Genomic DNA, 54,245 nt, shown 5'->3' with positions numbered 1-54,245 from the left:
CGGCCGGTCAGCCTCTGCGGTGCCGCCGGGACCCCACGACGAGGACCCCGCCGCCGAGGACGAGCCCACCGGCGACGAGGCCGAGCCCGCGCAGCCGGTCGGCCTCCGCGCCCGTACGCGCACCCGTACTCGCGAGGCCGTCGGCCGGCGGGTCGGCGGGCTCGTCGTCGGCCGGGGCAATGGCGAAGCGGTAGTCGGCCGAGTCGCCCACCCAGTCGCCGTCGTCGCCCTTGCGCTGGACGACTGCCGCCTCGGCGACGACCTCGTTGGGCAGCGCGTCGGCGGTGAACGCGAGCCGGACGTCGACGGTGAGCGTCCCGCCGGGCTCGACGGTGAAGCCGGGAAAGGCGGTGCCGCCCTCGAAGACGCCGATGGCCTCGTCCTCGTCGGTCTGCTCCATGGTCGCGGGCCGCTGCCGGTCGGCGGCCTCGTCGAAGAACTCCATCCGGACCTGGGAGGCCCTCAGTACCCGGTCGCGGTCGGTGAGTACGACGACGGGGTGGATGCCGCGGCACACGTGACCGGTGGTGTTGGTCAGCTCCAGCTGCCAGGTCTGGAAGCCGCTGCCGGGCCAGTAGGTGGCGGGGCCGCCACGGATCACGGTACGGACGGGAAACTCGCGGCTCGCGGGGTCCCCGCAGGTGGGCGGCTGATTTGGACCGGCGACGGCTGCGGGGGCGGTGGCCGCGGCCGCGTGGCCGGCTGGGACGATCGCCGCTGTGGCGATCGTGCCTGTGGCAACTCCAAGGGCAAGGGCAGTGGGCAGTCGCATGAAGGGCCTTCGCTGCTCGCCGGACGCATATCGGATGCTTGTAGGACCAGATGACTAAATGACCTGGTCCGGCCCGAGACCCTGCCACGCGCACCTGTCCGCGCCGGGACGCCACGAGTCCGTACGTCCGAACCGTTCGCCGATTCCCCCCGAACGGTCCAGTTCCACCGGCGCCCGAGCCGGCCGCTGCCGGCCGCTGCCGGCTCCGCGGACTCAGCGGCGGGCCGGGAAGGCCACTTCCGCGGCCCGGCCGAACACCGAAGCGAGGACCAACTGCGCCGCGCCGTCCGCCACTCCGCGCGCGCCGCCCGGCGCCACGGCCACCGGCACCGGCACCGCGCCGGGCCCGCCCTCGCGCCGGGCGCGTTCGGCGAGTACGTCCGCCACTCCCCGTACGAAAGGCTCCGCGTCGGCGTCGACGGTCCGGCCGCCGAGCAGGACGCGGTCGATGTCCAGCAGGCCGACCAGGTTCGCCGCTCCGGCACCGAGGACGCGCGCGGCCTCGGCGATGTCGCCGCGACTGACCGCGTCGAGGCACAGCGCCTCGACACAGCCGCGGTTGCCGCAACCGCACAGCGGGCCGTCCAACTGGATCACCTGGTGCCCGAACTCGCCCGCGCCGGTGCGGGCCCCTCGGTAGAGCGCCCCACCGAGGACCAGGCCGGCACCGAGGCCCGTACCGAGATGGAGATACGCGAACGAGTCCCCGGCGGCGCCGCCGCTCACCCCGCGCAGTGCGAGGCCGAGAGCGGCGGCGTTGGTGTCCTTGTCCAGGACGACGGGCAGCCCGAGCCGGCGCGCGAGGGCATCGCGCAGCGGAAACCCGTCCCAGGCGGGAAAGCCGGTCACGCGATGCAGTACACCCCCGACATGATCAAGAGGCCCAGGCACCGCCACTCCGACCCCAAGCACCCCCCGAACACCGCCCGGGGCGGCTCCCGCGCGCTGGGCGGCTTGCCCAGCCTCGGCGGCCGACCCGCCCGGGGCGCCTTGCCCGCCCAACGGGCCCCACCCGCCCTGGGCAGCCGGTCCGCCCAGGCCGGCAAGCCCGCCCGACGGACCCCGCCCGGCATCGGCGGCCGACCCGGCCGGGGCGCCTTGCCCGCGCGAGGCGCCTTGCCCGCGCGGGGCGGCCTGGGCGCCCCACGGCGCCCGCCCGGCGTCGGCGGTCGGCCCGGACCCCTCCCCCGCCACCTGGGCAAGCAGCGCCTCGACCTCGCGCGCCGCCGCCTCGACCACCCGCTCCGCGCCCGCGCCGAAGGCCAGTGGGGCCGTGCGCGCAGCGACTGGGGTGCCCGAGAGATCAGCGAGGACCGCGGTCAGCTCGTCGCGGTCCAGGTGGAGGCCGACGGCGTGACCCGCCGTCGGGACCAGACGCAGGACCGTGCGCGGCTTCCCGCCGGTGGACGCGCGGCGGCCCGCCTCGGCCGCCAGCCCGTCCGCGCGCAGCCGCGCCGTGATCTTGCTGACCGCCTGCGGGGTGAGCCCGGTCCGCTCGGCGAGTTCGAGCCGGCTGATGCCGGCCGTACCCGCCGTACGCAGCAGGTCAAGCACCAGCGCGGCGTTATGGCTGCGCAGCAACGGCAGATTCGCCCCGGCAGTCCCGGCCGTCCCGGTCGTCCCGGCAGTCCCTGTCGTCCCTGTCGTCCCGGCCGCGCGGGCTGTGCCGGCCGTCCCGGCCCCTGAGCTTCCCCTGTTCACGTACGCCATTCTCCACTGCGCTTGCACTTTGGCAACAGCGTTGCTTAAGTGAGGCATGACTGCCACCGGTACCCCCCTGCGCGCAGGGCTCGTGGGCTACGGCCTGGCGGGCTCCGTCTTCCACGCCCCGCTGATCACCTCCACCGAGGGCCTCGTCCTCGACACGGTCGTCACCTCCAACCCGGAGCGGCAGGAACAGGCCCGCGCCGCGGTTCCCGGCGTCCGCCTCGCCCGGTCGCCGGACGAGCTGTGGGCACGCGCGGACGAGCTCGACCTGATCGTCATCGCGTCGCCCAACAAGACGCATGTCCCGATCGCCAGGGCCGCCCTGAGCGCCGGTCTGCCGGTCGTCGTGGACAAGCCGATCGCCGGCACCGCCGCCGAGGCGCGCGAGCTGGCCGCCCTGGCGGACGAGCGCGGGCTGCTGCTGTCCGTCTTCCAGAACCGCCGCTGGGACAACGACTTCCTCACTCTCCAGCAGCTGATCGCCGACGGCGAACTGGGCGACGTCCAGCGCTTCGAGTCCCGCTTCGAGCGCTGGCGGCCCGAGCCCAAGGGCGGCTGGCGCGAGTCGGGCGACCCGGCGGAGATCGGCGGCCTGCTGTACGACCTCGGCAGCCATGTCGTCGACCAGGCGCTGGTGCTCTTCGGGCCCGCCGTTCGCGTCTACGCCGAAGCCGACGTACGCCGCCCCGGCGCCGAGGCCGACGACGACACGTTCATCGCGCTGACCCACGCCGGCGGGGTCCGCTCCCACCTCTACGTCAGCGCCACCACCGCCCAGCTCGGCCCGCGCTTCCGGGTGCTGGGCTCGAAGGCGGGGTTTGTGAAGTACGGCCTCGACCCCCAGGAGGCGGCCCTGCGCGAGGGCAAGCGCCCGTCCGCCGACGGCGCGTGGGGCGAGGAGCCCGAGGCGGCGCGCGGACGCGTGGGTTCCGGCGAGTCTCCGCTGACCGGCGGCGGGCGGCCCGTACCGACGCTGCCGGGCGACTACCCGGCGTACTACGCGGCGGTCGCGGCGGCCGTACGCGACGGCGGAAAGCCTCCCGTCACCGCGCACGAGGCGGCGGCAGCGCTGGACGTACTGGAGGCCGCGTGGCGCTCGGCGCGCGAGGGCATCGCGGTCGAACTGGAGCAGGCCGAACGGGAGCCGAAGGCATGAGCGCCGGAACAAGCACGGGAGTGAGCGTGGAACTGACTGCGGAATCAAGCGAGCACGTCAAGACTCTGGAGGAGCAGGAACGCCTCCTGGTCCTGCCCCGGTTCACATACGAAGACGCCTGGCGTCTGGGCAGCCTGCTGGTCGAGCTGGCGCTCGACCGCTCGGCGCCGGTCGCGATCGACATCACGCGCGGACCCCAGCAGCTGTTCCATGCCGCCCTGCCTGGCAGCACCGCCGACAACGACGCCTGGATCGACCGCAAGCGCCGGGTCGTCGAGCGGTACGCCGAAAGCTCCTACCTCGTCGGTACGCGCTTCCGCGCCAAGGGCACCACGTTCGAGGACTCCTCGCGGCTCGACCCCGACCACTTCGCCGCGCACGGCGGCTCGTTCCCGATCGCGGTCGAGGGCGCGGGCGTCATCGGCACGGTCACGGTCTCCGGCCTCCCGCAGGCCGAGGACCACGCCATGGTCGTGGAGGCGCTGGAGCGCTTCGCGGCAGCCTGACGCCCCGGCGCGACCGGCCGACGGCACAGCACAGCCGACCGACCAGTCACAGGACCACGACGGACAAAGCAGGTAGAACTACGCGTCCTTCAGCTCCTGCCGCTGGCGGCCGAGTCCCTCGACCTCCAGCTCCACGACATCGCCCGAGCGCAGGTACGGCTTGGGTTCGGGCTGCCCCATCGCCACACCCGCCGGGGTGCCGGTGTTGATGATGTCGCCCGGGTAGAGCGTCATGAACTGGCTCACGTAACGGACCACTTCACCGACCGGGAAGATCTGGTCGGCGGTCGTGCCGCTCTGCTTCAGCTCGCCGTTGACCCAGAGCTTCAGGCCCAGGGCCTGCGGGTCCGGCACCTCGTCGGCGGTGACCAGCCACGGGCCGAGCGGGTTGAACGTCTCGCAGTTCTTGCCCTTGTCCCAGGTGCCGCCGCGCTCGATCTGGAACTCGCGCTCCGAGACGTCATGCGCGACTGCGTAGCCGCCGACGTGCGCGAGGCCGTCCTCGGCCGAGTCCAGGTAGCGGGCGGTACGGCCGATGACGACCGCGAGCTCCACCTCCCAGTCCGTCTTCACGCTGCCGCGCGGCACCAGCACGGTGTCGTCGGGGCCGACGACGGTGTCCGGCGCCTTGAAGAAGACGATGGGCTCGACGGGTATCTGTGCGCCCGTCTCCGCCGCATGGTCGTGGTAGTTCAGCCCGATGCACACGATCTTGCCGATCCGGCCCAGCGGGGCCCCGATCCGCGGGGCCTCGGCATCGAGCACCGGCAGCTCGCCGGACGCCGCCGCTTCCCGTATGCGGGCGAGCGCGGACCCGTCGGCGAGCAGTGCGCCGTCAATGTCCGAGACAAGTCCCGCCAGGTCGCGGAGGGTTCCGTCCTGGTCGAGCAGTGCGGGGCGCTCGGCCCCCACCGTGCCGACACGCAGCAGCTTCATGGGCATTCTCCCGTGGTCGAGGGTCGACCCGGGGGTGCCCCCGGGCCGGCCGATGGGTTGCGGCCATCGGAGGATTGGCTGATCCTCCAAGGAATCTGTCCACTCCGCAATACCCTGTTCACAGACTGGACCGTTACCCGGCGGTAGCGGCGACCGGAGCGGTGGTCCCGTCGCGGTACAGCCAGGCCCGCTCGGCCGCCGTCCAGGCCGTGGTCGTCAGCAGATAGAGGCCCGCTGCGAGCGGCACGACAGCCGCCGTGATCAGCGTCCCGAACGTGAGCAGCGGCAGGACGCGGGTCAGCCCCTGCATGCCGGGCGTTGCCGGTATCGCAGCGACGGAGTCGGCGCTGCGACGGCGGGCCCGCAGGAAGGTCCACGTCGCCACCGCCGCGATCGCCGCGAACAGCCCCAGGAACACCAGCCCCTGCGCCCCGAACACCCCACCCTCGCCGAGCGCATCGAACCAGCGGCCGCCGAGCGGCGCGGCGCCCAGCTTCTGCCCGAGCAGCTCGTTGACCTCGCCGCCTATCCGCGAGGACGAGAAGATCTGGTACATCACGAAGAACACGGGCAGCTGCACCAGCATCGGCAGGCAGCCGCCCAGCGGCGGAACCTTCGCCTCCGCGTGCAGTTCGAGCACGGCCTTTTGCAGCCGGTCGGCGTCCTTGGGCCGGCCGTACTTGCCCCGCAGCGCGGCCAGCTGCGGCGCGAGCGCCGCCCGCGCCTTCTCACCGCGGACGGCCGCTCGGGTGAGCGGGTGCATGGCGACCCGTACGAGCATCGTGAACAGCACGATCGCCGCGGCGGTGGCGGAAGCAGCGAAGACCGGGTCGAGCAGCCCGGCCAGCTGCGCGACAAGAATGGCGAAAACGGACATGGAAAACCCTCCGAGGGGTCTCGTCGAACCGAAATACCGAAAAGGTCAGATATCGGCGTGACAAGCCACAAAAGGGAGAAACCACGCGTCGTACGTGAAGTGCGCGCCCCTACGCGGCCGTCGGGACGAGACGGCCGGGCGCCCTGGGGCGCGGGCGCCCCGAAGCGTCGGGATCGCGCTGCGGCAGGAAGGCGGTGCGCCGCTCCCGGTCCCGTATCGCGGTCCGTATTCGCGTCGGCGGGACCGGCGCCGCACAGCGGGCGGCGATCACCGCGCAGGCGAGCAGCGCGGCTCCGGCAGCGGCGGTGGCGGCGAGCGCGACAGCACCGGCCAGACCGCTCTGGCTCACGAGCAGCTCAGCAACAACGAAGAGAAGCAGGCCGAGTTGCATACGCACCGCGCTCGCTCTGGTTCCCCGCATGCAGTCCCCCTCTCCCGTCCGCGCCCGCAAGCGCGAGCGATTTCGATACTAACTCCGCGCACTGACAACGGGGATCGGCCCACCGGCTACCGGCGCTCGACGGACTTGAGCTTCCCCCACACCACCAGTCGGTACTTCGAGGAGAACTCCGGCGTGCAGGTGGTCAGCGTGATGTAGTACCCGAGCTTCCGGTAGCCGTACGCCGGCTTCACCACACTCCGAGGAACCGGCGCGATCACGCCGCCGTCCCGCGCGGACGTCTGCTCCAGCGTCCGGTCGACGACATACGTGAACCGCCCTACCCGCGTCTCCACCCGCAGCTCATCACCCACCCGCAGCCGGTTGATGTACCGGAACGGCTCTCCATGTGTATTACGGTGCCCGGCCACCGCAAAGTTCCCGGCCTGCCCGGGCTGGGCGGTCCCCGGATAGTGCCCGACGTACCCCTTGTCGAGGACGCCCCGCTTCCCCACTCCCTGCGCGACGGGCGCGGCCACCCCGAGCCGCGGAATCCTGAGCACGGCGTACGCCTGGTCCCACCGCGGCGCCCGCGGCTTCGGCCGCGCGACGGCCCGTTCGCTCTCCTCGGCAACCGGCCCCTCGGGCACAGCCACCAGCTCCTCAGGCACCTCTCCCCGAGGCCCCTCCTCCGCAGGCCGGTCCTCAGGAGGCTGTTCCCACTCCCGCTCCAGCGCCTGAACCTGTCGCTCGGCCCCCTCCCGCGCCTCCCGGTTGGTCCACCACAGCTGGTGCACGACGAGAAGAAGCAGCACCACCCCGAGGGTCACCGCCACCTCGCCCCCGGCCCACAGCCCGCGCGCCAGGACCGCCCGCCTCCGCCCGGCCCCCTGCACCACCACCGCCATCGGCTCCCGCACGGTCCCCTCCGTCCGCCGGCCCGCACAATAAAGGGTCCCCGGACAACTCTCCAGGCCACCGACAACCCGCGCCGTCGAGGAACCAGTCCCCACACCCCCGTACAGCAGTACGGTGTGCATCATGCGCCCCGACACGCCTGCCGATCACATCGCCGAAGCCGAGCGCCTGCTGCGTACCGCCGAGCGGTATCCCGAGGACAACGAACAGCTGCTCCTCCAAGCCGCAGCCCACTTTGAGCTGGCGGACGAGCGCGCGCGGGCGACGACGATCTACGACCGTCTGCTCGCCGCCGGCCCGTCGAACCCGTACCGCGTCAAAGCACTCCAGGCCGCGAACCTCTGGGAGTACGGCCACGAGGCGGAGGCCCGCGCGCTGATCGACGGCATCCGCGCCGCGGCCCCGCGCGAGGCGGCGCCCTGGGAGATCATCGCGGAAACCCTCGAATGCCACGACGAGCTCCAGGCGGCCGACGAATGCTTCACCGAGGGCGCGCACCTGCTGATCCACGCCGACGAGCCGATCACGTACGCGGCCCACGCACTCCTCACCGGCCGCCACCGCGTCCGCCGCCTCGCCGGCACCCCGCACGACGAGTGGGACATGGTCGCCGACACCCACCACACGGGCCCGATCCCGCTGGACGAACTCCACGACCCCAAGCGCGTCTGGGCCCTGGGCTCGGACAACCCGGCCGAACTCCGCGCGGAAATCGCGCGCCTGCGAGCGGAGTTGGGCGAACGCCGAGCGGCCCTGTCCCGCCCGTTCCCGGTGGCGGTGCTGCACTGGCCGACCGAGGAACTCACCGAACTCGTCACGGCCTACCCGTCCCTGACCACGGAGTACCCCTCCCACGAGGCCCACCTGACCCAAATCGAGACCGCCCTACGCGAACTAGCGGCCTCGGGCACCCCGAACCTGGGCATCGTGACGGGGTCAGTCCCGTCGTACGAAGCCTTCGCAGCCTCGGAAAAGACCTCCCCGGAATCAACAACGCTACTGGCGGAATACGCCACAACCCTGGCAGCCCGAGGCAAGGCCACCCCGTGGCCCCCGGAACGAAGCGACGTGTGCTGGTGCGGATCGGGACGGATCTACAAGGACTGTCACGGGAGCCCGACGCACGCGTGAGGCCCTCTCGCAGCTAGCTCTATTCCCGGCCCCCCGTTCGAATCGATACCCTTCACGCTCATTCAACTGGAGCGATCTAGGGGTCATCTTGGACATAGTCATGGGGCAGGAACTGAACCGACAGGCGATGCACGCGCAATACGGCGGCAGACGCTACGGAGGGATCAGTCCGTCGCGTTCCTCCCCCATCGTGATGCTGTTCACAGACCATTCCAAAGGCCGGCAGCACGGCTACAGCGACGGCTGGGGAGCCGACGGGCTCTACCACTACACCGGCGAAGGGCAACAGGGCGATCAGGAGATGGTGCAGGGCAACAAGACCATCCTGAACCATGTCGCCGATGGCCGGGCGCTGCATCTGTTCGAGGGCATCAGGACTGGCGTGGTCGCGTACCGCGGGGAGTTCGAACTCGAGACAGAGGATCCCTGGTACCGAATCGAGGCTCGGGATACCCTCGGAGAGCCCCGAACCGTGATCATGTTTCGGCTGAGGCCTCTCCTCGTCTCGAGTTCGCGCCTGCCGAAGCTAGAGCACACGCCTATCGCCAAAACAGTGGTACGCGACGTTGATGTCGAACAACATCACACCGAGCGCAGTGAGGTCACAAGCCGCTCGAATCCGACCGTCGCAGAACGGCGCGAAGCTTTCCTTGTAGCGAACTACGAGGCTCATCTCCGCGCCCGCGGGCACGCCGTTATCCGCAAGGAGATAACCCCCGCCGGAGAACGGAACGCGCTCTACACCGACCTGTTCGATGCCACCGCCAATGTGTTGGTCGAGGCCAAGGCGAACGCCACTCGCGAGGCGATCCGCATGGCAATAGGGCAGCTCTTCGACTACCAGCGGTTCCTGAATCCCACCCCGTCGCTCGCCATACTCGTCCCGACACAGCCACGCAAGGATCTCCAGGATCTGTGCGCCGCGCTCGCCATACAGACCATCTGGCCCTCGAGCAGCGGCTATCAGGCAAGCGAGCCGCCGCGTGCGGCATGGGAGCATCGAGCGTGACGCACGTACGCCTCAACCCGCTTTGAGCTCTGCCTCGAAGCGCATCTGTGCCCGATCAAGCGACGTGTCGGGGTCACAGCCGCGAGCGCGCAGCCAGTGGAGAAGATCGGTAATCACCTCGATTGCCGCCTCTTCTGCGGTGGCCATGCTGAGCGGGGTGCGAGTGTTCACCCACGGAGGCTTCGCCGTGCCGTAGATCCCGAGCAGCGCCTCCGCTCGGCTGAAACGGACTGGTTCCGTTTCACCGTGCGGAGCGGTCACTTCCGCGTCGAGTTCACACCAGGTGACCTTTGAGTCTGCACGCAGCACGACTCCCCAGCGGTCCGCGACCGCGTCCACCAGAGTTATCCCTCGGCCGCACTCTGAGTCCTGTTCCACAGCGAGAAGCGTGGGCAGCTCACGCGTGCACGGGTCGTGGACCTCGATACGCAGGTGAGTCCCATTCATGGACACAGCCAGAGTGGTGGGGGTCCCGGCGCCCACATGCGTGATGGTGTTGGTCACCAGTTCGGTGACACAAAGCTGCGCCGCGTCGACAAGCGCCGATAGCCCCCACAGTTGGAGATGCATACGCATGATCCGACGGAGGCCGGCCACCTCTTCAGGTTGGGCCATGAAAGGGAGTTCCCACGGCTTCCGTGGCATGCAGTGGTCAAAGTCCATGCCTCGCCCTTCTAGTTAGCAGGCTACGTCACCAGTCACCACACGCTGGCCATCGGTGACTCACTGTCGCGGTAGACGCAATCATGACTGGCTCCCATCCCGTCATGCAATGTGCACGATGGGATTCGCTCCATCGAGTGATTGTCCAAGGAGCCTTCTTCCGGTCAGACTGAACACCCGCTACAGCAAAAGAGGTTGAGGTGGCAGGTTCACCTACCGCCCGTCGCCGGCGACTGGCGATCGAGCTCAAGAAGCTTCGCGAGGACCACAGGCTCACCTGCAACCAGGTGGGCGAGGCCCTGGACTGGAGCGGGTCCAAGGTCAATCGCCTAGAGACAGGGAGCGGACGCGTCCAACCGTCCGATGTCGACGCACTCTGCCGGTTCTACGCCACGGCCGACGAGTTGCGAGAGTTTCTCAAGAAGCTGGCCAAAGACTCAAAGGTCCGCGGTTGGTGGCATGCCCACGGGACAGGAGTACCTCCATGGTTCTCCGTCTACGTCGGCCTAGAACAGGACGCATCGAGCCTTCGCCAGTATCAGTGCGAGTTCGTTCCCGGTCTGATACAGACAGCCGAGTACGCCGCAGAGCTCCACCGGGCATCCAACCAACTGTCAGCCGCGGACCTCGAGCGAGCTGTGAACGTACGCATGGAGCGTCAGGCGCTGCTCACTGGTGAGGCACCGCCCGACCTCTGGGTCATCGTGCACGAAAGCGTCCTGCGGCACATCATCGGCGACTCGAAACTCATGCTTGCTCAACTCGAACATATGCTGGCCGTGGGCGGGTTGAAGAACGTGACGTTGCAGGTGCTGCCTTTCAACGCGGGCACGTATCCGGCGACTGGCGCCTTCACTCTCCTCAGCTTCCCCGAGCAAGAAGACCCCGATGTCGTCTACCGGGACGGGCTGACCGACGCCATGTACTTGGAGACACCGGACGACGTCGGCCAGTACACGAAGGCATTCGACAACCTTCGGGCCATCGCGTCGAGCCCGCCGCGATCGACCTTGTTGATCAAGCGTGTACTGGAGGAGTTCTCCCGATGAGCACGACACACCACCCCATACGACCCCACAGTGAGTGGCGAAAGAGCAGCTACAGCAACGGTTCGGGTGGCGAGTGCGTCGAGGCCGCCTTCCTGCCCGGCGTCACCGCCGTGCGTGACTCGAAGCGGCCGGGCGGGCCGCGGCTCAGCTTCGGTGGGGTTGCCTGGAGTGCCTTTGTCGGGGCGCTTCGAGACGACCAGTTGTAGCGGACGCCACGCCGGCCAGGAGACCGCCCTGGCGGGAAGTCGGGGCGGTATGCCGTGTCCGGTAGCAAGTCGCTCGGGTGGGGGCCGCCCGGGGCGGGGCCCCGGGATCGACCGGCTGCTGGCCCGGGTCCGTTGCCGGCCGCAGGCCGGTGGGCGGGGACAAGGCACGCCGCAGGTCGGGGATGGCCAGGGCACCGGCTCAGCGGCCGCTGGGTGGTGGGCTTTCAAGCGGCGCAGCCGCTTCAGGCGGCCGAGCTTGCTCAGCGGCCGCAGGCCGGAGCGTAATTGCGGGGCGCGGCCCGGCTCATGGGCCGTCAGGCCGGTGGGGCCGAGGTATGACGACATCAATCGGCATCAGGTGGCCTCAGGGGCCGCGATCGTGTCCGTTTTGCCGGAGTTTAGCGCCCTCCTGTGGACCCCCTCAGCCGCTTGGTGTCGTCTCACGTCGGGTTGGGCGTTGTGGTGGGACATCAGACGGCCGTCGGCCGCTGAGCCGGGGCCGGGGCCCCTCCCCGACCTGCCGCGCGTCTTGCCCACCCACCAGCCGGCGGCCACTGAACAAAGCCCGGCGCCCGAGCAGCTGATGTGCCTGGCCCCGCTCCCCGGGGCCGCCCGACACTCATCCGCAGTAGCGGGACACGGCACACTGTCAAGGGTGCAGCGAAGCGGAATCGCGCAGCGACGCGACCGCAGGGAGCGCCCTTTACAGTGAGCCGTGTCCCGCCAAACTCTCAAAGCGGGCGGCCACGGGTTACCCCGCACCCCTCGCCCCCGGCATCCGCACCCCCGCTACCACAACCGCCCCTGCGACTGGGCCCGGACCACCAGGCGTAGAGGCTCCCGGCGGGCTTGGCCCAGGTTCAGCATTGCTCTGATTGCCGCGATCACCTGCCCCGGCGTGTCCCGGACCATCGCTGGGGTTGCGCTCACCACCAGGAGGCCGTGGGACTCCAGGCGTAGGCGGCGGCGCAGGGTGGCCTGCCAGCCCTCGCGGCTGTAGTGGTACTCAGCCGAGTCGATCTCCAGTACGACCCCTGCCTCCGGCCAGTATCCGTCCGGTGTGGCCAGGAACTCCCCTTCCACCGTGAATAGTCGGGGGTTCCAGAGGGGGTCCGGGATGGCCGCCGAGCTGAGCGCGTCGCGCGCCTGGCCCTCCGCGATCGAGCGGACTCCTGCGAGGAGTTCCGACGCCGCGTCCCGTACCGCCGGGTTGGCAAGGGCCCGGGCCGACCGTAATTCCTGGTGCAGGTCCACGGGGTGGCACCAGCCCGACTGGACGACGCTCGCCAGTACCGAGCGGAGCGTGTCCGCGTCGTCGGTGCGGGCCGCGAAGTCGGCCGCGGCGCGGATCGGGCGGGTGCTCGGGATGCCCGAGACGGTGATGGTGGGTGGCCAGCGGCGGGTGCTGAGGGTGCGTACGTACCCCTTGTTCGTGACCGTACGCGGGGCGTTGACCAGGACGTCCACCGGCGTGGCCGACGCTCCCCGTACGCCGAGGAGCGTCAGGGCAGCGCCGCCGGTCAGTGCCGCCGTCGTGCCGGCGAGCGGGTCCGTGGACGGGGCGGCCGCGTAGAGGACTGCGGACAGGGCCCGTTGGTGGCGGGTCGGTGGGCCGGTTTGGAGTAAGTAGACGCGTGGCAGGAGGCGTTGCCATGGTCCGCCTGGCCGGGCGCGGCCCGTGATGGTGCCGGAGGGGATACCGGCGGTAGCCAGTTGGTGGTACGTCGCCAGGTTGAGCTGCCTGCGGGCGAGACGGTCGAGTCTGTCGATCATGTTCCGGTGATGCCCGCGGAGAGTTCGATCACCCTTGCACCGGCGGGTGGTTTGGTGTGAAGGAGACGATGACCTCGCGCTGCGCGCCGGGGAACGGTGCCACCGGCCGAGGCGGCGATACATACGTACAGTGCGGGCGGTGATGGGTCACACCTGCCGCCGCACCCGGTCCTTCCGCCGGCCGCGCCTCCTCCTGTACCAGGTGACGGCCCACAGCACCTGGATCCCGCCGAGCGCGGCGAGAACGGCAGCCGCTTCCAGTCGTTCCGTCCAGGAGTGCCCTGGCGCGAGTCGCCCGGCGGCACGGGCGAGCAGAGCGAGATCCGCCGGGAGTGTGACGACGGCGAGGACAGTCAGGCACAGCGCGGTGCCGACGACGAGAACAGCGCTGTAGAGACGGACGGCACGGCGCTCGGGCGCCGGCAGACGCAGGCTCGGATCGGCCGGTGCTGGTCTCCCGCGCAGGAATACGCAGCGCAGGCGTCGGGCCGTATAGCAGGCATACTCCGTGCCGTCCCCGTACAGATCGCGGCAGCCCGTCAGATCCTGAAGCACGAAGTACACATCGGTCCGCATGAACACCATGCACTGAAAGGGCAGCGGCAGCAGCGCCAGTAGGACGATCGCAGCCAGCATCCGGTGGGGCGTGCCGCCGGGCGGGGTGGCTGCCAGACCGAGCAGGGCACTCGACGCGACGCCCAGATTGACGGCGATCCCGGCCAGATAGGCGGTCAGCCTGTGGCGGCGAGGGGCGAGCTCGATGCCGCTCATGTCTGTCTGCGCGACCAGGAATTGCAGCCGCGTGCCGAGGCTGATGCCCGCCGGGACGCCGGCCGCCCGTGCAGTCACCAGATGCGCGGCCTCGTGAAGAAGGATGAGCGCCCAGCCGACGGCCGCGCCGAAGCCGATCACCAGGCTTCCGTGCGGGCTCCACAGCAGAGCTCGGTAACCGGGAAACAGGCCGGGGTCACGGACCAGAACACCCACCGCCGCGGCGACAAGTGCGAGAAGGGAGAGGGCTGTCAGCGGGCTCAGTACCCATCGGATGTGGTGCGGCCGCAGCCATGGCCAGGTGACTCGCCGCGGTTTCGGCGACGCCACCGGGCAGCCGTCGATCTCGGCCACGTATCCCAGTGCCGTCAGCTCCTCGACGAACTGGACGACATCGACGTCCTCTCCCGTCTCGGCGCGCAGTTGTCGGGCGACATCGTCCGGGCTCATTCTCTTATCCAGCAGTTCGACGGCTCTGGCGCCCGTCCACGGCAGGGCCACGAAATCGCCGGTGTCCACCCGCCCGACGATCCATTCGTCACCGTCCGGCCTACGGGCAAGCGGGTACAGGCGCACAGTCTTCACGCCGGCGGCGTCCCGCAGGCTGGACAGTTCGCGCGGCGGCCGTACCGTTCTTCCGCCGGTTCGGCGAACGCCATCAGGTTGAGACCGAAGCGGAATCCGGGCCGTATCTCCGGCACGCCCGTGAGCAGCGCGATCGCCGCGTGAACCAGCAAGGTGCCGGAGAGCCCCGCCGTCACCGCGTTGACCGGATTCCAGTCCATCCGGGGCGACGCGACTTCCGCGTCCTGACCGGGACCGAGGCGGAGATCGCGCCGGTCGGCGTCGTCGGCACGGTGGCACTCCCAGCACGCCCCGCTGCCGGGAACATGGACCCCGACCGTGACCAATGGGCCGCGGTAGCCGGCATCGAGCCAGGGAAGCCGCGCCGCGAGACAGGTGCGGTTCGCCCAGCGGCGGATTTCGGGCGGCCGGTCGGCGCAGAGCAACAGGAGGTCATAGCCGGGCACAAGAAGCGCGGCGAGGTCGTCGGGTCCGTGTACTTCGCGACGTTCGGCGGTTACCGTCACCTGCGAGTTGAGCGCCCGCAGGGCCGCTCGGGCGGCTTCCGCCTTGGGTCTGCCGATGTCGGTCTCGCGGTAGAGGGGCTGCCGGTTGAGATTGGACAGCTCCACGACATCGCCGTCCACACAGTGCATCAAGCCCACGCCCGACGCGACCAGCCCCTGAGCTGCGAAACCGCCGGTGCCACCGAGTCCGAGCAGCAGCACCCGGGCCGATCGCAGCCGTGCCTGCAGTTCCCAGCTCGTCGCGCGTGGTGATAAGTCCATCCAGCGCAGCAGGTCAGCCCCGCGACCGTAGCGTGTGCGGTCGTCCTCGGTGAGCCCGTCCGGCAGCGCCGCCCCGGCGTCGTCCAGAAATCCGGCCTCGTACAGATCGTCCATCGCCTCCAGCACAGACCGGTACCCGACGTCCGGATGACGGGCGAGCACGTTGTCGACCGTCCCGTCCGGGGTGCGGGTGCCGTCGAGTGCCTCGGTGAGTGTCCAGATCCAGCCGTCGGGGTCGGCGACCTCGGCCCCGATTCCGTAGACCACGCTCCCGATCCGGACGTTGCCGTCCACGGTCCGGTACGCCCGGTGTTCGGGCTTCACCCGTGGCCGCAGCAGCCCGGCTACAGAGACCTGGTCCCCGGCTCGCCTCACCCCCGCACCCTCCCCGGCTCCCTGAGCCGCCCGTCCAGTGCGGCGTCGCTTCCGGAATGCTGATCCGCCGACTGGGCGGCCAGCCGGAATGCGGCCAGTACGACCCTGAACTGGTGCTCCGCCTGGTCACTGACCGGGATCCAGCGGGCCCCGCAGTCGGCCTCGAACGCGTCGCACCGCTGGGTGAGGAACCTCTCCAGAGTGGCCCGGACCTCGTGGACGGGCTCACTCCCGGCGGCGACCAGCTGGTGCAGCAGCCCCGCCGTGCGCACGATCAGTCGGCGTGCGGCGATCCGGAGCGCCATGATCCGCGCCCGGTTCAGCGGCGGCAGGCCGCCGGTCTCGCCGAGAGCCGCCGCCGGAGCCCACTCGTCCGCGAGGCTGGGGCACACCGCGAGGTACTCGTCGATCGGCGCCAGCACCGGGCCGGCCGTGTCGGGGAGAACGGGGCGCACCCGCTCGAGCAGGCCGGCCAGCAGCTGTGCGTCCCGGCGGAGCGTATGGCTGATGGTCTCCAGGGCGCCGTGGACGTCGGGGTGCGCAGCGGTGATTGCCACCTCGTCGGCGCCCCACATCGGCGCTTCGATCACCGCGGTGACCGTGCCGTAGCGATCGGGATGGAACCAGGTGGAGGTGGCGGTCGCCGCGGGGAGTGAAGCGAACTGGTCGGTCTCCCGGGGCTGCGGCATCTGGTAGACCCCGGGCCCGGGGCTGGGCCAGAAGAAGGCGTCGTACGGTCCGAGCTCGAGCGGAATCCTGAGGTCCGCCGCGGACCGGGCGAGGTGGTCGGGGAGGCCCGGCAGGCTTCGGGTGGTCTGGACGAAGCTGCCGCCCACGTCCACGCCGTGCAGCGAGCACTGCAGCATGGGCCGCAGTTCGTCCTGCAGATCGAGCAGGGCGCGGGTCTCCGGGGACAGTTCCGCCCCGGGGTCCGCGGGCAGCCACTCGGGCTGTCCGGCGAAGCCGGGGCGGAAGAAGTGCCGGTAGTGGTGGGACAGGGTCATCGGGCCGCGGAGCCAGCGTTCGTTGCGGCGGGCGCCGTCGGGATCGAGGCAGAGCAGGAAGTGCCACGTCGTGTCGGTCGGGCCGGCCGCTCGGGCGGCCCGGGCGATGTGCTGTGCCAGCCGCAACGCGGTCGCGCCGCCGACCGGTTCATTGGCGTGCGGCCCGGCGACCACCAGAACATGCCTGCTCCCCCGCCCCATGGAGAGCAGCTGAATCGGCTCCCCCGCGCGGGAGGAGCCGATCCGGCGCAGGACCGTCCGGTCCGGGTGCGCCTGTGCCAGGGCCGCTGCACGGGCGGTCAGTTCATCGACAGTGGGGTAGCGACAGAACACTGTGGTCCGTTCTTCAGGAACCGGTTGAGTTGCTGTCGCCCGTGGTCTCTTTCCTGTCGAGGCGCCGGATCTTGATCGTTGTGGCGCTGCGCGGAGTCGTGCTGCCGGTCTTGGCCGTTCCACTCATAGAGCTCTCCTTTGACCTCATGGCGCTCAACTCTCCTTGACGTACCTCGCGTGATAATCAGTCACGGATTCGGATCGCGTCAACACCGCTTCGGACAAGCTGCGTTGACGCCGAGGAACAGCTACGCCGACGGGTGGTGCGGCGCGAGGAAGACGATGACCTCGTTCTCCGTGCCGGGGAGCGGGAGCACCTCGTGCCAGCCAAGGCGGCGGTAGGTCGCCACCGTCTTCCTCGCCTTGCGCGCCGTCAGCAGCCAGGCGCGGGCGTCGGGTGCGTCCGCCGTCAGTTCCGCGAGGAGGCCGCGGCCCGTGCCCTGGGCGCGGGCGTGCCGGCGGACGGCCAGTTCGTCGACCTCCAGGGCGCCGAGGAGGAGCTCCTTGGTGCGCTGCGGGCCGAGTTGGGCCGCGACCTTGTCGTACGCGCGATCGGCCGGGAAGGGGTCCTTGGTCAGCCAGGCCGTCGCGAATCCGTCGACGCCGGACGTGGACTGGGCGAGCGCGGTACGGAAGCCGGGGCGCCGGGCGTCCGTCTGGAGGCGGGCGGCGAAGTGGCGAATGGTTTCTTCGTTCTCGTTCCACGGGGGCGCGGAGAAGACTTCGGTGTACGCCTCGACCAGCTCGTCGGCCAGATCCAGGACGGTCGGTCCGTAGCAGATCACTTGGGTGGCTCCTCGGTTCCTGTCTCCTTCTGGCCCCGAATGTACGCGGAGTTGGCCTTCTGGGTGGTTGGTCTACCGATACGGAGGTTGTGAGGCAATTCCGACTTTCGTACGGCCCCGTCCGACCCGGACGGCCGCCCGCACGCGCGCAAGGCGCGTAACCTCCGTCACAATCAGGAGGTCGTCGACAAAGCGGACCGAGTAACCGAGTAGAGGAGCCCCTGATGGACCTGACCCTTGAGGTCGTGCCGGTCCCGGTCACGGACCTGGACCGTTCGAAGACCTTCTATGCCGATGCCTGCGGTTTCCAGGTCGACACCGACTCGGAAGTGGCGCCCGGCATGCGGATCATCCAGCTGACCCCGCCGGGTTCCCGCTGCTCGATCGCCCTGCTGAGCGGCATGCCGCCGCACCCGGACCAACCGGGCATGACGCCGGGCACGCTCCACGGCCTCCAGCTGTGCGTCACGGACATCGCCGCGGCTCACAAGGAACTGGCGGCCCGCTCGGTCCCGGTTTCGGCGGTCCAGCACGTCGGCGCGACCGGCTGGGAGGACGGCAAGGGCGAGGAGTGGAACTCCTTCATGTTCTTCAAGGACCCGGACGGCAACAGCTGGTGCGTCCAGGAGGCGCCGGCGCCACTGTCCGAGCGCTGAGCCGACTGCGGACGCCGATTACGGACGCCGATTACACACGCCGATTGCGGGCGGCGCCGGGGCGTGTACGGACTTCCGTACGCGCCCCCGGCGCCCCTACGCGCCCAGCGCCCGCGACACCGTATAGATCAGCAGTCCGACCAGCGCGCCCACCACCGTGCCGTTGATCCGGATGAACTGCAGGTCCCGCCCGATGTGCGCCTCGATCTTGCGCGAGGTGTGCTCCGCGTCCCAGCCCGCCACCGTGTCGGTGATCAGGGACGTGATCTCGTCGCGGTACGTCGTCACCACGTACACCGCGGCGCCCTCCAGCCACCCGTCCACCTTCGACTGGAGCCGGCCGTCCGTCGCCAGCCGGGTCCCCAGGGAGAGCAGGGACGCCCGCACCCGTAGCCGCAGCTCGCTCCGCTCGTCCTCCGCCGCCGAGATGATCATCGCTCGTACGGAGGCCCAGGCGGACGCGATCACGTCCTGCACCTCGCTGCGGCCAAGGATCTCGGACTTCAGTCGCTCCACCCGCACCCGGGTGTCCGTGTCCGACTGCAGATCGGCGGCGAAGTCGGCGAAGAAACGGTCGAGCGCCCCGCGCGCCGGATGCTCCGGCATGTCCCGCATCTCGGTGAGGAAGCGCAGCAGCTCCTTGTAGACGCGCTCGCCGACCTTCCTGTCGACGAAGCGCGGCGTCCAGCCCGGAGCCCCGCCCTGCACCGCGTCCATCACCGAATCGCCGTGCAGGACCAGCCAGTCGTTGGCCTTGACGCACACCAGGTCCACCATCTCGCGGTGACCGCCGTCCGCGACGATCCGCTCCAGGGCCTTTCCGAGGCCCGGGGCGATCTCGGCGGCGTCCGCCCGCCGGTTGATGGCCTCGCCGACCACCGCCTGCACGTCCGCGTCGCGCAGCACGGTCAGCGCGCCGCGCAGCGCCGTGGACAGCTCAGCCGTCACCCGGTCGGCGTGCGCCGGTTCCGCCAGCCAGGCGCCGAGCCGGGCTCCGATGCCGATGGCGTGCAGCCGGGCCCGTACGACGTCGGAGGAGAGGAAGTTCTCCCCGACGAAACCCCCCAGGGTGACGCCCAGCTGATCCTTCTTGGTCGGGATGATCGCGGTGTGCGGGATGGGTACGCCCAGCGGGTGCCGGAACAGCGCGGTGACCGCGAACCAGTCGGCCATCGCGCCGACCATGCCGGCTTCCGCGGCCGCGGCGACATAGCCCGTCCAGCCCCCTGCGCCCGCGTTCTGCGCCCACTTGGCCAGTACGTACACGAGCGCGACCAGGAGCAGGAGCCCGGTCGCCGTCGTCTTCATACGGCGGACGCCACGGAACTTCTCCTCGTCGGCGGGGCTGTATGAGAAAGCGCCGAGCGGGGCAGACTGCCTGATGTCTGCTTTTACCGCTTTTGTACGTTCCATCCACTCCACCCGTCCGACGGTCCTCGTACGCATTGTCCCTACCTGACCGACTCCTGGAACGCGCCACGAGTTCCCGGCGTCTTGCAGGACGAACTCGCGGGACGAACTCGCAGGACGAACCCCCGGCCGGCGGAGAGGTACCCCCCTCGGATGACCCAGCACCGCATGAGCACGCACTCGCGCTCGCGCCGAGGCAGTGTCGTGCTCGCCACGCTGCTGCTCGTGGCCGCTCTCGTCTCCGCCGGCGTGTTCATGGGCGTCTCCGGCGCCTCGGGCAGCCAGGACCGCCCCGCCGCCCACCCGCGCGCCCTCTGGGTCGGCACCTGGTCCGCGTCCCCCGCCGCCGCGGAGTCGGGGACGCACGGCACGGGAACGCACGGCACGGGAACGCACGGCACGGGAACGCACGGCACGGGAACGAACGGCGCGGGAACGAACGGCGCGGGCCACGCCGGGCGTACGTTCCGCAACGTCATCCACACCAGCATCGGCGGCAGCCGCGTCCGGGTCACCCTCTCGAACCTCTTCGGCGTACGCCCGCTGCGTATCGGCCACGCCTCGATCGCCCTGGCCGCCGCCCCCGACCCCCGCAAAAGACCCGCCGCCGCGCCCGGCACCCTGCACCCGCTCACCTTCGGCGGCTCCCCCGGTGTCACCATCCCGGCGGGTGGCGAGATCACCAGCGACGCCGCCCGCCTGCCCGTACCGGCCGACGCCGATGTACTGGTCAGCACCTACGCGCCGCGGTCGGCGGCCCCGGCCGGCCCCGTCACGTACCACCCGCGGGCCCGCCAGACCTCGTACGCGGCAGCCGGCGACCATACGCAGGTCACCGGCGCGGACGCGTACACCTGAGGGTTCCCCCAGCGTGCGGTCGAGGACGAGGCCGGTCAGCACGCGCGCAACCGTGCGGGCTACGCGCCCGACCGCTCCGCGTACATCTTCGCGATGGGAGGCGGTCAGCCACCCTGCACCACCACCTTCCGGGTCGCCACGGCCTGCAGCAGCCGGCCCACGCCCAGCAGCGCAACCCCCCACGCCGGTTGGAAGCCCAGCGCCCCCGCCACCGCCCAGCCGGTGTGCCGGCCCAGCAGCACGTCCATCGGCACCTGGAGCATCGCCGCCCACGGCAGCGCCCGGGCCAGCTCGCCGAACGCGCCCGGGAAGACGGTGAGCGGCAGAAGCATGCCGGAGAAGAAGATGGACAGAAGGAGGGCGATCATGTTCACGCCGGCCCCGTCCAGCAGCCAGAACGCGCACAGCCCGACCAGGAAGCGGACCGCGAAGCTGACCACGATCCCCAGCCACACGGAGACCAGGAACAGCAGCCACACCACCGGGTCGGAAGGGAGCGCGAGCCGGAAGCAGACCGCGCCCGCCGCAAGCGGCACGACACCCCGGCCCAGCAGCTGGAACGCCGCCCGCCCCAGATCGCTCGCCATCCACCACAACTGAAGGTCCGCCGGCCGGTACAGATCCACCGCGATGTCACCGGTACGGATCCGCTCCTGCAACTCCTCGTGGAAACCGCCGCCGATCAGCGCCGCCGCGGACAGCAGCCCCTGGCTCACCCAGACGAACGTCAGCGCCTGCGCCTGGTCGTAGCCGCCCAGCCCAGGACGCTCCTGCCACAGCGCGATGAACGTGTACGCGAGGATGAAGCCGAACACGGTGTTGGTGAACACCCCGGCCGCCGTCGCCGTCCCGTACGTCGCATACCGTCGGAAACCGCCCGCCGCGACGACCGCGTACACCCGCACGCCAGACCACTCCTCCGCCGCCGAGCACCAAAGCGCACGACCCTGGCCCGGCGGGCCGGGACGCCGCGACCGAATAACCGGCAACCAGCAACCGGCATGCGAGGATGTTTCATCGGTTAAACGGGCGTACTGCGCCAATCGCCCGTTACGACACCGTTGCGTCCGGAGAGTGAACCACCGGACGCGACCGAGGAGTCACTACAGACATGAGCGACGAGCAACACAAGCAGGGCTGGACCCCCCGGGACCCCGCGGCCCCCGCCGCCCCCGCCGCCCCCGCGACGGCACACGGTCCCGCGCAGCCCGGAAAGGCCGGAAAGAAGCCCCGCCCCCAGCGCACCGGCCTCCGCCGCCTCCTCCCCACCTGGCGGATGGTCCTCAGCACCTTCCTGCTGCTCGCTCTCCTCATCGTCGGCGGCCTCGTCATCGGCTACCTCCTGGTTCCCATCCCACCCGCCAACGCCGCCGCCACCGCCCAGAACAACGTCTACCTCTACGCCGACGGCTCCCCACTCGCCCGCGACGGCGAGGTCAACCGGCAGAACATCAAACTCGCCGAGGTGCCCAGAACCGTCCAGCAGGCCGTGCTCTCCGCCGAGGACCGCGACTTCTACTCCGAACGGGCCGTCGACCCCCAGGCCATGGTCCGCGCCGCCTGGAACACCGTCACCGGCAAGGGCAAGCAGTCCGGCTCCACCATCACCCAGCAGTACGTGAAGAACTACTACCTCGGCCAGGAACAGACCGTCACCCGCAAGGCCAAGGAGTTCTTCATCGCGGTCAAACTCGGCCGCGAGGAGAGCAAGGACTCCATCCTCGAGGGCTACCTGAACACCAGTTACTTCGGCCGCAACGCCTACGGCATCCAGGCCGCCTCCCAGGCGTACTACGCCAAGGACGCCCGCACCCTCACCACCGCCGAAGGCGCGTACCTCGCCGCGCTCCTCAACGCCCCCAGCGCGTACGACGTCGTCGCCCACCCCCAGAACAAGGCCAAGGCCGTCAACCGCTGGAACTACGTCCTCAACGGCATGGTCAAGGAGAAGTGGCTCACCCCCGCCGACCGCGCCACCATGAAGTTCCCCGTCCCCGGCACGGCCAAGGCACCCTCCGGCATGTCCGGACAGCGCGGCTACCTCGTCGAAGCCGTCAGGGACTACCTCACCACCCACGGCATCATCGACGAGAAGACACTCGCCTCCGGCGGCTACCGCATCACCACCACCATCGACAAGACACGGCAGAACGACTTCGTCGAGGCGGTCGACGAGGAACTCGTCAGCGCAATCGACAAGGACCGCAAGAAGGACCGCATCGTCCGGGCCGGCGGCGCCTCCATCGACCCCGAGACCGGCAAGGTCGTCGCCATGTACGGCGGCTTCGACTACACCCGGCAGTACGTCAACAACGCCACCCGCCGCGACTACCAGGTCGGCTCCACGTTCAAGCCGTTCGTCCTCACCTCGGCCGTCGAGAACCGCTCCTCGACCCAGGACGGCCGGCGGATCACCCCCAACACCGTCTACGACGGCACCAACAAGCGCCCCGTCCAAGGCCTGGACGGCCGCGCCGGCTACGCCCCGGCGAACGAGGACGACGTCTCGTACGGGCCGATCACCGTCCGCACCGCCACCGACAAGTCCGTCAACTCCGTCTACGCACAGATGGCGGCCGACGTCGGCCCCGACAGGGTCGAACAGACCGCCGTCGACCTCGGCATCCCCGAGGACACCCCGGCCATGGACGCCGTCCCCTCCATCGCGCTCGGCACCGCGCAGGCAAGCGTCCTCGACATGACCCAGGCGTACGCCACCCTCGCCAACCACGGCGAACGCGTCACGTACTCCATGGTCGAGAAGATCACCAAGGACGGCACCGCCCTCGAACTCCCCCCGCAGGACAGCGTGCGCATGGTGACGCGCGAGGCCGCCGACACCACCACCTCCGTCCTGCGGACCGTCGTCCAGAACGGCACCGGCACCGCCGCCCTCGCCGCCGGCCGCCCCGCCGCCGGCAAGACCGGCACCGCCGAGGAGGACCGCGCCGCCTGGTTCGCCGGCTACACCCCCGACCTCGCCACCGTCGTCGCGGTGATGGGCCAGGACCCCGACACCGGCAAACTCCTGCCGCTGTACGGGACGCTCGGCGAAGCCCGCATCAACGGCGGCGGCTTCCCGGCCCGGATCTGGGCCGAGTACACGAAGAACGCGCTGGAGGGCAGCGACCGCGTCGACTTCGACCTGGACGTCCAGGCAGGCGCGGACGAGATCCGCAGCCCGGAGGACCAGGACGAGGACCCGGACACGTGGGAGCCCCGCGACCGCGAAACCCAGGGCCAGGACCAGGGCGGCCGGACCCAGGGCGGACCCACGCAGGGCGGCCAGTCTCAGGGTGGCCAGACGCAAGGGGGTCCCACGCAGGGCGGCCAGACTCAGGGCGGCACCACCGGTGGCGGCACGACCGACACCGGGGGCGCCACCGGAGGAACGACCAACGGAGGCACCACGGACGGGGGCGGTACGACCAACGGGGGCGGCACCACGGACGGGGGTGCGACGGACGGCGGCGGCGCGACCGACGGCGGCGCCGCTGACACCGGAGGCGCCACCGAGGGGGGCGCAACGGACGGGGGCGGGGCCACGGACACCACCGGCGCCCAGGGCACCCGCCCCCGAAACCGTTGAACCCCTGGATGAATGAGTCCAAGGGCTGGTTGCGGACGAGGACTTCCGCCAGCACTGCTGGGCTCGCTGCGGTGCACCACGGGTGGCCGGGTGCAGGCCGAGCGGTGCCTCGCGTGTCAGGTCTGCGTCGCGGGTGTGGTGGTCCGCGGGGTGCCGGGGGCGGGGCGGCCGATGCCCAGGCGTCGGCCGATCCTGCTCATCGCCTGTGACATGCGGGACGGGAAGGCGCCGGGGTCGGGGATGGTCACCGGCCGGACGCGACCGTTGTGGATGGCGGAGATCCGCCAGCCCTGCTCGGTGCGGACGACCACGAGAGTCTGCCGGGAGAGGCGCCGTTTGGGCAGCTTGGACCGCCAGGGCATCAGCACCGATGCCGTGCCGTGAACGACGGCGACATCAGGGGTGATGTGGCGGATCGCCTCCGGTTCGCCGACGAGTGCCGAGCCGGCCAGCACCCCGCGGAAGAGCCGGTCGTGGTTGTCCTGGAGGGCCGGGCGGCCGGTCGCGTGGGTGCCGTCGTAGGAGACGTAGTCGGCGTCGGCGGTGAAGCAGGCACCGAAGGCGGCGGCGTCATTGTCGGTCCACGCGTGCATGAACTGTTCGAACAACTCCGTGATCTGCTCGTCACTGGTGGGCATGGCGTCCTCCTGAGCTATCATTTCGACTGTCGAATCTTACGCTAACAGAAAGCTTCGAATGTCGAAAGATAGGGCCATGGGCGAGGTCGCCCTGCAGATGAGGATGCTCCAGCAGAGCTTCGACGCCTTCGACGAGGCGGCCGCGGCCATGCTGGGACTGAACCGCACCGACCTGCGCTGCCTGGATCTGGTCCTGGCCAAAGAGCCGATGTCGGCCGGAGAGCTCACCACTGCTGCCAAGCTCAGCCCGGCGGCGACGACAACCGCCATCGACCGCCTCGAACGAGCGGGCTTCGTCACCCGCAGCCGGGACGCCGCCAACCGGCGGCGGGTTCTGGTCGCCGCCACCGAGGCTGCCCGCGCCGCTGAGCGCGAGGTGTACGGGCCCATCGGTGAGGCGGGGATGTTGGCGCTCCGGCGCTATGGCGAGGAGCAGGTCGCCGTGATCATCGACTTCCTGGAGACGGCCCGCCGGGTCCAAGAAGAGCAGACGACGCGCCTGAGGGGGTTGCCCGTCCGTGGACGAACGCGGGACCGGTGACCTCGTCTACTGCCAATTTGTGACGACCGAACCGGACACCCTCGCCAGGGCACTGTGCATGAAGACTGACGACCTGTTGAACGCTTTGCCGCAGCTCGCACCCTGGCGGCCGAAGGTCGGGATCTCCCCGCGACTGAGCTGACAAAAAGGCTGCAACAAGCGCCTGCGGCACGCCGCCGACCTTGTCCGGCACGTACATCGGGGAGCCGGCCGCGGACACCACGCTGTGGAGCGACGACGTCTGGGTGGTCGACTCCACCGCCGTGGAGTGCGGCCGCTCCCGGGAGACCGCCAAGCGCTCCGACCGGCCGGATGGGCCCAATGCGGCTACTGCGCCAGCCACTCGCGCTACTTCTGGGGCCTCCGCCTGCACTTGGTCTGCACTCTCGGCGGCCTGCCGATCGCCTTCCGGCACAACGAAAAGACCGGCGCACCGATCCACCGCTCCTCACCGCCTACGACTACTCAACCTTGAACTCATCGTCTAGTGGCCGGAGGTCGCCTTCAGACCCACCACGGCGACCAGCAGCAGACAGACGAAGAAGATCCGCGCGGCGGTGGCCGGCTCACCGAGCACCACCATGCCGAGCACCGCCGCACCGGCCGCACCGATACCCACCCAGACGCCATAGGCCGTACCGATCGGCAGCGTCTTCGCGGCGTGCGACAGCAGCAACATGCTCGCGACAATGCCGAGGCCGGTGAACACACTCGGCCAGAGACGGGTGAACCCGTCGGTGTACTTCATACCGATCGACCAGCCGACCTCGAGCAGACCGGCGACAAGAAGAACAACCCAGGCCATGACGGCACCTCCGAGACGTGGAAACACGGGGTGCGTCGTCTTTGCGAAGCCCGGTACGGCGCGTCTCGTCGGGTTCCCCCAACCGTAGCAAACGGGCAGCAAGAGGGCCGGTGACGCCAGTCACCAGCCCATCTACTACAGGTACAACCCGGTCGAGTCCTCCGACCCCTCCAGCCGCTCCGCCGCCACCGCGTGCAGATCGCGCTCCCGCATCAGTACGTACGCCACGCCCCGCACCTCGACCTCGGCCCGGTCCTCCGGGTCGTACAGCACCCGGTCCCCCGGCTCCACGGTCCGTACGTTCTGCCCGACCGCGACCACCGCGGCCCAGGCCAGCCGCCGGCCCACCGCCGCGGTCGCAGGGATCAGAATCCCGCCGCCCGACCGCCGCTCGCCCTCGGGGATGTCGGACCGGACCAGCACACGGTCGTGCAGCATCCGGATGGGCAGCTTGTCGTGGGTGGTGTTCTCGCTCACCCCACCGAACCTACCTTCCCGGACGCCCGGCGCACCCCTGAGGGTCACCGGAGCGTCATCCCCGCCTGCGCCGCGCCGAGAAGGCCAGCAGCCCCACGACACCCACGACCACCAGCGCCACCGGCACGATCCGCTCCAGCCGCGGCGCGCCGTTGTCCGACACGAGCTTGCCGCGCACGTCGGTGACGGTCCGGTTCACGGCGACGAAAGCCCGCCCGGCGGTCTGGTCCACTGTCGAAGCGACCCTCGCCTTGGCGTCCCCGATGATCGTCCTGGGGTGCATACGCATCCCGATCTCGTCGAGCGTCCCGGCAAGCTGGTCGCGCCTGCGGATGATGTCCGCCTCGATCTGCGCAGGGGTCCTGGCATCCGACACCGCGCTGCCTCCGTCGTCGTATGTTTCGTAAGTCCTTGCTCGACAGTCTGTCAGCTTCGGACGCATCGCACCCCACGGCACCCCTATTACGCTCGATGCCGTACGCCCGTCCCCCCTACCGACCTACCGAGGAGACCTTGATGAGCGAGCGACTCCAGCCCGGCGACACCGCCCCCGCCTTCACCCTGCCCGACGCCGACGGCAACGACGTCTCGCTCGCGGACCACAAGGGCCGCAAGGTCATCGTCTACTTCTACCCGGCCGCCCTGACCCCCGGCTGCACCAAGCAGGCGTGCGACTTCACGGACAACCTGGAGGTGCTGGCGGGCGCGGGCTACGACGTGATCGGCGTGTCCCCGGACAAGCCGGAGAAGCTCGCGAAGTTCCGCGAGAAGGAGGACCTGAAGGTCACGCTGCTGGGCGACCCCGCCAAGGGGGTACTCACGGCGTACGGAGCCTTCGGCGAGAAGAAGCTGTACGGCAAGACGGTGACGGGCGTGATCCGCTCGACAGTGATCGTGGACGAGGAGGGCAAGGTGGAGCGGGCGCTGTACAACGTGAAGGCGACGGGCCACGTAGCCAAGATCATCAAGGACCTGGCCATCTGAGATATATCCGGGCAGGAATGATAGGTGCAGCTATGATAGCCACACCTATCATTCCTTCGGAGGGTGCGCATGAGCGCAAAACCGCAGCGGCTCTTCGCCCGGGATACCGAATGGGGCGCTCTCAGCGAGTTCACAGGTTCCGCCCAGCCCGGGGCCACGCTGGGGCTGGTCTACGGGCGGCGACGGCAAGGCAAGACTCTGATGCTCGAGCTGCTCGCACGGGAGACCGGTGGTTTCCTGTTCGCTGCGACACAGCAGAGCGAGGCGCAGAATCTCGCTGACCTGGGACGCGCCTACGCGGAGTACCGCGGCATACGGCGGCCTGTGCTGTTTGCGGACTGGCGCGAAGCGCTTGACGAGATCCTCCGCATCGGAGAAGAGAGCGAACTCCCAGTCGTCATTGACGAGTTCCCTTACCTCGTCGCCGCGACCCCAGCGCTACCGTCTTACCTGCAACAAGCCTTGAGCCCGCTCAGCCACGCCAAGGAACACACCCGCACCCGGCTCATCCTGTGCGGCAGCGCCCTCACCACGATGGCCCAGCTCCTCAGCGGCGGCGCACCTTTGCGAGGTCGGGCCAGCCTTGAGCTGGTCGTACGTCCGTTCCGCTACCGGGAAGCCGCCGCCTTCTGGGGTGTGGCAACGGAACCCGAACTCGCGTTCAGGCTCAACGCCCTGGTCGGCGGCACTCCCGCGTACAAGGAGATGTGCGGAGGGGCGGGCCCTGTTTCCGTCGATGACTTCGACGGCTGGGTACAACGCCGACTACTCAACCCGGCCTCCGCCATGTTCCGCGAAGGAAGCCTGCTGCTACGCGAAGAGCCCTCCATCGCCGATCCCACGTCATACGCCTCTGTGCTCACAGCCGTGAGCAGTGGCCAGCACAGGCGGTCCGAAATCGCCGCCACTCTCGGGCGCCCCAGCAGCGCGCTGGCCCATCTGCTCGCGGGGCTCCAGGACATCGGACTGCTTGAGCAGACGGACGACGCACTTCGCGAGAGACGCAGTGTCTTCAGGGTCGCTGAACCCGTGGTCCGCCTGCACCAGCTCCTCATCCAGCGGCACGAACCCGAACTCGTGATCGGCCGGGCCGACCAGGTGTGGGCCGACAACGCCGACACGATCGCCGCAAGGATCTACGGTCCTCACTTCGAGGACCTCGCCCGCCAGTGGTGCGCCGAGCACGCAGCGGAAGCCACCTTGGGTGGTAAGGCCACCGTGGTGCGACCCACGGAGATGCCCTGCCGCGAGCACAAACGCGGCCACGAGATCGACGTGGTGGTCACCGAATCCCTGCCATTCAACGCCGACCGCGTCACGGCCATCGGCGAAGCCAAGGGCACCGCCACACCCATGGATCTGCCGCACTTGCAGCGCTTGGAACACCTCCGGGGACTCCTGCCGAGCACCAAAGTCGGCACGCTGCCCAAGCTTCTGCTCTTTGCCCGCTCTGGTTTCAGCGACGCGCTCAGGCAGACCGCGGATGATCGCTCGGACGTCGAACTGGTCGACCTGAACAGGTTGTACGCGGGAGACTGACCCACAATTGCGAGCTCCGCCGACTGTCGGACGGGTACCATGGTTGGCGGCTTGCGGCCGTGTCGTAACCAGGCAGCCGAGCGGCGCTTAGAACGCCGTGGGAGAAATCCCGTGTGGGTTCGAATCCCACCGGCCGCACATAGAAGAAGGGCCGCCCCGGTGGGGCGGCCCTTCGGCGTACGTCAGCCCAGCAGCTCCCGTACCACCGGGACCAGCGCCCGGAACGCCTTGCCCCTGTGGCTGATCGCGTTCTTCTCGTCCGGGGTCAGCTCCGCGCAGGTGCGCGTTTCGCCGTCCGGTTGCAGGATCGGGTCGTAGCCGAAGCCTCCCGTTCCTGATGGGGTGTGGCGGAGGGTGCCCGCGAGGTGGCCTTCGACCACCCTTTCCGTGCCGTCCGGGAGGGCCAGCGCCGCCGCGCAGGCGAAGTGGGCGCCCCGGTGGGCGTCGTCGATGTCCGAGAGCTGGGCCAGGAGCAGGTTGAGGTTGGCGCGGTCGTCGCCGTGCTGCCCGGCCCAGCGGGCGGAGAAGATGCCGGGGGCGCCGTTCAGTACGTCGACGCAGAGGCCCGAGTCGTCCGCGATGGCGGGGAGGCCGGTGGCGCGGGCGAGGGTGTGGGCCTTGAGGAGGGCGTTCTCGGCGAAGGTGACGCCGGTTTCCTTGACGTCCGGGATGTGGGGGTAGGCGTCCGCGCCGACCAGCTCGTGGGGCAGGCCGGCGGCGGACAGGATGGCGTGGAGTTCGGTGATTTTGCCCGCGTTGCGGGTGGCGAGGATCAGGCGGGTCATGCCACCGATTATCGGGGGTGGGTCAGGGCGAGCAGACGTTGGTCAGTTCGGAGGCGGCGTCGGTGACCGGGGTGATGTCCGGGGTGGCGTCGCCGGTCTCGATGGCGTCGCGGACGTTCTTCACGCCGGTGGTGAGGTCGTCGACGGCCTTGCCGACGTCGGCGTTGTCGGTCTTGTCGCCGAGGTCGCCCAGGTTCTTCTCGATCTGGTCGAGGGCCTCCTTGGCCTCCTGCGGGCTGTTGCCCGCGTTGGAGACGGCCTGCTGGAGGTCGTTGACGCTGTCGGTGATGGCGACGGCGGTCTGGGCGCAGTCGAATGCCTTGTCGATGGCACTGCAGCCGATGGCGGTGGGAATGGCGATGAGTGCGGCGGCTGCTGCGAGTGCGGCGTTACGTCGGCGGCGCGAGGCCATGGAACGGTCCCTCCCCAGGGTGCGGGCTGTGCGGACGGGCGCACGGTTTGGCCCGTACGCCCGTGTGTGTGATGACGCCGGCGATGGCGTATCCGGTTGCTTGGTTACGTGTCGAGTGCGGTGGCCTGCAGTGCCTGGAGGTCGGCGCAGCCGCCGGCGGCGAGGTCGAGGAGCGCGTTGAGCTCCTTGCGGTCGAAGGGTTCGGCCTCTGCCGTGCCCTGGACTTCGACGAAGCGGCCGTCGCCGGTGCAGACGACGTTCATGTCGGTTTCGGCGCGGACGTCTTCCTCGTAGCAGAGGTCGAGGAGGGGGACGCCGTCGACGATGCCGACGCTGACGGCGGCGACGGTTCCGGTGAGGGGCTTGCGGCCGGCTTTGATGATTTTCTTGCTCTGGCCCCAGGTGATGGCGTCGGCGAGTGCGACGTAGGCGCCGGTGATGGCGGCGGTGCGGGTGCCGCCGTCGGCCTGGAGGACGTCGCAGTCGAGGACGATGGTGTTCTCGCCGAGGGCCTTGTAGTCGATGACTGCGCGGAGCGAGCGGCCGATGAGGCGGGAGATCTCGTGGGTGCGGCCGCCGATCCTGCCGCGTACGGATTCGCGGTCGCCGCGGGTGTTGGTGGAGCGGGGCAGCATCGAGTACTCGGAGGTGACCCAGCCTTCGCCGCTGCCCTTGCGCCAGCGGGGGACGCCTTCGGTGAAGGAGGCGGTGCAGAAGACTTTGGTGTCGCCGAAGGAGATGAGGACGGAGCCCTCGGCGTGCTTGCTCCATCCGCGTTCGATGGTGACGGGACGGAGCTGGTCGGGGGTGCGGCCGTCGATGCGAGACATGGGGCCGAGCCTAGCGGCTGGTGCGCGCAGGCCCCGTGCCGGTGCCGGGGGGGCGGGCCGGTACGGGGCCTTCGGGGGTGCGGGGTGCGGGATGCGGGGTGCCGGATGCCGGATGCCTGGGGCCGGATGCCGGCGTTGTGCGGGTGGTGGCGGGGCCGGCGGGTGTGAGCGGGTGTCAGCTCACATCATGTCTTCGATGTCGGCGGCGATGGGGTCGGCGTCGGTGCCGATGACGACCTGGATCGCGGTGCCCATCTTGACGACGCCGTGGGCGCCGGCGGCCTTGAGCGCTGCTTCGTCGACGAGGGAGGGGTCGACGACTTCGGTGCGGAGGCGGGTGATGCAGCCCTCGATCTCTTCGATGTTGTCGAGCCCGCCGAGCCCGGCGACGATCTTCTCAGCCTTGGTGGCCATGTATTTCTCCCTGCTTGCTTTTCAAAGAGCGCTGCCAAAGAGCGCTGTCTCGGCCCAGCGTTGGTCCGCTTTGTCACGGTAACGCACGGTTGGCCCATCTTCACGGGCGGGCGTCGGGCTTGTGTCGAATGATGACGATCACCGGTTGCCTGCCCTCCGGCCGCCCTCCGGGACCGTACCGCAACTGGTCTACACCAGTGTGCGCCAACCGCCAAACCGCCTGTTCGGGAGGACGCCGATGAGCGCGAGCAGCACTGCGGCAGCGCCGCAGCGGAGGTGGTGGGGCGGCCTGTTCCAGGGGCTCCAGAAGGTCGGACGAAGCCTCCAGCTCCCGGTGGCGGTGCTGCCGGCCGCGGGCCTGCTCGTGAGTCTGGGCAACCTGTTCGACGCCTATCTGCACGGCGCGTTCTGGGACAAGACGACCAAGGTCCTCCTGGCGGGCGGGACCGCGATCCTGGACGGGAGGTTCGGACTGCCGCTGCTGTTCTGCATCGGCGTCGCGATCGGCTTCGCGAAGAAGGCGGACGGTTCGACCGCCCTGGCGGCCGTCGTCGGCTTCCTTGTCTACAGCAGCGTTCTGGAGGCGTTTCCCGTCGAGGGCTCGGTCACCGAGGTGCTCCCGGAGGGGGAGCCACAGAATCCCGGGGTTCTCGGCGGCATCCTGATCGGTCTGCTGACTGCCACGATCTGGCAGCGCTACCACCGCACCAAGCTGGTCGACTGGCTCGGGTTCTTCAACGGCCGCCGGCTGGTGCCGATCATCATGGCGTTCGTCTGCGTCATCCTCGGCGTGCTGTTCGGACTGCTGTGGGAGCCGGTGGGCGATGCGCTGAACTGGTTCTCCAAGCACCTGATCGATCTGGGAGCCTGGGGCGCGGGCATCTTCGGTGTGGCCAACCGGCTGCTCATCCCGATCGGCATGCACCAGTTCCTGAACACCTTCTTCTGGTTCCAGGCGGGTGAGTTCAGGGGCGAGGACGGCAAGGTCGTGCAGGGAGATCTGACGCGGTTCTTCGCCGAGGACCCCACGGCGGGTCAGTTCATGTCGGGGTTCTTCCCGATCATGATGTTCGGGCTTCCGGCGGCCGCACTTGCCATCGCGCACTGCGCCCGTCCCGAGCGCCGCAAGGAGGTGGCGGGACTGATGTTCTCGGTCGGTCTCACCTCGTTCGTCACGGGCGTGACCGAGCCGATCGAGTTCTCCTTCATGTTCGCGGCGCCGCTGCTGTACGGCATCCACGCGCTGCTGACGGGCGCGTCGATGGCGATCACTTGGGCGCTCGGGGTGCATGCGGGCTTCAGCTTCTCGGCCGGTCTCATCGACTACGTCGTCAACTGGCATCTCGACACGAAACCGTGGCTGATCATCCCGATCGGTCTGGGATTCGCCGTCGTGTACTACGCGGTCTTCCGCTTTGTGATCACCAGGTTCGACATCCCCACGCCCGGCCGCGAGCCCAAGGAGGTGGAGGGGGAGGTCGCGCAGGACGTCACCAGGCCGTAGCGTTCGCGCACCCAGTCACCCAGGCCCTCGGACCCCTCCCGGTCCGGGGGCTTTGCCGTGCGTGTCCCGTGTGTTCCGAACCACGGAATCGAGGGTTCCTTATCCCTCCTTCACATGCTAGAACTGGTCTACACCACCGAGTGGTGTAGACCACTGATGCTGCCCCCTCCCTCATGTCCCCTGGCAGCACCGGAGCCCATGGAGGAAGACATGAGTACGGCCACCACCACGGCGGCACCCGCGAAGAAGCGGGGTTCCGGGCTGTTCCAGAATCTGCAGAAGATCGGCCGTAGCCTGCAGCTGCCCATCGCAGTCCTGCCGGCCGCGGGCATTCTGCTCCGCCTCGGTCAGGACGATGTCTTCGGCAAGAACGGCCTCGGCTGGAACAAGGTCGCCGCGGTGTTCGCCACGGCGGGTGACGCCGTGTTCGCGAACCTGCCGCTCCTGTTCTGCATAGGCATCGCCATCGGCTTCGCCAAGAAGGCGGACGGCTCCACCGCGCTCGCCGCGCTCGTCGGCTTCCTGGTCTACAAGAACGTGCTGACCGCGTTCCCCGTCAGTGAGGCCAAGGTCCAGGCGGGCGCGGACGTCGCGGCGACCTACAACGACCCCAAGGTGTTCGGCGGCATCGTCATGGGTCTGCTGGCCGCCGTGATCTGGCAGCGCTACCACCGCACCAAGCTGGTCGACTGGCTCGGCTTCTTCAACGGCCGCCGCCTCGTCCCGATCCTCATGGCCTTCGTCGGCACCGCGATGGGTGTTCTCTTCGGCCTGGTCTGGGAGCCCATCGGCGCCGTCATCACCAGCTTCGGCGAGTGGATGACCGGCCTGGGCGCCGTCGGTGCCGGCATCTTCGGTGTGATCAACCGTGCGCTACTGCCCATCGGTATGCACCAGTTCGTCAACACCGTCGCCTGGCAGGAGATCGGCTCCTTCAAGGACTCCGCCGGCACGATGTGGCACGGCGACCTGCCGCGCTTCTTCCACGGTGACCCCACCGCCGGCCAGTTCATGTCCGGCTTCTTCCCGATCATGATGTTCGCGCTGCCGGCCGCCGCCCTGGCGATCGCCCACTGCGCCCGCCCCGAGCGCCGCAAGGCCGTCCTCGGCATGATGATGTCGCTCGCGCTGACGTCCTTCGTCACCGGCATCACCGAGCCGATCGAGTTCGCGTTCATGTTCATCGCGCCGGTCCTGTACGCGATCCACGCGGTGCTGACCGCCATCTCGATGGCGGTGACCTGGGCGTTGGGGGTGCACCACGGCTTCAGCTTCTCGGCCGGTGCGATCGACTACGTACTGAACTGGGGCCTGGCGACCAAGCCCTGGATGATCATCCCGATCGGTCTCGCGTTCGCGGCGATCTACTACATCGTCTTCCGCTTCGCGATCGTCAAGTTCAACCTCCCCACCCCGGGCCGCGAGCCGGAGGAGGAGATCGAGGACCTCACCAAGGCCTGATCGTCCTTCCCGGCTGATCCCGGAACACTGAAGCCTCCACCTGTCGGTACGAGAGGTGGAGGCTTCGGCGTACGGGCTGACCCCAGGGTCAGATCTGGTACGTCGCCCCGGCGCGGGCCAGCTCGGACGGCCCGTCGTACATCGCCTGCGCGTCTTCGAGGTTCCGGCTGCCGTCCGTCCATGGCGGGATGTGCGTCAGTACGAGTCGGCCGACGTTCGCGCGCTGCGCCTGCTCGCCCGCCTCGCGGCCGTTGAGGTGCAGGTCGGGGATGTCTTCCTTGCCGTGCGTGAAGGACGCCTCGCACAGGAACAGGTCCGCCTCGGCGGCCAGTTCGTTCAGGGAGTCGCTGACTCCGGTGTCGCCGGAGTACGTGAGGGACTTGCCGTCGTGCTCGATCCGGATGCCGAATGCCTCGACCGGGTGGCGGACCCTCTCCGTACGGACCTGGAAGGGGCCCAGCGCGAAGGAGCCGGGCTTGAGGGTGCGGAAGTCGAAGACCTCGCTCATCGACTTCTCGTCGGGCACGTCCTCGTACGCGGTGGTGAGGCGCTGCTCGGTGCCTTCCGGGCCGTAGACGGGGAGGGCGTCGCAGCGCCCGCCGTCGTGGCGGTAGTAGCGGGCCACGAAGTACGCGCACATGTCGATGCAGTGGTCCGCGTGCAGATGGCTGAGGAAGACGGCGTCGAGGTCGTAGAGACCGATGTGGCGCTGCAGCTCGCCGAGGGCGCCGTTGCCCATGTCGAGGAGCAGCCGGAAGCCGTCGGCCTCGACGAGGTAGCTCGAGCAGGCCGAATCCGCAGACGGGAACGAACCCGAGCAACCGACGACGGTGAGCTTCATGGAGCAGGAACCTCCGTGGACGAGGCGCGCGGCAGGGGTCGTGCGGTGCGTCGAGCGTAAGGCGCGAAAGGTCTGGTCGCTCCTCCACGGCGGACCGTTGTGGGGGAACTCACCTGCTCTGTCACCGGTTCGGGCGGCCGTCGCGCCGTACGGCGCGGGCGCCGGTACCTTCGGGGCATGGATACGTCCTGGTGGCCCGCGCTGGCCGCGGCGGTGGCCGTGGCGCTGGTCGCCGTGGTCGCGGGCCTGCGCCGGCCCGGTGGCCGGGCCCGGCCGCCCGGGCGGCCGGGTCGTCCCCGCGGTCCCGGCGGTCCGGTACGGGCGCCTCAGCGCAAGCCGCTGCGCATGCCGCAGCGCACGCCGCAGCCGGGCGAGATCTGGTGGGCGGCCGTGCCGTACGAGGACGGGCCGGGGGCGAAGGACCGGCCGTGCCTGGTGCTGTCGGTGCGCGGTGGGTCCAGCCGCGTCGCGAAGATCACCAGCAGGTACCACGACGAGCGGCCGGGCGTGATCGCGTTGCCGCCGGGGGTGGTGGGCGACCCGCAGGGGCGCCCGAGCTTCCTGGAGACGGGTGAGCTGCGGGATGTTCCGCTGTGGGAGTTCAGGCGCCGGGTCGGCCCGGTGGACCCCACCCTGTGGGACCAGGTCCGTCACCTGGCGGGATGAACGGGACGAGCGGGGCGGGGTGAGCGGGACGGGGTGAGCGGGACGGGGTGAGCGGGGTGAGGGGCTGTGCCGCCCCACCACCCCACGCCGCCGGTAGCAGGACGTGTGACGCGTTACGCCCAGAGCTGGCCCTGGAGCGTTTCGATGGCCTCTTCCGTCGTCGCCGCCGTGTAGACGCCCGTCGAGAGGTACTTCCAGCCGCCGTCGGCCACCACGAACACGATGTCCGCGGACTCGCCGGCCTTCACGGCCTTCCTGCCGACGCCGATCGCCGCGTGCAGGGCGGCGCCGGTGGAGACGCCCGCGAAGATGCCCTCCTGCTGGAGGAGTTCCCGGGTGCGGGTGACCGCGTCCGCCGAGCCGACCGAGAAGCGCGTGGTGAGCACTGACGCGTCGTACAGCTCGGGGACGAAGCCCTCGTCCAGGTTGCGCAGGCCGTAGACCAGGTCGTCGTACCGCGGCTCGGCGGCGACGATCTTAATGTCGGGCTTGTGCTCGCGCAGGAAGCGGCCGACGCCCATGAGGGTGCCGGTGGTGCCCAGGCCCGCCACGAAGTGGGTGACGGACGGCAGGTCGGCGAGGATCTCCGGGCCGGTGGTCGCGTAGTGCGCGCCGGCGTTGTCCGGGTTTCCGTACTGGTAGAGCATCACCCAGCTGGGGTTTTCCGCGGCCAGTTCCTTGGCCACCCGGACCGCGGTGTTGGAGCCGCCCGCGGCCGGGGAGGAGATGATCTCCGCGCCCCACATGGCGAGCAGGTCCCGGCGCTCCTGGGAGGTGTTCTCCGGCATCACGCACACGATGCGGTAGCCCTTGAGCTTGGCCGCCATGGCGAGCGAGATGCCGGTGTTGCCGGAGGTCGGCTCCAGGATGGTGCAGCCCGGGGTCAGCCGGCCGTCCTTCTCCGCCTGCTCGACCATGTGGAGTGCGGGGCGGTCCTTGATCGAGCCGGTGGGGTTGCGGTCCTCCAGCTTGGCCCAGATACGGACGTCGCCCGACGGGGACAGGCGGGGCAGGCGCACCAGCGGCGTGTTGCCGACCGCCGCCAGCGGGGAGTCGTAGCGCATCGGACTCAGACCATGCCGCCGGCCACGGCCGGGAGGATCGTGACGTTGTCGCCGTCGGCGAGCTTGGTGGAGATGCCGTCGAGGAAGCGGACGTCCTCGTCGTTGAGGTAGACGTTCACGAAGCGGCGCAGCTGGTCGCCGTCGACGATGCGCTCCCTGATGCCGGTGTGGCGCGTCTCCAGGTCCGCGAGGAGGTCGGCGAGGGTGTCGCCGTTGCCCTCGACGGCCTTGGCGCCGTCGGTGTAGGTGCGGAGGATGGTCGGGATGCGGACCTCGATGGCCATGGCGTGGGCTCCTGTCGGAAGCGTCGGAAGCGGAGGGTGGCGTGCGGGCGCGCGGCGCTCCGCGCGGGGTGGTGCTGGTGCTGGTGCTGGGTTCTGGATGCGCGGGGGCCGCGGCTCAGGCCGTACGCGGACAGATGGCGCTGGCCAGTCGGCACAGGTCGACGTGCAGGCGCGCTACGAGCAGCGGGGTGCTCGGCGTCTTGTCGCTCACGTCGTGGGAAACCATGCGGTCATCGTATCGATTCCCTGTCCGGGGCCCGGAATGTGATCTCGCATGGTGGACCGAAGCTGTTCGTCAGGCGGACGGCGGGAGGTGGACGACGGTCGGAGCGCCGGTGACGGGATGGGTGCTGGCCTCGGCTGTTACGCCGTGGACGGCGGGGAGCAGGTCCTCGGCGAGGACCTGCTTCGGGGCGCCAGAGGCCACGATGCGGCCGCCGTCGAGGACGTACAGCCGGTGGCGGTAGTACGCGGCCAGGTTCAGATCGTGCAGGGCGAGCAGGTTGGTGGTGCCCCAAGTCCCTTACCAGGGAGAGGGGTTTCGAGCTGGTAGAGGATGTCGAGGTGGTTGGTCGGTTCGTCGAGGACGGCGAGGGCGGGCTGCTGTACGAGGGCGCGGGCGACCAGGGCGCGCCGGCGTTCGCCGCCGGAGAGGGCGGCGAGGGCGCGGTCGGCGAGGGCGCTGATGCCGATGCGGGCCAGGGCGTACCACAGCGTGGTCGTCGGCCGTGTCCGGCGCCCAGAAATTCTTGTGCGGGGAACGGCCCATCGCGACGATGTCGCGCACGGTCAGCTCGAAGCCCGCGCGCCCGTCCTGCGGGACGCACCCGATCTTGCGTGCCCTGGACTTGGGGGAAAGGGTGCTCAGGTCGTCCAGGTCCAGGAGGACCCGGCCGCCGGTGGGGCGCAGCGTGCCGTACACGCAGCGCAGCAGGGTGGTCTTGCCGCTGCCGTTGGAGCCGACGATGCCGACGGTCTCGCCGGGGGCGGCGGTCAGGTCGACGGAGTCGACGAGGAAGGACGGCCCGCCGGTGAGTGCGGTCAGTACGCCGACCGGGATGTCCTGCGGGGCGGCGACCGTACGGACGGCGACCCGGCCATGACCGGGCGCCCGGTGGTCATCGTGCCTCCGCCTCGGGCGAGGGCTACGGCGAAGGCGGCGGCGGGGATCGCCACGGTGGTGGCGATCCCGGCGCCGATGCCGAGGACGATGACGGCGACCGCGCCGGCGGAGGCGCCGGGCGGGACCGTGCCGGATTCGCACGGCTTCCTGGGTCCTGCCGCCTTGTTGTCGGCGCTGAGTGTGGCAGACGGGCCGTCAGTACGTCTCGACGACCTTGACGTCTTCCTCTGTGATGACGCCGTCCACGATGCGGAACGAGCGGAACTGGAAGGGCCCGGCCTCGTCCGTGTCGGCGGTGGATACCAGCACATAGTGCGCGCCCGGCTCGTTGGCGTACGAGATGTCCGTGCGGGACGGGTAAGCCTCGGTCGCGGTGTGCGAGTGGTAGATGACCACGGGCTCTTCGTCCCGGTCGTCCATCTCGCGGTAGAGCTTGAGGAGGTCGGCCGAGTCGAACTCGTAGAACGTGGGCGAGCGGGCGGCGTTCAGCATCGGGATGAACCGCTCGGGGCGCCCGGTGCCCGCCGGGCCGGCGACCACGCCGCACGCCTCGTCGGGGTGGTCCTCACGGGCGTGGGCGACGATGGCGTCGTGCAGGGCCTGGGTGATGGTGAGCATGGGCACGAGGATAAGCAGATGGCCCCCGGGTCTGAGATCCGGAGGCCATCTGGTGAGACGCGTTACCTCGAGGCGTTACTTCGAGACGCTCTCGTACTGCGGCGTACGGTCCGCGATCTGCGGGTTGCGGCTCTTCAGGATCGCCCAGCCGATGGCCAGGCCGACGGCCCAGACGGCAGCCACGATCAGGGAGACGCGCGCGTCCTTGTCGTACGCGATCATGCCGGTCACGAAGACCAGGAAGATCAGCGCGACCCAGCTGAACTTCGCACCGCCCGGCGCCGGGAAGGACGAGGCGGGCAGCCGGCCCGCGTCGACCGCGCGGCGGTAGCGGATGTGGCTGACCAGGATCATCATCCAGGTCCAGATGCCGGCCGCGGTGGCCACCGAGACGACGTACCCGAAGGCCTTCTCGGGGACGACGTAGTTGAGGATCACGCCGATGCCCATGAGGGCGACGGAGACGGCGATGCCGATGGCGGGGGTGCGGCGCGCGTTGAGCTTGCCGAAGGCCTTGGGGGCCTCGCTGTTGGCGGCGAGGTCGCGCAGCATGCGGCCGGTGGAGTACATGCCGGAGTTGCAGGACGACAGCGCCGCGGTGAGGACGACGAAGTTGACGATGCCGGCGGCGAGCGGGATGCCGATCTTCTCGAAGGCGTGGACGAAGGGGCTCTGGCCCGCCGAGAACTCGGTCCACTTGACCACGGAGAGGATGACGAGGAGCGCGCCGACGTAGAAGACGATGATGCGCCAGGGCAGCGTGTTGATGGCCTTGGGGAGCGTCTTCTCCGGGTTCTCGGACTCGCCCGCGGTGACGCCGACGAGCTCGACGGCGAGGTAGGCGAACATGACGCCCTGCAGGGTCATCAGGCTGGAGCCGATGCCGTTCGGGAAGATGCCGTCGTGCGCCCAGAGGTTGGAGGCGGCGGCGGTGTCACCGGCGTCGGAGAAGCCGAGCGTGAGGACGCCGAGACCGATCACGATCATGCCGATGATCGCGGTGACCTTGACCATCGAGAACCAGAACTCGACCTCGCCGAAGATCTTGACCGAGATCAGGTTGACGCCGAAGAGCACCACCAGGAAGACCAGGGCGCTGACCCATTGCGGGATTTCGGGGAACCAGAAGTGCACATAGATGGCCGCGGCGGTCAGCTCGGCCATACCGGTGACGACCCACATGAGCCAGTACGTCCAGCCGGTGACGAAGCCGAAGAACGGGCCGAGGAACTCTCGGGCGTACTCCGCGAAGGAGCCCGAGACCGGCCGGTAGAGGAGCAGCTCGCCGAGCGCCCGCATGATGAAGAAGATCACGACGCCCGCGAGGGCGTACATGAGGATGATGCTGGGGCCGGCCTTGGCGATGTTGGCCCCGGCGCCCATGAAGAGACCGACGCCGATGGCGCCGCCGATCGCGATCATCTGGACCTGGCGGCTGCCGAGTCCGCGTTCGTATCCCTCTTCGGGAGTGCCGCCTGCGGCCTCATTGCCGTCGTGATGCTTGTCGACCTGCACTGAGGTCATGGTGGTGCGCCCTTTCTCCATGCCGGTCCGTGCCCTTGTGGCGACGGATCGGGTCCTCGATCCCCCCGGATGTGGATGGAGTTGCACGCCGGCGGTCTGCCGGCCCAAGCGCCCCTGCGGGACATGGGTGGCGTCCCGTCAGCGGTCGTGAAGATTTATCACGCTCGCAACAGTGATCCACGGGGACCGATGTGGTGCACACCACAGGAAGAAGCGGACAAAAGTCCCTAGGCGCAGCAAAAGAAGTGATCACAGTGACATGATCGTTATCCGGATTTGAGCGTCCGTTGAGCGAACACGTTGATCGATATATCCCGACAAGTCAGGCCATAAGGGATTCAGGGGAGCAGGGTGTCGACCAGGGTTTCCTGGAGCCCGCCGAGCCAGAGGTACGCCATCACCATCGGCTTGCGCGGATCGTCGTCCGGCAGCCGGTACAGCTCGTCGTTCTCGTCCTCGTCGGTGACCTCCAGCCGGGCGCCGATCGCCAGCCGCAGATCGTTCAGGGCGCCGAGCCACCGCCGCGAGTCGTCCTCGGTCAGCTCCAGTACGGCCCCGCCGTCGCCGCCCGCGGTGAGCGCGTCCAGCGTGCGGACCATCGCGAGGGCGTCCTCGCGCTTGCGGGCGCGCAGGTCGTTCTCCGTGAAGCGGCGGAACTCGGCGGAGCGGGCGCGCAGCTCCTCGTCCGCCTCTTCATGGGCGGCGTCGGGACCGCCGTACGCGTCGGGGAAGAGGCGGGCCAGCGCCGGGTCGGACGGCGGCTCGCTCGGGCCCTCGGCGAAGAGCGCGGCCAGCGGGTCCTCGCCGTCCGCGGGCGCGTCGCCGGGTCCGATGAGTTCGAGGAGCTGTACGGCGAGGGAGCGCAGGATCGAGATCTCGACCTCGTCCAGGGCCACGGCGGCGCCGCCGCCCTTCAGCGGCACGAAGGTGCCGGGGTGTGCCGCCATCAGCCGCGGTCCTGCGAGAGGGTCGCCCAGAGGCCGTACCCGTGCATTGCCTGCACGTCGCGCTCCATCTCCTCGCGGGAGCCGCTGGAGACGACCGCCCGGCCCTTGTGGTGGACGTCCAGCATGAGCTTGTGCGCCTTGTCCTTGGAGTAGCCGAAGTAGGCCTGGAAGACGTACGTCACATAGCTCATGAGGTTGACCGGGTCGTTGTGGACGAGTGTGACCCACGGGACGTCCGGCTCGGGTACCGCAAAGGTCTCTTCGGCCGACTCGGTGCGTTCGATCTCTACGGGAGCAACACTCACTTGTCCCATGCTGCCACTGGGAGGGGCCCATCGCACAAACGGCTCGCACATCTCGTCAGTTTGACGAGATGTGCGGTAGCATCCTTGCCATGAACACTGCGGACCTGGGCCTGCCGGTGGATGTTCCCTCGACAGCGCTCTTCACGGACCAGTACGAGCTCACGATGCTGCGGGCAGCCCTGAAGTCGGGCACCGCGGACCGCCGGTCCGTCTTCGAGGTCTTCACCCGCAGACTGCCCGACGGCCGCCGCTACGGGGTCGTCGCGGGCATAGGCCGGGTGCTGGACGCCGTGGAGAACTTCCGCTTCGACGGCGGGGTCCTGGAGTTCCTGCGGGAGCAGGCGATCGTGGACGCGCCCACGCTGGACTGGCTGGCCGGCTACCGGTTCAGCGGGGACATCTGGGGCTACCCGGAGGGGGAGGTGTACTTCCCCGGCTCGCCGATCCTGCGGGTCGAAGGCAGCTTCGGCGAGTGCGTGCTGCTGGAGACCGTGATCCTGTCCATCCTCAACCACGACTCGGCCATCGCGGCGGCGGCCTCCCGGATGTCCGCAGCCGCGGGCGGCCGGCCGCTCATCGAGATGGGCGCCAGGCGCACGCACGAGCTGGCGGCCGTCGCCGCCGCGCGTGCCGCGTACGTAGGCGGCTTCGCCTCCACCTCGGACCTGGCGGCGGGCTTCCGGTACGGGATTCCGACCGTCGGCACCAGCGCGCACGCTTTCACCCTGCTGCACGACACCGAGCGGGACGCGTTCACCGCACAGGTCGCCTCGCTGGGCAGCGGCACGACGCTGCTGGTGGACACGTACGACGTGGCCGAGGCGGTCCGTACGGCGGTGGAGATCGCCGGGACCGGCCTCGGTGCGGTACGCATCGACTCGGGGGACCTGCTGCTCGTCGCGCACCGGGTGCGGCAGCAGCTCGACGAGCTGGGCGCGACCGGGACGAGGATCGTGGTGACCTCGGACCTCGACGAGTACGCGATCGCCTCACTGGCGGCGGCGCCGGTGGACGCGTACGGCGTGGGAACGCAGCTGGTCACCGGCAGCGGTCACCCCACCTGCTCGATGGTCTACAAGCTGGTTGCCCGCGCGGAGTCGGCCGAGCCGAAGGCCCCGCTGGTGCCGGTGGCGAAGAAGTCGCTGGGCGGGAAGACCTCGGTCGGCGGCCGGAAGTGGGCCGCCCGGCGGACGGACGCGGACGGGGTCGCCGAGGCGGAGGTCGTCGGCACCGGCCCGGTACCGGCCGAGCTGGCCGGCCGCCAGCTGCTGGTGGAGTTGCTCAAAGGCGGCGAGGTGGTTGCCCGGGAGCCACTGGAGGCGGCCCGCGACCGGCACGAGGCGGCCCGCGCGGGCCTGCCGATGTCGGCGATGCAGCTGTCCCGGGGGGAGGCGGTCATCCCTACGGAGTACGCGTGAATGAGCGAGGCGGCGCGGAGCGGCCGGCTCCGCCAGGCCGGATCCCGGAGCACCTGCCTGCCCATGGGGCCCCGCATTGCGGCGCGGAAAGGCCGCGGCCGCCATGGGGTGACGCGGCCACCGCGCCGGCCCAGAACGGCCGGACCCCCGCACAAGTGGGCGCCCCGCCGCCCAGAGGCGGCGCGGGAAGACCTCGCAGTGCCTGCAGGCCGCACCCGGCGGACGGACGCCCTGCGGCCGCGGGCCCCATGGCGCTGGCCGGCTCCGCCACCACCGCGCCCCCGAACGGCCAGACCCCCGCACAAGTGGGCGCCCCGCCGCCCAGAGGCGGCGCGGGAAGACCTCGCCGTGCCTGCAGGCCGCACCCGGTGGACGGACGCCCTGCGCCGCGGGCCCCATGGCGCTGGCCGGCTCCGCCGCCACCGCGCCCCCGAACGGCCGGACCCCCGCACAAGTGGGCGCCCGCCGCCCAGAGGCGGCGCCCTCTCCCCTGTGTCTTCCGGAGGCTCTACGCTCGGGGGACCGGCTCCCCCGTGCGCCCCCGCCCCTTCGCCGCACCGCATCCCGCACTCGCATCCGCATCCGCCGCATTCTCCAGTCGAAGGAAGCCCGCCATGCACCGCGCCTTGATCGTCGTCGACGTTCAGAACGACTTCTGCGAGGGCGGCAGCCTCGCGGTCACGGGGGGTGCAGATGTCGCCGCGGCCATCACCGACCTGATCGGGCAGGCTCCCGCCTGCTACCGCCATGTCGTCGCGACCCGCGACCACCACATCGATCCGGGCGACCACTTCGCCCTCCCCCCGGCGATCCCGGACTTCGAGCGCTCCTGGCCGGTGCACTGCGTGGCCGGCACGGAAGGGGTCGGATTCCACCCGAACTTCGCCCCGGCCGTCGCCTCCGGCGCGATCGCCGCGGTCTTCGACAAGGGCGCGTACGCGGCGGCGTACAGCGGCTTCGAGGGCCTCGACGAGAACGGCACCACCCTGGCCGACTGGCTGCGCGCCCGCGAGGTCACCGAGGTGGACGTGGTCGGCATCGCCACCGACCACTGCGTCCGCGCCACGGCCCTGGACGCGGTGCGCGAGGGCTTCGCCACGCACGTACTGCTCGACCTCACCGCGGGCGTCGCGGAACACACGACGGGGCGGGCACTGGAGGAGCTGCGCGAGGCGGGCGTGGAGCTCTCCGGCAAGCCGGTGGTCTGACAGGCTGACTTCCGCGGGTCGGCGGCACCTCAGGGGCGGAGGCCGTCGCAGGTGATGTTCAGGTGGCGGGGGCCGCGCAGGACCGCGTTCTGCCGGTAGGGGGGCGGGTCTTCGACCAGACGGGGGTTGTCGAGCCTGCGCGCCAGTTCGGTCAGTGCGAGCTGCGCCTCCAGCCGGGCGAGCGGCGCGCCGAAGCAACTGTGGATGCCGCTGCCGAAGCCGAGGTGCTGGATGTCCTTGCGGTCCGGGTCGAACCGGTCGGGGTCGGTGAAACGCTTCGGGTCCCGGTTGCCTGAGGCCAGGACGAGCCAGAGCGATGCCCCCTTGGGGATGGTGACACCGCCGACCTCGATGTCCGCGAGAGTGGTGCGCTGCGGCACCAGCTGCACCGGAGGCTCGTAGCGCAGCAGCTCCTCCACGATCGGGACGGACAGGCGCGGTTCGTTTCGCAGCCGCTGGAGAGCGTCCGGGTGGCGCAGCAGGGTGAGCATGCCGTTGGTGATGAGATTGACGGTCGTCTCGTGGCCGGCGATCAGCAGGAGGGCCGCGGTGCTGAGCAACTCCATGGTGGTCATCGCCCCGTCCGGTCCCTGGGCGGTCGCCAGCTCGGAGAGCATGTCGTCGCCGGGTGCCTTGCGGCGTTCCTCGATCAGTCCGGCCAGGTACATGCCGAGCTCGGTCCGGGCCTGAGTCGCGATGCGGTTGCGCTCGGTGGGGTCCTCGTCCGGGGACGGGTCCAGGCTGGCGGCGAGGGTGTCCGCCCAGGTGTGGAACCGCGCCTCGTCCTCGCGCGGCACCCCGAGCAGTCGGCAGATCACGGTCACCGGAAAGGGGTAGGAGAACTGGTCGACGAGATCGATCCGGCCCCCGTCGCTGCCCCCGTCCACGAGACCGTCGATGAGGCCGGACACGATCGCGGCGAGTTCACCGCGCATGGCGTCGACCCGGCGGGGGCTGTGGGGTGGGCCGAAGGGACGGTTCGTCATACGGCGCAGCCGGTCGTGCTCCGGCGGATCGAGCTTCAGGAAACTGGGCGGCAGCGTCGTCCCCTCCTCCCCCTGGGACAGCTCGTCGCCGACCTGCGCCGTGAGATTGCGGGCGTCGGAGCTGATCCGCGGGTCGTGCAGGAGGTTCTGGATCTCGAAGTAGGTGCTGACGACGTACGGGCCGTCTCCCTCATGGACCACCGGCGTCTTGCGGAGCTCGGCGTAGAGGGGATACGGGTCCGCGCGGTTGGCGTAGTCCAAGATCTGCCGCAGGAGCATGGCTTGCGTCATGAGGGATCCTCGTGTGCGTGGGAGGTCATGACCGGGCGGGGGTGAAGGTGATCCGCCGGTCGGCCGGCGAATAGCCGCTGAGGGTGATGGTCGGACCGTGGGTGGGGACCGAGGGGTCCGGGAAGCCTGCCGGGACCGGGCGCCGGCCCTCGGGGCGGCGGTCCACGGTGAGGAACGGCGGCGGGAACGGCGCCGTCGTCTCGATGAGCTGCTGGTAGAACTGCAGCCACCGCGTCTGGTCGAAGGTGACGGCCGCGATGACGCGCCCCTGGTATCCGTACACACCGGTGAACCGGCGCTCGGCGAGCGAGCCCTGTGCGACGAGGATCTCCTCGCCCATGGACGGGACGCCCACGGACTTGATGTTCACCCCGAACTGTGAGGACCAGAAGGCCGGCACCCACAGGTGCGGGCGGCGGTCCACGCTCTCGCTCAGCATGTTGTGCGCGGCGGTCTCGGCCTGTGCGACGGCGTTGCCCCAGTGTTCGAGGGACAGGAACTGATAGCCGAACAGCGCGTGCGGGGAGCGTGCCACATCGCCGGCCACGAAGATGTCGTCGGTGACGATGCCCCTGATGTCGAAGGCCCGGCAGCCGGCGTCGCAGGCGATGCCGCGGGGGCCGGCGCCGAGGCCGGATCCCGCGAGCCATTCGGTGTTGCGGGTGGCGCCGAGCGAGACGACGACCACGTCCGTCTCGATGGTGGCGCCGTCGGACAGATGGGCGGCGCGGACCCGTCGCGCCGAGTCGCCCTCCAGCCCGGTGACCATGATGCCGCAGCGCAGGTCCACTCCGTTTTCGCGCTGCAAATCGGCGGCCACCTCGCCTACGACGCCACCGAGCGCGCCGACCAGGGGCGCAGCCGCCCGTTCCGCGACGGTGACCGGAAGCTCGCGCTCCCGGCAGGCGGAGGCGATCTCAGAGCCGGTGAAACCGGCGCCGATCACCAGCACTCGGCGGGGTCCGTCCGCCAGCCGCCGGTGCAGGGCGGCCGCGTCGTCGCGCGTGCGCAGGACGAAGACACTGTCGAGCTCCGCTTCGCTCTCGTTCGGCCAGGGTCGCGCCCGTACGCCCGTCGCGATGAGCAGCCGGTCGTACTCCACCTCGTCGCCGTCGGCCAGCCGTACCCGCCTGGCCGCCATGTCCAGCCCGGTGGCCGCGACCCCGAGCCGCCACTGTGCGTCCAGATTCCGGCGGCGGGGCAGGGCGGTGTGTTCGGCGGTCGCCTTGCCCAGGAGGACCTGTTTGGACAGCGGGGGCCGGTCGTACGGCTCGTAGGGTTCGTCGCCGATCAGCGTGAGCGAGCCGGCGAAGCCCTCCTCCCGCAGGGTTTCCGCGGCTCTGAGACCGGCGAGGGAGGCGCCCACGATCACGATGCGCCCTTCGCGTTTGAGCCATTTCACGAATCCGTCACTGTGCACGGGACATCCCCTGCGCCGGCGCGGCTTCGTCGAGCTCGTCGAGGAGGATGGCCCCTACCGGGCACGCGGCGACGGCTCGTGCCACGTTGTCCCGCTGTGCTTCGTCGGCCTGTGGGTTGTACAACAGGCCCTCTTCACCATGCATGGCGAAGACATCGGGGGCGAGGAACGCGCACTGCGCGTACCCCTGGCAGCGGTTGAGATCGACGACAAGCCTCACCAGGATCGGTCCTTCCCATGGACTGGTCATTCCTCGGCGCCAGCATGGGAGAGCAGGCGCGCCCACGCTCGTCGTGGTGGGCCGAAGGTGTGACGGTCATGTGACACCGAGGGGGCTCGGGCGGGACCGGAAGCCCGCCCGGAGAATGTGAACGCTCACGATCAGGGACCAGCACGGAAAGACCAGTTCGGACCAGGGAATGCTCGGCCCGAGGAAGAGCAGTGTCAGGCCGACGAGGTAGCCCAGAACGGTGAGCGGGCGCGGAAAGAAGCCGAGGCGGTGCCCGATGGCCGAGGTCGTGAAGGCGAATACGGCGGCCATCCGCATCGAGTAGGTCGTCATCAGGGTGTACGCGAAGTGCTCCCCGAAGCCCCCGGGCGGCTGCCCCGTACCCGCCCCGGCAGTGTCCAGCACACTGCCGGCGGCTGCGGCGGCCCCGAAGAGTGTGGCCACGAAGAGCAGGCCGCTGCCCAGGAACACGGTGGCGATGAACCTGTCCTCCCGCTCACCGGCCTGCGAGCGCAGCGCGCCCATGAACCAGAGGAAGAAGATGCCGGCGAACGGTACGAGTCCGAGCGCCGTGCGCAGCGCCTCCTGTTGCGAGGGGTCGCGGGACGTGTCGGCCTCCGCCCCTTCGGGCAGCGCCACCCGGACCAGCACGATCGCAGCCGTGGTCAACAGCGCGAAGGCGATCCCCACCACCCCTGCCGCCCGGGGGGTCTGCAGGCGCTGCTCGTTCGACGCCATGGACCGCTCGCTTTCTCCCCCCGTACCAGCAAGCGGCCTCATCCGCGGCCACGCCACCAGGGCCACCCGTGCGGGTGAGAGGTCAGCTGCGGAGCAGTGCTCGTATCGGGTGCCAGAGTTCTTCCGCGTCCTGCGGGGCGCCCCGCCAGAGCAGGCCGTCCGGGTGGTGCAGGACCGCCGTGACCTCGTCCGGGGTGGGCGGTTCCGCGTTGCCGCGGAGGTAGACCGCGCGCAGGCCCAGATTGCGCAGCCGGGTCAGGGCGCGGGCGCGGTTGGCCGCGTGGACCAGGACGCGCACCGGTCCGTCGCCGTCCGGGCCGGAGGTCCCGCCGTCGTACGTGGGCCGCGGAAGCGTGAGCGCGACCACCACTCTGCCGTTCGGCAGCTTGCTGAAACCTCCACCGGCCATGACCGTCCAGCTCCCCCGTGAGACGCCACTGTCGACTTGCTGTCAATAAGCAGTTCGTAGGACGCATCTAAACGCGAACGGCCGCCGCCCGCTAGAGGGCGACGGCCGATCATGCGCTGACCTGCGATGTTACGAACTATTTGGTCGACGGACCGACCTTCACAGTGATCGTCTGGCCGCTCTTGGGCTCCTTGACGATCACGATCCGGGTGTTGGTGTCAGGAACCTGAACGCTTCCGGTCGGGTTCTCCGCGTACCAGTACGTCCCCTTGCGGTCGTCGAAGACCGGGTTGCCCTTCTGCGCCTTCACCCGCACCGGCCGGCCGGCGCTGTGCAGCGTGAAGCTGTCCGTGGCGTACCGGCCGAACGGCGCGTCGAAGGGCTGGATCTTGTTGCGCATCAGCGTGCCGTCCGCCCACTTCAGCGGCTTGGCGTGCGCGTCGACCGGCAGGACCAGGCCGTGTCCCGGGTGGGCGCTGACGTTGTTGTCCTTCTGGGAGGTGTCCCACAGCCAGACCATCAGGCCGTTCTGGTACGGGTAGTGCTCGACCCAGTCGGGACGGGCGGGGGCGAACCCGAAGTTGTACGGGCCGACCTTCAGCGTCTTGTCGTACGACACGTACTGACGGTTCTCGGCCAGGTAGTACTGCGGGTACTCCTGCGTGAAGGACTCACCGATACGCGAGAAGCCCTTCGCGGTCCAGCCGTCGTCGTCGCCCTCGGCGCCGTCCGTGAAGAGCGGCGAGCCGTCGGCGGTGACGGTGATGGCGTCGGCGGTGAAGCCCTTGCCGCCCGCGCCGCCGTCCGTCTGGTAGCGGAAGCGGACGTCGACCTTGTTGCCCGCGTAGGCGTCCAGCGGGTAGACGAGCTTCTTCCAGGCGCCCGAGACATCGGTCAGGGCCGGGTTGTCGGCGGCGTCGCGCGGGAGCGCCTTGCCGTCGGCCGTGCCGTCGACGGCCGTCCAGTTGGCGCCGCCGTCGGTGGAGACCTCGGTGTACAGGTAGTCGTACTCGGCCTCGATGTCGTACCAGCCCTGAAGCTCCAGGGAGGCCTTGGACTTGCCGGTGAGGTCGACGGACCGGGTGAGGGTGTTCTTGAGGTCGTCACCCATGTCGCTCCACCACTGCTTGGAGCCCTCGACGGGCTTCACGACAGTCGTGGTGACCGGCTTCTTCGGCAGCTCGACGACGAGCGCCTGCTTGTTCTTGGTGTTGTACGCGGAGACGCCCAGCTTGTGGGTCGACTTCGTCGCGGCCTTGGCCTTGTCGTAGTCGAGCCAGCCCAGCTGGAGCTTGTCCCACGCGGTCATGTCGCCGGGCAGGTCGCCGATGGAGTCCTTGCCGGTGCCGAGCCAGGAGCCCGCCGACATCAGGGACCAGAAGCCGACCGAGTTCTCGGCGCCGCCGGTGGTGTCGTAGAGGTCCGGCAGACCGAGGTCGTGGCCGTACTCATGGGCGAAGACACCGAGGCCGCCGTTCTCGGGCTGCATGGTGTAGTCGCCGACCCAGATGCCGGTCTCGCCGATCTGGGTGCCGCCGGCCTTGTTGTTCGCGGGGCCGGTCTTGCCCGCGTTGGTGCCGTACGCGTACCAGCGGTGCGCCCACAGGGCGTTGGTGGCCTGGGCGCCGCCGCCCGCGGACTCGTCCTCGCCGGCGTGCACGATCTGGAAGTGGTCGATGTAGCCGTCGGACTCGTTGAAGTTGCCGTCGGCGTCGAAGTCGTAGCGGTCCCACTGGTCGTACGCGGCGAGCTGCGCCTTGATCTGGGCGTCGGTCTTGCCGGCCGCCTTCTGCGCCGCGGCCCAGGCGGTCACACCGTCGCGGACGGTGTCCCACACGTTGGCGCAGTTGGACTGGCCGCAGTAGTTGGAGCCGTAACGGGCCTCGTTGTAGTCGACCCTGACCCAGTCGGAGACTTCACCGTCGACCGAGTAGCGGCCCGCGGAGGTCTTCTCGTAGTACGTCTTGAGCGAGTGCTTGCCCTTGCCCGTACCGAAGTAGAGCTCCTGGAAGTGCTCGCGGTTGTAGTCCTTCTGCCAGGCCGTGCTGTTGTCCTTGGCACGGTCGGGCTGGGCTATCTGGTTGCGCAGCGGGCCGGGCTCGCCGCCGTACTTCTTCGCCGGCGGCTTGGGGCCGTCGGGGCCGTCCGGGTCGAACATCGTGGTGTCGTCGACCTTGTCGCCGAACTCCACCAGGATCGTGAAGATCTTGTCGGTCTTCTCGCGGCCGAGCTCGACGTACTTGCGGTCGTCCAGCCTGACCACCTGGGACGCGCCGCGCTTCTCCACCTTCAGGTCGCCCGCGAGGACCTGCTCGAGCGCGGCTTCGCGCTGCTCCTCCTGCTGCTTGCTGAAGGGGCCTTCGAGATCGTGCTCGACGTGCCCCTTCTTCACGGCAGCCGGGTCGTGGCGGTCAACCGCGGCGGCTCCCGGTGCCTTGTCGTCGGCCTGTGCCGTGGCGAACGTGGACGCCGTGGCGGCGCACGCGGCCATGGTGACCACCACGGCGGCAGCCTTGATCGCTCTCCTCGTACTGGTCACTTGATGTGTTCCCCTCCCGCGGCCGCAAGGGCACGGACCTAAGGGTGAGGGGTTCCGGCGCGGCACGCGTCTCAAGTGACGACATTCGACCGGAGTTACGAGAGAAAAGACAGACCTTGACTTGAACAGACCAACTGCACTACGTGGGGGACCGATTCCGGAATCCGGACGTCGTCGGACCCGATCGGATACCGCCGGCGCCGACGCCGGGCTGGTCCCGGGCACCGCCGACCGGCGCGCCCATCCCGCCTGTTGGGACGGCGAATGACTCCGTGCGCCCCCCATGCTCCGGCACCGTGGGTTAGGTCACGCTTACTGGCGGTTCCCCTCGGGCATCCACCGTCGTAGAGTCGCTTGACAGTGCGACCGAGTTGAGCCGACTGCCCATTCGCTGTTCGTTGCCTTCGAGGACGGATCACGCCATGCCGCGTCCGACTGCCGCACAACTCGCTTACGGTTCGGCCACCGTCATCGCCTCCACCATCGTCATGCTGCTGCTCTCGCAGACGAGCACAGGACTCGGGGTCGCGGTCATCTCGGCGGCAGCCCTCGCACTCGGTGTCGTCGTCGCGGTGATAGTGCCCGCGCCCAAAAAGACGGCACGCACGGTTCGTTCGAACCGTGCGTCCGTACCGTCGGGCGCGCCCGCCGCGCGAGTACCGGAACCCGAGCATTCACTGCACCGCTGAGCCCGGCACCCCGCTGGTGGCGCCTAGTCGGTGGTGACCACCACCGTCTTGCCCGCCTTGTCGTGCAGGCCCTGTTTGTACGGCTTGTCCATCACGATCGTGATGGCGAGCACGATCTGCCAGATACATGGGCAGCAGAGCAGTGCGGGCAGCCACAGCACCGTGGCGCGCATCAGCGACGCGCTGGTGTCCGGGGTGGTTCCGTCGTTGAGCATCGCCACGCGCAGCTTCAGCAGCTTCTTGCCGACGGTCTGCCCTGACGTCTTCACCATCAGGGTGTCGTAGCCGATGAAGGCCACGATCGCGATCAGCGTCCAGATCAGGCCCCCGCCGCTGTACGAGTCGACGAACACGTCCGAGGCGTCCTCGCCCCTGTCCACGGTGAAGCGGCTGCCGAACGGGATCTGGATCAGGCCCAGCGGGATGGCGATGATGAGCGCGTCGATGATGCGGGCCACGAGCCGCTTGCCGAAATCGGCGAGCGGCGGCATCCCGGCGAGCGGATCGGGCGGGCCGTACCCTCCCCCGCCGCCGTAGGGGTCGTACGGCGGAGGCGGCGTGCCACCGCCGCTGCCGTACGGAGACCCGGGACCCGGCGGGCCCTGGGAGCCGGGCGGGGTGTCGTACGGAGAACCGCCGGCCGGGGGCGGCTGGTCGGGCGGCGGCTTCTTGAGAAACGGGTCGTCGTCGGGCGGCGGGCCGGGCGGCGGCGGTTCGGTACTCATGGCCGTAAGTCGACCGCGCCCGGGGGCGCGCCGCAACGGATGCGCGCCGTTCGGGGGAACCGGCGCCGCCGGGCCGCCGGGTGTCAGCCCGCCACGAACGTACGGGCCGCCTTGTCGTGCCAGCACTGCCGCCACGGGCGGTCCACCAGGCACCACAGCACATTGACGACACCGATGGCGAGCGCGCCGAGCAGCCCGTACACCAGCCAGCGGCGCAAGGCCGCGCCGAACGACGGGGGTTCGTGCGACTCGATGTCCCGCACCTGTACACCGCAGACCTTCTTGCCGAGGGTGCGGCCCCACTTGGCGGTCGGCAGCGCCTCGTAGAGGACACCGAAGACGAGCAGGGCGCCGAGCACGATCCCGAGGTACCCGGCGGTGGTCCCGTCGATCAGCCAGACGGTGACCGTCTCCCCGGACAGCTTGGCCGCGTCGACCTTGTCGTCGATGTGTTCGACCGCCCTCGTGAGCAGCGGTACGGCGACGGCACCGACAACCGCGCCGAGCATCACCGAGTCGATGAGCCGCGCCGCCAGCCGCTTGCCGAGACCGGCGGGCCGGGCGGCTGCCTGGGCCGCGGCCATCCGCTGGAACGGGTCACTGACGGGCGGCTTCCACGGCGTCACCGGCTGCTGCTCGGCCTCGGCGGAGCGGGCGAGCTGGTGCACCTGCTGCGGCCAGGACGCGGCGCCGCCGCCCTGCCCGGACGAGAGCGGGGTCGCCGGAGCCGGCGCCGGAGCCGGCTCGGGCGCGGCGGCCTGCTGCGGCGGTACGGGCTGCTGGGGCGCCGGCGCCACGGGCTGGGGCTGAACCGGCGCCTGCGGCTGGGCCTGGGCCTGGGCCGGTACGGCGTGCTGCTGCTGTTGCTGTTGCTGAGCGGGCCCGGGCCGCGGCGGTGTGCCGGTGGCCGGGGCTGTGGCGCGGATGGACATCGTGCCGTCCGTACGGCTCGTACGGGCGGACGCGCCGCCCGGTGCCCGCATGCCCGGCAGCGCGCCGCCGCTCGGGTCCGCCTCCCCGGCCGGGGCCGCCGGGGAACGGGGGTCCTGCGCGGGCGCGCCCCAGGAGACGCGGCTGTCCAGGTCGCCGCCGAAACCGGTCTGCCGCGAGGTGTCGGCCTGCCACGCGGAAGCCGGTTCCGGACGGCTGCCGTGCAGGTCGTCCGGCCCGGACGGGGACGCCGACGCCTGCTCCGGCTCCTCGTCGAGGAAGACCGGCCCGGTCTCCTCGTGCGCGGGGGCGGCGGGCCGCGGCGGCCCCGCGCTCGCACCCCCGGCCGGTGCGGGGCGGCTCGTTCCGGGCACCCAGGCGGCACCGTTCCAGTACCGGACATAGCCGGGAATCGACGGATCGGGGTAATACCCCTCACGGGCTGCGTTCTCGCCGTCACCAGGAGAAGCCACCAATGTCCCCAACTCCGATCATCACCAACACAATCCAGGGAGGACACTAACGAAGAACCCGGGCCAAGTAGGTAAAGAGACCGGGAGAATACCCGCGTTCGAGCGACAGTCCGAAAATCCCGCGGCCGAGGTGCTAGGGGGTGTCCGGTCGATCAGGCCGGATCAGCGAGCGGCGGCTGGTGCACTGCACTCGCTCCGCTCGCTCCGTCTCGG

General features: G+C 70.0%; 55 protein-coding genes, 1 tRNA gene, 4 pseudogenes and 1 riboswitch. Of the genes and pseudogenes, 20 read left to right on the top strand and 40 right to left on the bottom strand.

From position 1 onward, the window contains the following. Positions 1–7 precede the first annotated feature (7 nt). Positions 8–772, bottom strand: coding sequence for a hypothetical protein (locus tag NLX86_RS15745; RefSeq protein ID WP_254372329.1), 765 nt, complete (start codon positions 770–772; stop codon positions 8–10). Positions 773–985: 213 nt separating this feature from the next. After that, positions 986–2,482, bottom strand: a complete 1,497-nt coding sequence (locus NLX86_RS15740; protein WP_254372328.1) for an ROK family transcriptional regulator — start codon at positions 2,480–2,482, stop codon at positions 986–988. Positions 2,483–2,528: 46 nt separating this feature from the next. Between NLX86_RS15740 and NLX86_RS15735 the strand changes: the two genes are divergently transcribed. Beyond that, a complete protein-coding gene (locus NLX86_RS15735; RefSeq protein WP_254372327.1) occupies positions 2,529–3,635 on the top strand; it encodes a Gfo/Idh/MocA family oxidoreductase in 1,107 nt (368 codons plus the stop codon). Continuing rightward, positions 3,632–4,141 (top strand): heme-degrading domain-containing protein, encoded by a 510-nt coding sequence (locus tag NLX86_RS15730; RefSeq protein WP_254372326.1) that lies wholly within the window; start codon positions 3,632–3,634, stop codon positions 4,139–4,141. The genes NLX86_RS15735 and NLX86_RS15730 overlap by 4 nt, the downstream gene beginning before the upstream one ends. 78 nt (positions 4,142–4,219) lie before the next feature. Here NLX86_RS15730 and NLX86_RS15725 read toward each other — a convergent pair whose 3' ends face one another. The 4 genes from NLX86_RS15725 to NLX86_RS15710 form a co-directional block, all read right to left on the bottom strand. Further along, on the bottom strand, positions 4,220–5,077 hold the full coding sequence (locus NLX86_RS15725) for a fumarylacetoacetate hydrolase family protein (protein WP_254372325.1): 858 nt from the start codon (positions 5,075–5,077) through the stop codon (positions 4,220–4,222). 133 nt (positions 5,078–5,210) lie between these two features. Further along, complete coding sequence (yidC, locus tag NLX86_RS15720) at positions 5,211–5,954, bottom strand: membrane protein insertase YidC (RefSeq protein WP_254372324.1); 744 nt, start codon at positions 5,952–5,954, stop codon at positions 5,211–5,213. A 109-nt stretch (positions 5,955–6,063) separates the two neighbouring features. Beyond that, on the bottom strand, positions 6,064–6,375 hold the full coding sequence (locus NLX86_RS15715) for a DUF6412 domain-containing protein (protein WP_254372323.1): 312 nt from the start codon (positions 6,373–6,375) through the stop codon (positions 6,064–6,066). Between the two features lie 86 nt (positions 6,376–6,461). Continuing rightward, positions 6,462–7,241 carry a class E sortase gene (locus NLX86_RS15710; RefSeq protein ID WP_254372443.1) on the bottom strand — a complete coding sequence of 260 codons (780 nt, stop codon included), beginning with the start codon at positions 7,239–7,241 and terminating at the stop codon, positions 6,462–6,464. 133 nt (positions 7,242–7,374) lie between these two features. Between NLX86_RS15710 and NLX86_RS15705 the strand changes: the two genes are divergently transcribed. After that, on the top strand, positions 7,375–8,382 hold the full coding sequence (locus NLX86_RS15705) for an SEC-C domain-containing protein (protein WP_254372322.1): 1,008 nt from the start codon (positions 7,375–7,377) through the stop codon (positions 8,380–8,382). Between the two features lie 100 nt (positions 8,383–8,482). Next, positions 8,483–9,391: a restriction endonuclease gene (locus NLX86_RS15700; protein WP_254372321.1), complete on the top strand. Its 909-nt coding sequence runs from the start codon at positions 8,483–8,485 to the stop codon at positions 9,389–9,391. A 12-nt stretch (positions 9,392–9,403) separates the two neighbouring features. Here NLX86_RS15700 and NLX86_RS15695 read toward each other — a convergent pair whose 3' ends face one another. After that, positions 9,404–10,054 (bottom strand): ATP-binding protein, encoded by a 651-nt coding sequence (locus NLX86_RS15695; RefSeq protein WP_254372320.1) that lies wholly within the window; start codon positions 10,052–10,054, stop codon positions 9,404–9,406. 200 nt (positions 10,055–10,254) lie between these two features. Between NLX86_RS15695 and NLX86_RS15690 the strand changes: the two genes are divergently transcribed. Together NLX86_RS15690 and NLX86_RS15685 are read left to right on the top strand one after the other, a co-directional pair. Then, positions 10,255–11,103 carry a helix-turn-helix transcriptional regulator gene (locus NLX86_RS15690; RefSeq protein ID WP_254372319.1) on the top strand — a complete coding sequence of 283 codons (849 nt, stop codon included), beginning with the start codon at positions 10,255–10,257 and terminating at the stop codon, positions 11,101–11,103. Continuing rightward, complete coding sequence (locus tag NLX86_RS15685; RefSeq protein ID WP_254372318.1) at positions 11,100–11,309, top strand: DUF397 domain-containing protein; 210 nt, start codon at positions 11,100–11,102, stop codon at positions 11,307–11,309. The genes NLX86_RS15690 and NLX86_RS15685 overlap by 4 nt, the downstream gene beginning before the upstream one ends. A 789-nt stretch (positions 11,310–12,098) precedes the next feature. On the opposite strand, the gene NLX86_RS15680 is transcribed toward NLX86_RS15685, so the two are convergent. The 5 genes from NLX86_RS15680 to NLX86_RS15660 all read right to left on the bottom strand — a co-directional run bounded on the left by NLX86_RS15680 (position 12,099) and on the right by NLX86_RS15660 (position 17,702). Next, the gene (locus tag NLX86_RS15680) at positions 12,099–13,082 is read right to left on the bottom strand and encodes a hypothetical protein (RefSeq protein WP_254372317.1); all 984 of its coding nucleotides are present in this window, start codon (positions 13,080–13,082) and stop codon (positions 12,099–12,101) included. 147 nt (positions 13,083–13,229) lie between these two features. Next, positions 13,230–14,438 carry a PqqD family protein gene (locus NLX86_RS15675; protein ID WP_254372316.1) on the bottom strand — a complete coding sequence of 403 codons (1,209 nt, stop codon included), beginning with the start codon at positions 14,436–14,438 and terminating at the stop codon, positions 13,230–13,232. Next, positions 14,435–15,529 carry a ThiF family adenylyltransferase gene (locus tag NLX86_RS15670; RefSeq protein ID WP_254372442.1) on the bottom strand — a complete coding sequence of 365 codons (1,095 nt, stop codon included), beginning with the start codon at positions 15,527–15,529 and terminating at the stop codon, positions 14,435–14,437. Before NLX86_RS15670 ends, NLX86_RS15675 begins: the two co-directional genes overlap by 4 nt. Before the next feature lie 47 nt (positions 15,530–15,576). Further along, positions 15,577–16,917 carry a M14 family zinc carboxypeptidase gene (locus NLX86_RS15665; protein ID WP_254372315.1) on the bottom strand — a complete coding sequence of 447 codons (1,341 nt, stop codon included), beginning with the start codon at positions 16,915–16,917 and terminating at the stop codon, positions 15,577–15,579. Positions 16,918–17,165: 248 nt separating this feature from the next. Further along, positions 17,166–17,702, bottom strand: a complete 537-nt coding sequence (locus NLX86_RS15660; protein WP_254372314.1) for a GNAT family N-acetyltransferase — start codon at positions 17,700–17,702, stop codon at positions 17,166–17,168. 224 nt (positions 17,703–17,926) lie between these two features. Here NLX86_RS15660 and NLX86_RS15655 point away from each other — a divergent pair, with 224 nt between their 5' ends. Next, entirely contained in the window at positions 17,927–18,358 is a 432-nt protein-coding gene (locus tag NLX86_RS15655) for a VOC family protein (protein WP_254372313.1), read from the top strand. A 96-nt stretch (positions 18,359–18,454) separates the two neighbouring features. Here NLX86_RS15655 and NLX86_RS15650 read toward each other — a convergent pair whose 3' ends face one another. After that, positions 18,455–19,771 carry a DUF445 domain-containing protein gene (locus NLX86_RS15650; protein WP_254372312.1) on the bottom strand — a complete coding sequence of 439 codons (1,317 nt, stop codon included), beginning with the start codon at positions 19,769–19,771 and terminating at the stop codon, positions 18,455–18,457. Positions 19,772–19,921: 150 nt separating this feature from the next. On the opposite strand from NLX86_RS15650, the gene NLX86_RS15645 reads away from it, so the two are divergent. Further along, a complete protein-coding gene (locus NLX86_RS15645) occupies positions 19,922–20,626 on the top strand; it encodes a hypothetical protein (protein WP_254372311.1) in 705 nt (234 codons plus the stop codon). Between the two features lie 104 nt (positions 20,627–20,730). Here NLX86_RS15645 and NLX86_RS15640 read toward each other — a convergent pair whose 3' ends face one another. Beyond that, complete coding sequence (locus NLX86_RS15640) at positions 20,731–21,531, bottom strand: ABC-2 family transporter protein (protein WP_254372310.1); 801 nt, start codon at positions 21,529–21,531, stop codon at positions 20,731–20,733. A gap of 206 nt (positions 21,532–21,737) precedes the next feature. On the opposite strand from NLX86_RS15640, the gene NLX86_RS15635 reads away from it, so the two are divergent. After that, the gene (locus NLX86_RS15635; RefSeq protein WP_254372309.1) at positions 21,738–24,215 is read left to right on the top strand and encodes a transglycosylase domain-containing protein; all 2,478 of its coding nucleotides are present in this window, start codon (positions 21,738–21,740) and stop codon (positions 24,213–24,215) included. Positions 24,216–24,331: 116 nt separating this feature from the next. On the opposite strand, the gene NLX86_RS15630 is transcribed toward NLX86_RS15635, so the two are convergent. Then, complete coding sequence (locus NLX86_RS15630) at positions 24,332–24,853, bottom strand: SgcJ/EcaC family oxidoreductase (RefSeq protein WP_254372308.1); 522 nt, start codon at positions 24,851–24,853, stop codon at positions 24,332–24,334. Between the two features lie 58 nt (positions 24,854–24,911). Here NLX86_RS15630 and NLX86_RS15625 point away from each other — a divergent pair, with 58 nt between their 5' ends. Together NLX86_RS15625 and NLX86_RS15620 are read left to right on the top strand one after the other, a co-directional pair. Next, complete coding sequence (locus tag NLX86_RS15625; RefSeq protein ID WP_254372307.1) at positions 24,912–25,394, top strand: MarR family transcriptional regulator; 483 nt, start codon at positions 24,912–24,914, stop codon at positions 25,392–25,394. 19 nt (positions 25,395–25,413) lie between these two features. Next, positions 25,414–25,803, top strand: a pseudogene (locus NLX86_RS15620) (IS982 family transposase); the annotation flags it as partial. Between the two features lie 75 nt (positions 25,804–25,878). Here the strand turns inward: NLX86_RS15620 and NLX86_RS15615 are convergent. From NLX86_RS15615 to NLX86_RS15605, 3 genes are all read right to left on the bottom strand, one after another. Continuing rightward, positions 25,879–26,199: a multidrug efflux SMR transporter gene (locus NLX86_RS15615; protein WP_254372306.1), complete on the bottom strand. Its 321-nt coding sequence runs from the start codon at positions 26,197–26,199 to the stop codon at positions 25,879–25,881. Between the two features lie 29 nt (positions 26,200–26,228). Then, a riboswitch (guanidine-III (ykkC-III) riboswitch) is annotated at positions 26,229–26,300 on the bottom strand. A 34-nt stretch (positions 26,301–26,334) separates the two neighbouring features. Next, positions 26,335–26,676 carry a co-chaperone GroES gene (locus NLX86_RS15610; protein WP_254372305.1) on the bottom strand — a complete coding sequence of 114 codons (342 nt, stop codon included), beginning with the start codon at positions 26,674–26,676 and terminating at the stop codon, positions 26,335–26,337. A 55-nt stretch (positions 26,677–26,731) separates the two neighbouring features. Then, complete coding sequence (locus tag NLX86_RS15605; protein WP_254372304.1) at positions 26,732–27,052, bottom strand: DUF3618 domain-containing protein; 321 nt, start codon at positions 27,050–27,052, stop codon at positions 26,732–26,734. 140 nt (positions 27,053–27,192) lie between these two features. Between NLX86_RS15605 and bcp the strand changes: the two genes are divergently transcribed. The 3 genes from bcp (at position 27,193) to NLX86_RS15590 (ending at position 29,337) form a co-directional block, all read left to right on the top strand. Further along, positions 27,193–27,660 carry a thioredoxin-dependent thiol peroxidase gene (gene bcp, locus NLX86_RS15600; RefSeq protein WP_254372303.1) on the top strand — a complete coding sequence of 156 codons (468 nt, stop codon included), beginning with the start codon at positions 27,193–27,195 and terminating at the stop codon, positions 27,658–27,660. Between the two features lie 69 nt (positions 27,661–27,729). Then, positions 27,730–29,199, top strand: a complete 1,470-nt coding sequence (locus NLX86_RS15595; protein ID WP_254372302.1) for an ATP-binding protein — start codon at positions 27,730–27,732, stop codon at positions 29,197–29,199. A gap of 53 nt (positions 29,200–29,252) precedes the next feature. Then, positions 29,253–29,337: transfer RNA gene (locus NLX86_RS15590), tRNA-Leu, on the top strand. 44 nt (positions 29,338–29,381) lie between these two features. Here the strand turns inward: NLX86_RS15590 and rdgB are convergent. The 4 genes and pseudogenes from rdgB to NLX86_RS15570 all read right to left on the bottom strand — a co-directional run. Further along, entirely contained in the window at positions 29,382–29,984 is a 603-nt protein-coding gene (rdgB, locus tag NLX86_RS15585) for an RdgB/HAM1 family non-canonical purine NTP pyrophosphatase (RefSeq protein ID WP_254372301.1), read from the bottom strand. A 22-nt stretch (positions 29,985–30,006) separates the two neighbouring features. After that, entirely contained in the window at positions 30,007–30,396 is a 390-nt protein-coding gene (locus NLX86_RS15580) for a hypothetical protein (protein WP_254372300.1), read from the bottom strand. A gap of 104 nt (positions 30,397–30,500) precedes the next feature. Further along, positions 30,501–31,226, bottom strand: coding sequence for a ribonuclease PH (rph, locus tag NLX86_RS15575; protein ID WP_254372299.1), 726 nt, complete (start codon positions 31,224–31,226; stop codon positions 30,501–30,503). A 180-nt stretch (positions 31,227–31,406) separates the two neighbouring features. Further along, positions 31,407–31,643: pseudogene (locus NLX86_RS15570) on the bottom strand (glucose PTS transporter subunit EIIB); the annotation flags it as partial. A gap of 235 nt (positions 31,644–31,878) precedes the next feature. On the opposite strand from NLX86_RS15570, the gene NLX86_RS15565 reads away from it, so the two are divergent. Together NLX86_RS15565 and NLX86_RS15560 are read left to right on the top strand one after the other, a co-directional pair. Beyond that, positions 31,879–33,144, top strand: a complete 1,266-nt coding sequence (locus NLX86_RS15565) for a PTS transporter subunit EIIC (RefSeq protein WP_254372297.1) — start codon at positions 31,879–31,881, stop codon at positions 33,142–33,144. A gap of 210 nt (positions 33,145–33,354) precedes the next feature. Then, positions 33,355–34,605, top strand: a complete 1,251-nt coding sequence (locus NLX86_RS15560) for a PTS transporter subunit EIIC (protein WP_254372296.1) — start codon at positions 33,355–33,357, stop codon at positions 34,603–34,605. 88 nt (positions 34,606–34,693) lie between these two features. On the opposite strand, the gene NLX86_RS15555 is transcribed toward NLX86_RS15560, so the two are convergent. Beyond that, a complete protein-coding gene (locus NLX86_RS15555) occupies positions 34,694–35,446 on the bottom strand; it encodes an MBL fold metallo-hydrolase (protein ID WP_254372295.1) in 753 nt (250 codons plus the stop codon). A 177-nt stretch (positions 35,447–35,623) separates the two neighbouring features. On the opposite strand from NLX86_RS15555, the gene NLX86_RS15550 reads away from it, so the two are divergent. Further along, entirely contained in the window at positions 35,624–36,112 is a 489-nt protein-coding gene (locus NLX86_RS15550; RefSeq protein ID WP_254372294.1) for a type II toxin-antitoxin system PemK/MazF family toxin, read from the top strand. Between the two features lie 113 nt (positions 36,113–36,225). Here NLX86_RS15550 and NLX86_RS15545 read toward each other — a convergent pair whose 3' ends face one another. From NLX86_RS15545 to clpS, 9 genes and pseudogenes are all read right to left on the bottom strand, one after another. Beyond that, positions 36,226–37,176 carry a PLP-dependent cysteine synthase family protein gene (locus NLX86_RS15545; RefSeq protein WP_254372293.1) on the bottom strand — a complete coding sequence of 317 codons (951 nt, stop codon included), beginning with the start codon at positions 37,174–37,176 and terminating at the stop codon, positions 36,226–36,228. 5 nt (positions 37,177–37,181) lie between these two features. After that, complete coding sequence (locus NLX86_RS15540; protein WP_254372292.1) at positions 37,182–37,460, bottom strand: MoaD/ThiS family protein; 279 nt, start codon at positions 37,458–37,460, stop codon at positions 37,182–37,184. A gap of 115 nt (positions 37,461–37,575) precedes the next feature. Further along, on the bottom strand, positions 37,576–37,686 hold the full coding sequence (locus NLX86_RS35050; protein ID WP_374213890.1) for a putative leader peptide: 111 nt from the start codon (positions 37,684–37,686) through the stop codon (positions 37,576–37,578). Between the two features lie 69 nt (positions 37,687–37,755). Next, positions 37,756–38,457: pseudogene (locus tag NLX86_RS15535) on the bottom strand (ABC transporter ATP-binding protein). A 95-nt stretch (positions 38,458–38,552) separates the two neighbouring features. Beyond that, a pseudogene (locus tag NLX86_RS15530) lies at positions 38,553–38,708 on the bottom strand (iron ABC transporter permease); the annotation flags it as partial. Positions 38,709–38,778: 70 nt separating this feature from the next. Continuing rightward, positions 38,779–39,201: a Mov34/MPN/PAD-1 family protein gene (locus NLX86_RS15525; RefSeq protein ID WP_254372291.1), complete on the bottom strand. Its 423-nt coding sequence runs from the start codon at positions 39,199–39,201 to the stop codon at positions 38,779–38,781. A 75-nt stretch (positions 39,202–39,276) separates the two neighbouring features. After that, positions 39,277–40,725: an amino acid permease gene (locus tag NLX86_RS15520; RefSeq protein ID WP_254372290.1), complete on the bottom strand. Its 1,449-nt coding sequence runs from the start codon at positions 40,723–40,725 to the stop codon at positions 39,277–39,279. 338 nt (positions 40,726–41,063) lie between these two features. Further along, complete coding sequence (locus tag NLX86_RS15515) at positions 41,064–41,672, bottom strand: DUF2017 domain-containing protein (RefSeq protein ID WP_254372289.1); 609 nt, start codon at positions 41,670–41,672, stop codon at positions 41,064–41,066. After that, positions 41,672–41,986 (bottom strand): ATP-dependent Clp protease adapter ClpS, encoded by a 315-nt coding sequence (gene clpS / locus NLX86_RS15510; protein WP_254372288.1) that lies wholly within the window; start codon positions 41,984–41,986, stop codon positions 41,672–41,674. The genes NLX86_RS15515 and clpS overlap by 1 nt, the downstream gene beginning before the upstream one ends. Positions 41,987–42,066: 80 nt before the next feature. Here clpS and NLX86_RS15505 point away from each other — a divergent pair, with 80 nt between their 5' ends. Next, a complete protein-coding gene (locus NLX86_RS15505) occupies positions 42,067–43,395 on the top strand; it encodes a nicotinate phosphoribosyltransferase (RefSeq protein WP_254372287.1) in 1,329 nt (442 codons plus the stop codon). Between the two features lie 614 nt (positions 43,396–44,009). Continuing rightward, positions 44,010–44,603, top strand: coding sequence for a nicotinamidase (locus tag NLX86_RS15500; RefSeq protein WP_254372286.1), 594 nt, complete (start codon positions 44,010–44,012; stop codon positions 44,601–44,603). 29 nt (positions 44,604–44,632) lie between these two features. Here the strand turns inward: NLX86_RS15500 and NLX86_RS15495 are convergent, their stop codons facing one another. From NLX86_RS15495 to NLX86_RS15470, 6 genes are all read right to left on the bottom strand, one after another. After that, complete coding sequence (locus tag NLX86_RS15495; protein WP_254372285.1) at positions 44,633–45,880, bottom strand: cytochrome P450; 1,248 nt, start codon at positions 45,878–45,880, stop codon at positions 44,633–44,635. Positions 45,881–45,905: 25 nt separating this feature from the next. Further along, positions 45,906–47,300: an FAD-dependent oxidoreductase gene (locus NLX86_RS15490; RefSeq protein ID WP_254372284.1), complete on the bottom strand. Its 1,395-nt coding sequence runs from the start codon at positions 47,298–47,300 to the stop codon at positions 45,906–45,908. Next, on the bottom strand, positions 47,290–47,520 hold the full coding sequence (locus NLX86_RS15485; protein ID WP_254372283.1) for a ferredoxin: 231 nt from the start codon (positions 47,518–47,520) through the stop codon (positions 47,290–47,292). The genes NLX86_RS15490 and NLX86_RS15485 overlap by 11 nt, the downstream gene beginning before the upstream one ends. Before the next feature lie 96 nt (positions 47,521–47,616). Beyond that, positions 47,617–48,267 (bottom strand): hypothetical protein, encoded by a 651-nt coding sequence (locus NLX86_RS15480; RefSeq protein WP_254372282.1) that lies wholly within the window; start codon positions 48,265–48,267, stop codon positions 47,617–47,619. A gap of 82 nt (positions 48,268–48,349) precedes the next feature. After that, complete coding sequence (locus NLX86_RS15475; protein WP_254372281.1) at positions 48,350–48,676, bottom strand: hypothetical protein; 327 nt, start codon at positions 48,674–48,676, stop codon at positions 48,350–48,352. A 136-nt stretch (positions 48,677–48,812) separates the two neighbouring features. Continuing rightward, on the bottom strand, positions 48,813–51,215 hold the full coding sequence (locus NLX86_RS15470; RefSeq protein ID WP_254372280.1) for an immune inhibitor A domain-containing protein: 2,403 nt from the start codon (positions 51,213–51,215) through the stop codon (positions 48,813–48,815). A gap of 422 nt (positions 51,216–51,637) precedes the next feature. Between NLX86_RS15470 and NLX86_RS15465 the strand changes: the two genes are divergently transcribed. Beyond that, complete coding sequence (locus NLX86_RS15465) at positions 51,638–51,904, top strand: hypothetical protein (RefSeq protein ID WP_254372279.1); 267 nt, start codon at positions 51,638–51,640, stop codon at positions 51,902–51,904. A 23-nt stretch (positions 51,905–51,927) separates the two neighbouring features. Here NLX86_RS15465 and NLX86_RS15460 read toward each other — a convergent pair whose 3' ends face one another. After that, a complete protein-coding gene (locus NLX86_RS15460; protein ID WP_254372278.1) occupies positions 51,928–52,629 on the bottom strand; it encodes an RDD family protein in 702 nt (233 codons plus the stop codon). 83 nt (positions 52,630–52,712) lie between these two features. After that, a complete protein-coding gene (locus NLX86_RS15455; RefSeq protein ID WP_254372277.1) occupies positions 52,713–54,032 on the bottom strand; it encodes an RDD family protein in 1,320 nt (439 codons plus the stop codon). Between the last annotated feature and the right edge of the window lie 213 nt (positions 54,033–54,245).

Origin of the sequence: Streptomyces sp. A3M-1-3 (assembly GCF_024213665.1) — a bacterium.
Taxonomy (GTDB): domain Bacteria; phylum Actinomycetota; class Actinomycetes; order Streptomycetales; family Streptomycetaceae; genus Streptomyces.
This window is presented reverse-complemented; position numbering and strand designations above follow the sequence as displayed.

What these genes read in the sequence shown, in the direction of transcription:
- NLX86_RS15560 (WP_254372296.1), top strand. Translation starts at nt 33,355, where the DNA reads ATGAGTACGGCCACCACCACGGCGGCACCCGCGAAGAAGCGGGGTTCC.
- NLX86_RS15550 (WP_254372294.1), top strand. Translation starts at nt 35,624, where the DNA reads ATGGATACGTCCTGGTGGCCCGCGCTGGCCGCGGCGGTGGCCGTGGCG.
- NLX86_RS15740 (WP_254372328.1), bottom strand. Translation starts at nt 2,482, where the DNA reads ATGGCGTACGTGAACAGGGGAAGCTCAGGGGCCGGGACGGCCGGCACA.
- NLX86_RS15595 (WP_254372302.1), top strand. Translation starts at nt 27,730, where the DNA reads ATGAGCGCAAAACCGCAGCGGCTCTTCGCCCGGGATACCGAATGGGGC.
- NLX86_RS15655 (WP_254372313.1), top strand. Translation starts at nt 17,927, where the DNA reads ATGGACCTGACCCTTGAGGTCGTGCCGGTCCCGGTCACGGACCTGGAC.
- NLX86_RS15475 (WP_254372281.1), bottom strand. Translation starts at nt 48,676, where the DNA reads ATGGCCGGTGGAGGTTTCAGCAAGCTGCCGAACGGCAGAGTGGTGGTC.
- rdgB (WP_254372301.1), bottom strand. Translation starts at nt 29,984, where the DNA reads ATGACCCGCCTGATCCTCGCCACCCGCAACGCGGGCAAAATCACCGAA.
- NLX86_RS15545 (WP_254372293.1), bottom strand. Translation starts at nt 37,176, where the DNA reads ATGCGCTACGACTCCCCGCTGGCGGCGGTCGGCAACACGCCGCTGGTG.
- NLX86_RS15465 (WP_254372279.1), top strand. Translation starts at nt 51,638, where the DNA reads ATGCCGCGTCCGACTGCCGCACAACTCGCTTACGGTTCGGCCACCGTC.
- NLX86_RS15460 (WP_254372278.1), bottom strand. Translation starts at nt 52,629, where the DNA reads ATGAGTACCGAACCGCCGCCGCCCGGCCCGCCGCCCGACGACGACCCG.
- yidC (WP_254372324.1), bottom strand. Translation starts at nt 5,954, where the DNA reads ATGTCCGTTTTCGCCATTCTTGTCGCGCAGCTGGCCGGGCTGCTCGAC.
- NLX86_RS15685 (WP_254372318.1), top strand. Translation starts at nt 11,100, where the DNA reads ATGAGCACGACACACCACCCCATACGACCCCACAGTGAGTGGCGAAAG.
- NLX86_RS15700 (WP_254372321.1), top strand. Translation starts at nt 8,483, where the DNA reads ATGGGGCAGGAACTGAACCGACAGGCGATGCACGCGCAATACGGCGGC.
- NLX86_RS15695 (WP_254372320.1), bottom strand. Translation starts at nt 10,054, where the DNA reads ATGGACTTTGACCACTGCATGCCACGGAAGCCGTGGGAACTCCCTTTC.
- NLX86_RS15480 (WP_254372282.1), bottom strand. Translation starts at nt 48,267, where the DNA reads ATGGCGTCGAACGAGCAGCGCCTGCAGACCCCCCGGGCGGCAGGGGTG.
- NLX86_RS15680 (WP_254372317.1), bottom strand. Translation starts at nt 13,082, where the DNA reads ATGATCGACAGACTCGACCGTCTCGCCCGCAGGCAGCTCAACCTGGCG.
- NLX86_RS15735 (WP_254372327.1), top strand. Translation starts at nt 2,529, where the DNA reads ATGACTGCCACCGGTACCCCCCTGCGCGCAGGGCTCGTGGGCTACGGC.
- NLX86_RS15630 (WP_254372308.1), bottom strand. Translation starts at nt 24,853, where the DNA reads ATGCCCACCAGTGACGAGCAGATCACGGAGTTGTTCGAACAGTTCATG.
- clpS (WP_254372288.1), bottom strand. Translation starts at nt 41,986, where the DNA reads ATGGGACAAGTGAGTGTTGCTCCCGTAGAGATCGAACGCACCGAGTCG.
- NLX86_RS15705 (WP_254372322.1), top strand. Translation starts at nt 7,375, where the DNA reads ATGCGCCCCGACACGCCTGCCGATCACATCGCCGAAGCCGAGCGCCTG.
- NLX86_RS15645 (WP_254372311.1), top strand. Translation starts at nt 19,922, where the DNA reads ATGACCCAGCACCGCATGAGCACGCACTCGCGCTCGCGCCGAGGCAGT.
- NLX86_RS15540 (WP_254372292.1), bottom strand. Translation starts at nt 37,460, where the DNA reads ATGGCCATCGAGGTCCGCATCCCGACCATCCTCCGCACCTACACCGAC.
- NLX86_RS15495 (WP_254372285.1), bottom strand. Translation starts at nt 45,880, where the DNA reads ATGACGCAAGCCATGCTCCTGCGGCAGATCTTGGACTACGCCAACCGC.
- NLX86_RS35050 (WP_374213890.1), bottom strand. Translation starts at nt 37,686, where the DNA reads ATGGTTTCCCACGACGTGAGCGACAAGACGCCGAGCACCCCGCTGCTC.
- bcp (WP_254372303.1), top strand. Translation starts at nt 27,193, where the DNA reads ATGAGCGAGCGACTCCAGCCCGGCGACACCGCCCCCGCCTTCACCCTG.
- rph (WP_254372299.1), bottom strand. Translation starts at nt 31,226, where the DNA reads ATGTCTCGCATCGACGGCCGCACCCCCGACCAGCTCCGTCCCGTCACC.
- NLX86_RS15525 (WP_254372291.1), bottom strand. Translation starts at nt 39,201, where the DNA reads ATGCTCACCATCACCCAGGCCCTGCACGACGCCATCGTCGCCCACGCC.
- NLX86_RS15520 (WP_254372290.1), bottom strand. Translation starts at nt 40,725, where the DNA reads ATGACCTCAGTGCAGGTCGACAAGCATCACGACGGCAATGAGGCCGCA.
- NLX86_RS15505 (WP_254372287.1), top strand. Translation starts at nt 42,067, where the DNA reads ATGAACACTGCGGACCTGGGCCTGCCGGTGGATGTTCCCTCGACAGCG.
- NLX86_RS15725 (WP_254372325.1), bottom strand. Translation starts at nt 5,077, where the DNA reads ATGAAGCTGCTGCGTGTCGGCACGGTGGGGGCCGAGCGCCCCGCACTG.
- NLX86_RS15625 (WP_254372307.1), top strand. Translation starts at nt 24,912, where the DNA reads ATGTCGAAAGATAGGGCCATGGGCGAGGTCGCCCTGCAGATGAGGATG.
- NLX86_RS15565 (WP_254372297.1), top strand. Translation starts at nt 31,879, where the DNA reads ATGAGCGCGAGCAGCACTGCGGCAGCGCCGCAGCGGAGGTGGTGGGGC.
- NLX86_RS15715 (WP_254372323.1), bottom strand. Translation starts at nt 6,375, where the DNA reads ATGCGGGGAACCAGAGCGAGCGCGGTGCGTATGCAACTCGGCCTGCTT.
- NLX86_RS15745 (WP_254372329.1), bottom strand. Translation starts at nt 772, where the DNA reads ATGCGACTGCCCACTGCCCTTGCCCTTGGAGTTGCCACAGGCACGATC.
- NLX86_RS15580 (WP_254372300.1), bottom strand. Translation starts at nt 30,396, where the DNA reads ATGGCCTCGCGCCGCCGACGTAACGCCGCACTCGCAGCAGCCGCCGCA.
- NLX86_RS15650 (WP_254372312.1), bottom strand. Translation starts at nt 19,771, where the DNA reads ATGGAACGTACAAAAGCGGTAAAAGCAGACATCAGGCAGTCTGCCCCG.
- NLX86_RS15615 (WP_254372306.1), bottom strand. Translation starts at nt 26,199, where the DNA reads ATGGCCTGGGTTGTTCTTCTTGTCGCCGGTCTGCTCGAGGTCGGCTGG.
- NLX86_RS15710 (WP_254372443.1), bottom strand. Translation starts at nt 7,241, where the DNA reads ATGGCGGTGGTGGTGCAGGGGGCCGGGCGGAGGCGGGCGGTCCTGGCG.
- NLX86_RS15555 (WP_254372295.1), bottom strand. Translation starts at nt 35,446, where the DNA reads ATGAAGCTCACCGTCGTCGGTTGCTCGGGTTCGTTCCCGTCTGCGGAT.
- NLX86_RS15730 (WP_254372326.1), top strand. Translation starts at nt 3,632, where the DNA reads ATGAGCGCCGGAACAAGCACGGGAGTGAGCGTGGAACTGACTGCGGAA.
- NLX86_RS15515 (WP_254372289.1), bottom strand. Translation starts at nt 41,672, where the DNA reads ATGGCGGCACACCCCGGCACCTTCGTGCCGCTGAAGGGCGGCGGCGCC.
- NLX86_RS15500 (WP_254372286.1), top strand. Translation starts at nt 44,010, where the DNA reads ATGCACCGCGCCTTGATCGTCGTCGACGTTCAGAACGACTTCTGCGAG.
- NLX86_RS15635 (WP_254372309.1), top strand. Translation starts at nt 21,738, where the DNA reads ATGAGCGACGAGCAACACAAGCAGGGCTGGACCCCCCGGGACCCCGCG.